The following is a 43,784-nucleotide window of genomic DNA, read 5'->3' as shown; positions in this document are numbered from 1 at the left end:
ATCCCATTCCGAACTCAGTAGTGAAACGGAGCAGCGCCGATGGTAGTGTGGGGTCTCCCCATGTGAGAGTAGGTCATCGCCAAGCGCCTATTTCTGGTTTCCACTTTGAAAAGTGAAATCAAACAGTGTTGAAGAGGCCACCCAAGCGGGTGGCCTTTTTGCATTTGCGCACTCAGCTTTGTACTAACCACTGGCTTTTTGATTTCGCCCCTGCTTTATAAGAGTTTCTTAACAGAACTGGTTTACGCTATGGGTTAAACTGTGGCAATTGCTCAGGGAGATTGCTATGTTGCTGAAAATACTGCTGACGTTGGTTATTATATCCGCCGCTTATTTTTCATATAAAAAGCGCAAACCCGTCACCCCTGCAGTGAGTGCCAATGGCTTACTAACCCGTTATCTGGCGATAGGCACCCTGTTTACAGCGGTGCTGCTAAGCTCCGTTTGGCTTGGCTGGCGTTGGTACGATGGCAATCGGGTGTTGTCTGTTACCATAATTTCCCCAGCTGAGGGCGAACAGAAGACCTTCAAGGTGCGTAAACGCGATTTGGGACAGTCAGAGCTTGAAACCCTCGATGGCCTTAAAATCCGCTTGTCTTCCCAGGAGCGAATAATGATCTCCAGCTCTGACCAGCAATAAATCAACGTCTTATTTCAAAGATCTCTGCTTTTCATTCTGTGGTTATCGGGTAAACTAGCCGCGGTTTCAGATTGCTCCCCGTGTGAACGGGTTAGGGAGGCTCCATGATCACTGCGTATGTGTATGAAAATCGTCAATTGACCATACTCGAACTTGGCATTCAGGATCCCATCCCCCCGGCAACCTTGTGGCTTGATCTGTACAAGCCGGAAGACGAGGAGCGTGAGTGGCTGGCACAGTTCTCAGTTGAAGAGCTGCCGGACGAGGAAGACATCAACGAGATTGAAGCCTCGGCCCGTTTCTATCAAAACAGCGACGGTTTGCACATTAACTCCTTGTTCCCCCAGCGAGTGGGGCAGGATGTGCGCGGCGTTAACGTCTCGTTTAACCTCAGAACCAATTTCCTGCTGACCATCCGTGAAGAGGACGTGGGTCTTATCCGCTTGCTCAGAAACTACCTGCGTCTTGGCCGACTTGAAGCCTCCACGCCGCAGGAGCTGTTTATCGAGCTGTTCAATCTGAAGGTAGACTATCTATCTGACTTGATTGAAGACGTGTACACGGTGCTTGAAAATGTGGGCGAAGAAGTGTTCGAGAGCCAGGAGCTGGATGAAGTCTTCAAGCTTATCACCATTCAGGAAGATGCCAACGGCAAAATCCGCCTCAGTTTGCTCGATACCCAGCGCTCACTGCGCTACATGCAGCGCTATTACCGCGGCCAGCTGACCGACGAGGACATGAAGGATCTGCGGGAGATGCTGTCGGATATCGAATCTTTGATGCCCCATAGCCAGTTTATCTTCGACAAGCTGAACTTCCTGCTCGATGCCGCTATGGGTTTTACCAGTTTGCAGCAGAATAAAATCATCAAGATCTTCTCGGTTGCTGCAGTTGTGTTTCTGCCGCCCACCCTGATTGCGTCAAGCTATGGCATGAACTTTACCACCATGCCGGAACTGGAATGGCAATATGGCTACCCCATGGCCATCGCCATGATGCTGGCCAGTGCCGCGGGCACCTATTTCTTCTTTAAACGTAAACGCTGGTTGTAAGCTCAGACTTTAAACAGCGGGATAACGTCGGCGCTGGTGCGCTCGAGGTAATTGGGCTCGTTGATAAGGTTTTGCAGGGTGTGGAGTTTGCCGCGCATCATGCTCATGGCCACTACACAGCGATGGTAGGGGTTGCTGCAACGCTCCAGTTGACGGTCAAGGTTAAACACAAGGCACTCCAGCTGTGCCTTGTTGCACTCAGATCCTTCTATCACTTCACGGTTGAGCGTGCTCCTGAGCCGCTCCAACTCATCGGGTTGGTTATCGGCCATCCACAGCAGAGTATCGAAATCCGGCAAGGGTGTCATAAGCGCCCCCTTTAACACGTCTGGTGATTTTGGTGATTCTTCCACACTAGACAAAGGGGATTGCCAAGGCAAGACAACTTGGGTCTAAGCGCCGAGCGGCGCGGCTTTGAAGGTTATATACAGCAACAAGGCGCATCTGGAATAATGCGCCTTTCGAGTGGGTTCAGCTCTGGCCGTCCTGGCCGAAAAAGTAAGTTACCCGTTCTCGGGGATTGAGATAATTGAAGATTTTCTCAGGTAGCGCGGCGGGAGGCAGACAGCGCACTATGCTGAGCCCCTCGGCTTCAAGGTCAATAATTGGGGCCTGATCTTTTGGCACCAGCGCATCGTAAACCATGATCCTCGGGAACAGCAGCTTACTGAGGTTAACGGCCATGACCATACCGAACTGGCCACTGGTCAGTTCGACAACAGAGCCTGGCGGATAGATCCCCAACATACGGATAAGTTGACCGATAAAGTCGCCGTTGAGTTTACCTTTGTAATGTTTGAAAAGATAACCCAATGCCGCATAAGGGGTTTTTGCTTTGGAAAGGTTGTCAGGATGGCAAAGTTTGTCGTACTCATTCACCACAGCCGCAAGCTGTGACAGCTGGCATAACTCCTTGGCTTTTAATGCCTTGGGGTAGCCGCTACCGTCTAAAAACTCGTGATGATTGGTGATGACCGGTAAGGCTTTTTCGGGGAAATTCTCGGCAAGCTTCACCAACTCGGCACCAAACACTGGGTGTTGCTTAATAAAATTCTCTTCCGGTGTGGTCAGCGGTGTCTGCTTTTTCAAGATTTGAGCCGGTACCTTAAGCTTACCCACGTCATGGAACAGGGCACCCATGCCGAGTGCCTCAATTTCGCTTCGCTCCCAGCCCAGTTCCTTGGCTATGAGCATGCTCAGCACGGCCACGTTGAGGGAGTGGTAGTAGATGCCATCGTCTTTTTTGGCATCGCCCATCAGGTGCAGTACCAGGTTATCGCTGTCGAGCAGCTGGCTGGTGATGTCGTGGATAAGGGCTTCGGCATCCTGAATTGCATTCAGGGGACGGCTTCGCAACTTGCTGATAAGGCTTCGCATTTTGGCAAGTGAACGGTCAAATTCCTGCTCGGTTTTGCCCAGTTCGCGGCGCATCTTCTTCAGCTTGTCGATTTGCTCTTGCTTCTTTTTGTCGAGGGTTTCCCGCAGTGGTTCCAAAGACTCAGCAGGCGCTGGCTTATTCGCAGCTTCTTCTTTCAGCGGCGGCACATCGCTGCGATCGAGATCGACAAACACATGCTCAATACCCAGGCTTCTGATCAGCTGAATTTGCGCTTCTTGTTTCAGGCGAAAGCTGTTGAATAAAAAAGGGTGGTCCTTCCAGGCAACAGGCAGGCGAACAAAGTTGCCAACCTGCAGTTGGTTGACGCTAACCTTACAACATTTATTCATATGGGGTCAGTCAATTACGAGAGGGTTAAGTTTAGCCCAATGGTAATACTTTACAATTACTTAACTGACGTGTCAGCATAGTAAGACATAAGAATTCCCTGAGTGTGACATGGATTTTATCGAAGTATACCCAAACGCGATACCGGATGAGCTGTGCGATCGCTTAATTAGTGTGCTGGAACAACATCCCGGCGTGGTTGATGGCAAAACCGGCAATGGGGTGGACAAAGAGAAAAAGCTCAGCCGGGACATCACACTGGACGCCTTCAACGAGTTAATGCCTATTCGCAACGAGCTGCTCGGCTATGCGCTCAAGGGCACAGTGGATTACTTTGACAAGTATTCCATGGCGCTGATGGGGGCGGTTGCCGTGCAGGTGGCGGACGAGCAGGGCAAGCCGGTAACCCTGACTCCGGCAAACTATGACACTCTGGGCCATCCACGCGCCGATGCGCTGGTGAAATACCTGTATCGCAGCGGGACCATCAATATTCAAAAGTATCCCAAGGGTAAGGGTGGCTACCCGCACTGGCACTCAGAGCAGTTTCCCCAAAATGGCCATAACGAAGCGCTGCACCGGGTGGTGCTGTATATGTTTTACCTGAATGATGTTGAAGAGGGCGGCGAGACCGAATTTTTCTATCAGGGCCGTAAACTGAAGCCGACCAAGGGCACTATGGTGATTGCGCCCGCAGGCTTTACCCACACCCACAGAGGCAATGTGCCGCAAAGCTCAGATAAATACATAGCGACTTCCTGGGTGATGTTTAATCGCGCCGAGCAGCTGTACGCGCAGCTGGGGCAGTAGCTCGCGCCGCTTAGCGCCGTCCACTACAGATTATGCTAAAAGAGATTATGCAAAAAGGCCGCAATGCGGCCTTTCTTTTTTAACCCGATTTACCCACAGAACAGTTACAGCGGGATGCGGATCCGAAACAGAGCGCCTTCCAGTATGGACTCTTCAATGGTCAGCACGCCGTTGTAGCTCGATACGATTTCGTGGCAAACCGCAAGCCCGATACCCTGGCCCGGACTTTGGGTGTCGGCCCTCACGCCGCGCTCGATAATCTTTTGCCGCAGGCTTTCGGCCACGCCGGGACCATCGTCTTCCACCCTGAGTTCAAATTCGCCCCGGGCGTTGATTTCGGCGCTCACCCGCACCATGCCAATACACAGCCGGAAAGCATTTTCCATCAGGTTGCCACACAACTCCATAATGTCGCCTTTATCGCCGGGGAACAGCAACATAGGAGGAATGCGGGCCGAAAACTGCACATCTTTGTCGCGATAGATTTTAAATAGCATCTGCGACAACTGAGTCACCAGTGGCAGCAGCTGGGTTTGCTCCTGCTTAAGGCCTTTACGACCGAGCATGGCGCGCTTGAGCTGATACTTCACCAGATGATCCATCTGGCTGACCTGTTCCATTACCTTTTCGCCGGCTTCCTGCTGATGCAGTGCCCTGTCATCCAGAATGGCATGCACAGCAGCCAGCCGGGTTTTGAGGCTGTGGGCCAGGTCATTCATGGCGTTTTGATAACGCTCCTGCTGGGCAGCAGATTGCTGCAGCAGTTGGTTAAGTGCCTGGGTAACGCCCTCAAGCTCAACAGGATAGCCGTCCGACAGTGACTTGGCTTTGCCATCGGCAATGGATTTGAGTTCTTCCTGCATCCGCACCAGCGGACGCATCCCCCAATAGGCGGCGCTGACCAGCAAAATCAGCGCCAGTACCAACACCAGTGCCAGCCTGAAATAAGTGCGGCGGCTGAACTTGCTGTATTCCTGCTCCAGCTTCTCGGCATCTTTCATCACCAGCAGGTTGTAGTGCACCTTGGCGATATCCACCGACAACATATAGATGTAGTAGCCGCGATTGTCGGATAGCGTCAGATAGTAGGGCGGAGACTCGCCTTTGATTTCGGCAAAGCGCTCACAGGTATCGAACAGGCCCCGATCAACCGCCATCGAAGAGGTCCACACCTGCTTGAATCTGTCATCGCAGCTGGCCATGACGTAGCGCTCGGTTTTGCGGTTTTCTTCAAGCCAGGCGCTGGTGTCGGGGATAAGGTCGTGCTCGCGCAGCTCGGCCGCTACCTGAGGAATTTCGGCGATCAGCTGGGCGGTTTCTTCGTTGTAGGAGTTTTGCGCATGGAGGATGTTCACCATCCAGGCCAAACCAAAGCCCACCAGAGTAATAATCGACAGGGATGTGAGGTACATCCTTGTCAGCAGGCGGCGTTTGGGTTTGAGCTTGAAGCGCATGGCTTAGTTACAGGGCAGGTTGAATTTGTAGCCCTGGCCCCGAATGGTCACTATGGGGTTATCCATACCATCCCGGGTCAGCTTTTTACGCAGGCGGCTTACCATCACTTCGATGGTGTTGGGATCGCCTTCTTTGTCGCCGTATATCACATCCAAAAGTCGCTGCTTGGCGACCACTTCATGGCTGTGACGCATCAGATATTCGAGGATGAGATATTCAAAGGCGGTGATTTCGAGGATTTCTTCATCGAGGGTGACCTGCTTGGCGGCAAGGTCGAGCACCAAAGAGCCTGAGGTGATTTTGGGTTTCACAAAACCAGCGCTGCGGCGCACCAGCGCATCGAGACGGGCAACCAGCTCTTCTTTTTGAAAGGGTTTTACCAGGTAATCGTCGGCTCCGGCATTCAGGCCTTCCACCTTGTCCTGCCAGTTAACCCGGGCGGTGAGAATAAGAATGGGCGCTTTGAGTTCGGCGTCGCGCAGACGGGTAATCAGTTCAATACCGTCCTGATCCGGCAGTCCCAAATCGACAATGGCAACATCGATGGGATAGTTGGTCGCCTGAAAAAAACCTTCCTGAGCCGTGTTGGCTACCTGTACCTGATTGCCCAGCTCAGTGAGCTGAACTTTGAGGTGGTGTGACAGCAAAGGATCATCTTCAACAACCAGAATTCTCATAACAGGGTTCCCATGCAAATTTCGGCCAGTTTACGTGCTAAAGGCTTGAGAGTAAAAATTTTCCACTATTCTATGACGAATATTCTTAATGAACGCTGACCGGTAAGCGCCCAAGCCCTTGTCTGCCTGAGTGGATGCGTTACAATCCGTGCACTAAATTGACCCAGGAATTTACACCCATGAAAAACATCGCCAAATTGATGCTGGTGTTGCTGGCAGGCGTTGCCCCAGCGGCCTATTCCACCACCTTTACCTTTACGGCCATTCCCGATGAAGACGAAACCAAGCTGCGCAGCCGTTTCGAGAAGGTGGCTGACTATTTGGAAACCCAGCTTGGCGTGGAAGTAAAGTATGTGCCTGTGAAGTCTTATTCCGCTGCCGTGACTGCATTTCGTAATAATCAGGTGCAACTTGCCTGGTTTGGCGGTTTGTCCGGTGTGCAGGCCCGTCGTTTGGTGCCAGGCTCTGAAGCCATTGCCCAGGGCTACGAAGACCAGTTTTTCAAAAGCTATATCATTGCTCACCACAGCACAGGCCTGACCCAGGGCACTAACTTCCCGGCCATTGGCGGTTACACCTTCACCTTTGGCTCCAAAGACTCAACCTCTGGCCGTTTGATGCCGCAGTTCTTTATTGAGCGCAACCTGGGTAAGCGTCCTGAAGATTTGTTTAAGCGCGTGGGTTTCTCCGGTGACCACAGCCGCACTGTGACCCAGGTTGAGGCCGGTGTGTATCAGGTGGGCGCGGTCAACTACAAGGTATGGGACTCCATGGTGGAAGCCGGTAAAGTGGATACCAGCAAGGTGCAGGTGGTGTGGGAAAGCCCGGCTTACCCTGACTACCAGTGGACCATCCGCGGCGACGTAAACAAAACCTATGGCGACGACTTTAAAGCGAAAGTCACCAAGGTACTGCTGGAGATGAAAGACCCCGATCTGCTGTCTTCTTTCCCACGTCAGTCGTTTGTGCCTGCCGATAACGAAGACTATCAGCCAGTTGAAGACGTGGCCAAAGCCATCGGCCTTATCGACTGATTATGCTTGATATCCAAGGGTTAACCCTTGCCTATGCTGACCGGGAGATCCTGCGCGATCTCTCGGTTTCGTTTAGGGCAGGGCAAAAAGTCGCTATTCTGGGTGCCTCGGGGGCCGGGAAATCCACCTTACTGACGCACCTGCATCAACGTTTGGCCGCTGATGCCGCCCTGTGTGCCCAAAGCCAGGGGCTGGTCGAAGGCTTAAGCCTCTTCCACAATATTTATATGGGGGCGCTGGCCCGCCATAATGCCTTGTATAACCTAGCTAATCTTGTCAGACCGTTCGGCTCGCGTCTGGATGAAGTGCACAAGATTTGCCAAAGCCTTGAGCTCGAAATGCCTGCCTCCACCCTGGTGAGCCGCTTGTCCGGCGGTCAGCGGCAGCGGGTAGCCATTGGCCGGGCGCTGTATCAGCAAAAATCCATTTTTCTGGGGGACGAGCCGGTTTCAGCACTCGATCCTGCCATGGCCGACAGGGTCATCCAGCATATCAATCGCAGCCACGAAACTGTGGTGATGGTGCTGCACAACCGTCATCAGGCGCTGACCCATTTCGAGCGTATTCTTGGGCTTGCGGATGGCGGCTTGCAGTTGGATGCGCCGGCTGCCAGTTTGCAGTTGGCAGATTTGGACCGTTTCTATTCCGCCGAAGACGGCAGCGATGCCGTTCACGACGACTTGAGCCAGGCGATTACACCCGCAGCGCATCCGGGAGAGTCCCGGTGAAAACAGGCTTTTTTGGCCGCTGGCAGCGGCTGACCCTGGGGCTGTGGCTGGTGTGTTTCGGCGCTTTTTTCTTTGCCGATACTGAAGTTATTGCCCTCGAGCCCTGGAATGAACTTGGCCGCATGGCCAAGGGCTTTATTTCCCCTGACTTTCTGGCCACCGATCATCTGTTTGAAGCCCTGTGGCAAACGGTCAGCTTTGCGCTGCTCGGTGTTGCGTTGGGGCTGGTTATCGGGATCCCGCTGTCGCTGGTGTACCACAGGCCCTGGGTTGCAGCGTTTTGCGCCTTTATCCGCGCTATCCATGAACTCTTTTGGGCACTGCTATTTTTGCAGCTGTTTGGTCTGTCGCCCATTACCGGGGTGTTGGCGCTGGCGCTGCCTTACGGCACCACCTTTGCGCGGGTGTTTTACGATATTCTGTGCCGTGCCCCCAAAGATACCGGCAGTACCTTGCCAGCTGGCACGGATGCGGTCAGCCACTATGTGTATGCCAAAGTCGTGCATGTGCTTCCGGAGCTTCTGGCCTATGTGCGTTACCGCTTTGAATGTGCGCTTCGAAGCAGTGCTGTCCTTGGTTTTGTGGGCATGCCCACGCTGGGCTTTCATCTGGAAAGTGCCTTTAAGCAGGGACATTACAGCGAAGGCGCTGCTCTGCTTATTCTGTTTATTATCCTGATTGGCACCTTGCCCTATTGGTGCAAAAAGGCCCTGTTGCCGCTGTATCTGCTGGCTGCGGTGGTGTTCTTGCCGCCTGTGGCCGCTATCGATGGCATGCTCATCTGGCGCTTTGTCAGCGAAGATATCTGGCCTTATGCCATTCGTCAGTGGTTTGGCGGTGAACTCACCCTGCTGCCAGCGCTCGCCGACACAACCAACTGGTTGATTGCGCTGCTTAAAAATCAGGCATTGCCCGGCATAGGCGCGACCCTGCTGCTGGCTTTTGCGGCGCTGGGACTGACCCATATTCTGGTGCTGCTGATGTTGCCACTTGGCTACCGACCTTTGGTAGGCCGCCTTGGGGATTGGCTCAGCCGAGGCTGGCAACTGCTGCTTCGCTCGGTACCTGAGTACATTCTGGCGTTTGTGTTTATGTTGCTGCTTGGCCCTTCAATGCTGCCGGCCATTCTGGCGCTGGCGCTGCATAACTCAGGTCTGATTGCGTTTTTAACCAGCCGCAGTGCCAACCGCTTAAGTCCGGGACCAGAAGATAAAGCGGGGCTGGATGGCTTTGGCTATCGGGTGCTGCCGGTGATCTATCCCGGCATGATGGCGCTGCTGTTTTATCGGTTCGAGGTGATTTTGCGGGAAACCGCCATTCTCGGCATGCTCGGCGTGGCGACTCTGGGCTTTTACATCGACAGTAATTTCTCGGAAATTCGCTTTTCAGGTGCTTTGGTACTGATGGCAGTAACTGCCTTGGTGAACGTGGTGGTGGACGCTGCGGCCCGCCGTGCCCTTGGGCAGGAGAGCCGTCAGCGGGAACGCTGTTAACGCATTAATATCTAATCAATATTATGCCGCAGAGGCCTGTGCTCTGGCGCGTTTTAGACGAATGATGCCTTCACAGCACCAGGCGGCATTGGTCACAAAGGCCATAACCCCGCTCATGATGCACACCAGGCGTACCCAGGGCGCACCTGCGGCAAGGCGCATGCTGACATAATCAAAGGTCGCGACGCCCCACACAGCCACCAGGGCGCCAAGCAGCACCAGTTGCAGCGCCCGCAGCGCATACTCGCGGCCGAAACACAATAAAGGCGCCGCGGCAAAGGCCAGGGCGCCAACGAGGTTACTGTATCTTAAGAAGTGTGCGCCGGTGAGCAAACAGGCCAGCACAATCAATAACACACGCCACCACATAAAATACCTTATCAAATTAGTCTGGATTGTGATGTCAGCTTAACGGTAACGGTGGCGGTGGTCTTTAAGCTGCATCACATATCCATGATTTATCGCCTCAGGGGGCGCTGTTTGCTCAGTTGCCGAGCATGGCTTTGAGTTCATTGCGCTGCTCGTCAGTCAGTTCACTGTCTGAGAGGATCTCTTTGAGCATCTTGAACTGAATTGCCTGACTATCGACGCTGTGCAGCTCCATTGCCAGGTCTTCATCGCCGGCATGATGCAGCACCATCACCCTGTGGCCATCTTCATCCAAATCAATCTGTTGTACGCTGGAAATCACAATTTTACGGATTGAGTCACCAATCCGGGACATCTCTTCGGCCCGAGCGCTAATCTCTTCGCTGCGGCTTTCCATTTCGGCTTCGCGAACCCGCAGCTGCTGTTTCAGTGCTTTAAGCTCAGCAATGTCGCCCTTGCTGATCACATGGGTTTTGCCGCTGCGAATGGATTGCAGGGTGTTAATGATATCGGCGCGGCTTTCGTTATCGAGCGCTGACAGCTTGTTATCAATCAGCGCCTCGTCGGCCAGCTCGTCACCTTCCAGAGTAAAGCTTGAGCTTTCACCGTCTTTGACCACGGTAATGAACACCTTCTTGGGCGAATCCGCTTCCATGGTGACTCGCTCAACTATCTCCCTGGGGGCCTTGGCCGCCCCTGTGGTCACCTCAGCATCCGAGGGCAGACTGGATGGCGCGGCCAGCAGCTCGCCAGATATCAGCGCAGTAGACAGAATAGCCGGGGAAAGCAGGGCAGAAACAACGAGACTGGAAGCGAGCAGCGCATTGGTTTTCATAGCAATTATCCTTTTGTTGTCGATAAGAATTGACCCTAGGTCCATCACAGATAAGGCGATAAGCGTGCCAAAATCGTAAAATTCATGTAAAACAAATGGATGCGTTTATTTGAAGCAAATCCGTTGCCAGCCGGCCGCCTGATTTCGGGAAGCGGATTTCCTGAAATGAGGAAATCTTTGTAGAAGAACTGGCAAGGTTGCGGATGTTACTCGAAAGGTCTGCGCGTTAGCTGCTGATTTAAAATAAGAATTGCAATTTATTGATTGCGGGGCTTAACTGGCACTCTTTTTGTTATCTCCTGAGTAGCCGTGTCGGTTGCCCTGATTTTTGCCTGCTACGGCAACTGCGGGCACAAGCCACACAGACGTTTTGATATAACAAATCGATACAGGATGACTCATGTCGATAAAACACTATCTGTTTGCACTCTTTGGCGGCTTGATCCTGCTGCTGGGGCTCAGCCAATTGCTGATAGGCGAGGCCCTCAAACAGCAGCTGGATGAAGATCTGCGCAAAGACTCTCTGGCCCTGTCGCGTCAACTGGTGGACATAGTCGTTGAGGATTTGGGTGAAAATCTGCAGTTTGTGCAAAAGGTGCACATCAACCGTGATGAAGCGGAGATTTCGCCCGAAGACAGGGTTCTGCTGGAGACGCTCAAAGTCGAGGTGCCAAGCGAGTCTGAGATTATCGAGTTGCAGCAGCTCGAAGTTGGCCGCGCAATGGCCGAAGTGGAGGCCAAACTCGAGGCTCGCGCTGAGCTTGAACAGGAGGCGATGAGCGAGCAACACAGTGAAAATTCAGCAAGGTACCGCGAGCGGGATGAACAGATCCGTCAGACCCTGTCCCTGGAGCTCGAAAAACTGTCGCGGATGCAGGAGCTGCTGACCCGTGAATATCAGCAGGCGCTGCACCAGTCGCTGGACACCTTAACCATCAACACCAGCGAGACCGACGATGGCCGCCGGGTGATGGTGGTGCGTACCCGCGATGGCACTCAGATTGAACGCAGACCACTTGAGCTTAGTCAGAATAACGTATCGGAGGCTCTGAGCCGCTTTCGCGAATGGATGGCGGCGCTGATTTTGGTGTCGTCGATGCTGGCGCTGATTTTTGTGTATTGGCTCAGCCGCCGGGTCAGTGGCCCCTTGAGTGAGCTGGCGCTTGGTCATCGCAAACTCGGTGAAGGTGAGCTTGGTTATCAGGTTGCGCCCCGTGGTGTGGATGAAATCAAAAAGATGCTCGAAGGCTTCAATGCCATGAGTAATAAGCTTGCTGAGCTTAGTGCCCGGGAGCAGCAAATGACTAATCAGCAACATTTGGCGGAACTTGGCGAAATCACCCGTGGTATCGCCCACAGTCTGCGCAATCCACTGCATACGCTGGGGCTGCTGGCTGAAAACCAAAGCGCCAGCGAGGACAGTGAAGAGCGAGCCCGTCAGCTTGGGCTAATTCAGCAAAAAATTGCCATGATGGATAAGCACATACAATCGCTGCTGACGCTATCCTCCAGCGAGGTGGACCGCAGTCGTCCTGTGCCGGTAAATGCGGTGGTGCAGGATATTTTGCTGGAGCTTTCAGTGGCGGGCATCAAACCCGAGCTTAAGCTCTCGGGCTTTGATACCGAGTACCGGCTTGCGGGAATGGAATCTGAGGTGCGCAGCATTCTTCATGCGGTGATGATAAACGCCATTGAGGCGCAGCCGGGGCAGCAATCGCCCTGGCTTGGGATTGATATTGGTTATCAGGGCGAGAATGGCAATTGCGGACTGCTGATCGCGGTGACAGACAAGGGCCCCGGCATAGACGATAGCCTTATCGCCCGCCTGGGCCAGCCCCACGTGACAACCAAGCCCGAAGGTACCGGCATGGGGCTTTACATTGCCAGCCGCCTGCTTGCCAGTCACTATGGCGGCAGGCTCAGTTTCGAGCGACTTGCCGAGGGCGGCAGCCGGGTGAGTGTGTATTTCAGCAATGGGGAGAGCAGATGACGCTGGAAATTTTGGTCGTCGAAGATGAACAGGGGCAAAGGGAACTGATTGTTTCCATGCTGAAAAGTGAAGGCTACCGCATTCGGGAAGCCGACTGCGTAGAAGCCGCCATTGTCGAAATCAAGGCCCGGACACCGGATCTGGTGTTCTCCGACTGGAAGCTTGGCAGCTTAAGTGGCATGGATTTACTCAATTTCGTCAAACGCGAGTTCCCCGAAGTTGGCTTCATCATGGCCACGGCCTACGGCACCATCACCAATGCGGTGGACGCCATTCAGGCCGGCGCCGACGATTACCTGACCAAGCCATATCAGCGCCAGGCGCTGCTGCTGGCTATCTCAAAAGTGGCGCGATCCCAGGCACTTAAGCGTGAAAACAAGGCGCTCAGCAGTGCCTTGTCACACCAGCAATCGCTGGTGGGGCTGGTGGGCAAGGCGCCCTGCATGCAAAAGGTGTTCGACCGCTTAAGCCGGGTCAGTGGTACCGATGCCACAGTGCTGATTGGCGGCGAGAGCGGCACAGGTAAAGAGCTTGCCGCCAGGGCATTGCACCAGCTTTCCCGCCGCGCCCATAAGCCGTTTATCGCCATTAACTGCGGCGCCATTCCTGAAAATCTGGCCGAAGCCGAACTGTTTGGCGCTGAAAAGGGTGCCTTCACCGGTGCCACCGCGCTGAAGGTGGGTAAACTGGAAGCGGCTGATGGCGGAACCGTATTTCTCGATGAAGTGGGCGAGCTGCCACTGCTACAACAAACCAAGTTGCTGCGTTTTTTGCAGGAAGGGGTTATCACCCGTCTTGGCGCCCAAAAAGAGCAGCAGCTGGATGTGCGGGTCATTGCTGCCACCCACAGAGATCTGCGCCTCGAAGTGGCCGAAGGGCGTTTTCGCGAAGACTTGTTTTATCGCCTGAATGTGGTGCCGGTGGTGATGCCGCCGCTGCGCGAGCGACGTGAAGACATAGGTCGACTGATTGAGCATTTTTTGCGGCTGCACTCGGGCCAGTATGGGCTGGATGTCGCCAATATCAGCCATCAGGCGATGCGCTTTTTACTCGATTACCACTGGCCCGGGAACGTAAGGGAGCTTTCCAACCGGATAGAGCGCTTTGTGCTGCTCGGGGATGAAGCCGAGCTTACCCAGGAAAGCGGCACCGCCATTGCCAAAGATGAATGGCAGCTGCCTGATGAAGGTATTGAGTGGGAAGCCTTCGAGGCCCGCTGCCTGGGACAGGCGATGGCTCGCTTCGATGGCAACCGCACCAAGGCCGCCAAGTGGCTTGGTATGAGCTACAAGGCGTTTTTATACCGCCTGGAGAAACACCGTTTGGTGTAGTGTTTGCCGGTTCATCTGCAGATGTCAAAAGGCCGCACAGTGATAACCTGAGTGCGGCCTTTTTGTTTTTTGGAAATGGCGTTCAAACGCGAGTGACGTTTTTGCCTGCCTCAGGGTTAGCTAAGCAGATCGCTCAGCAGGCTGGCAAGGATGCCGACACTCACCAGCAGGAACAGTGCTCCGGTGATAAGGTCGATAACCGGGCCAATACGGACCAGCGCCTGCTTAACGCCGGGTTTGGTCAGCAGCAGCGCCAGTAAGCCAAACCAGGCGAAGGAGAGGGCAAACATCAGCAGCAGCAAACTCAAGCGGGTTTCAGTGTTAACCTCAGGGCCAACCATGGCGGAAAACAGGGTCAGGAAAAACACCAGCGCCTTGGGGTTGAACAGGTTGGTGTAAAGGCCTAGCCTGAGCCCGCGGCCATTGCCAAGGGCAGGCTCGTCAGCGGCCGGGGTGTCGGTCAACTGCTGACTTTGACCCTCGGCCCAGTGCTTTCTCACCCAGTGCTTTCTCACCGACAGCAGCGCACCCACGCCCATGTAGCCAAGATAAATCGCGCCAATCGCCTGCACCAACACAAACAGCCAGGGGGTGGTGTGGATTATCAGGCCCAGCCCGGTAAGGCTTGCCAGCGTATGCACCAGAATCGCCAGTGCTATCCCAAGCGCCGTCATCAGCGCCACAGACCGGGGCTGACGGGTTGAGACTCTGAGCATGATGGCAAAGTCGGGGCCTGGGCTTGCCAGTGCCAGGGTGTGGATCAGGGCGATGCTGCCAAGCAGCGCGACGTCTATCATTTGTGGTTCCGGGTGGCCTGTCGGTAGGCCTTGGGTGAGGTTAAAAAGGCTTGCCTGAAATGGCGGTTAAAGTGGCTTAAATCACAAAATCCGTGGGCGTGGGCGATGTCGGTCAGCGACAGCTCATCGGCCAGCATCAGACTCTTTTTGGCGCGCTCAAGCCTTAGCCGCAGTTGCCACTGGTGTGGGCTTATCCCGGTGGCGTCGCGAAAGCGGCGCAGCAGCGTAAAACGTCCAAGGCCGGTAGCATCGCTAAGCTCATCCAGTGTCACTGGCTCGGGGCTGTCGGCCAACATGGCCTTGGCAAGCTGCACATGGGGGCAAGGGTTAGCCACCTGGGCTATTGATGGTGGGCTGACCCAAAACAGCTGCTCGCAAAAATCCAGCAGCGCGGTTTGCTCCATTAAGGGATTTTGCTGCTGATACAAGAGCCCATGCAGGGTTAAAAACCGCTGGTACAGGCGCTCGTCGCGCCGAAGCGGAGAGACGAAACCAGTGCTTTTTACCCCAAGTTCGGCGGCCGCCTGCTGCAAATGCTCAAGTGGCAGCGACAGTACCCGCACTTCGTAGCCGTTTTCAGTGGCGGCTGTGCCATCGTGGCATTCATCCGGGCTCAGGGTTGAGACCTCACCTGCACTCAGACAATAGCTTTGGCCGCGATGATGAAACGCCTGGGCGCCGCTTATCACCACCCCAAAGTGCACATCTTCATGGACATGGCGGCCAAAATCGAACTGGCGCAAAAATCCATGGCTCAGCTCTGCCCCTTTGAAGGTGCGGCTTTGTCTGAATTCAAGAATTTCCTGTTGCATCTGCCACCTGATGTGAAACAATTTAGCCCAGTTTACGGGGCAGTTCCGGCCGCAGGCTAGAAAAATATTGCAGCGGCATGGACGCAAATTTGCGACAGCGGAGAGAAGTGTGAAAGGACAGATTTTACGTGAGATGCGGGTTCTCAAAGCCATTACACCGGACTTTGAAGTGCAGCGACGGGTAGCCTTTATCAAAGCCAAGTTGCGCGATGCCCACAGTAAGACCCTGGTACTTGGGATAAGTGGTGGGGTGGACTCGTCTGTTACCGGCCGCTTGTGTCAGCTGGCGGTGGATGAACTGAACAGCGAAACCGGCAGCAGCGACTACCGCTTTATTGCCGTGCGCCTGCCATACCATGTGCAAAAAGATGAGCACGAAGCTCAGATGGCATGCCAGTTTATTCAGCCTTCCAAGCTGGTGACTGTGAATGTTGGTTCAGGCAGCGATGGCGTGCACACTGAAACTCTGGCCGGTTTCAAGGCAGCAGGGCTTGATTTGCCGGAGCAATCCAAGGTCGATTTCGTTAAAGGCAATGTGAAGGCGCGGATGCGCATGATTGCCCAGTACGAAATTGCCGGTTTAACCGGCGGGCTGGTGGTGGGAACCGACCACAGCGCCGAGAATATTACCGGCTTCTATACCAAGTGGGGCGATGGTGCCTGCGATTTGGCGCCGCTATTTGGTCTCAATAAACGCCAGGTACGGCAGGTGGCCCGTCATTTGGGCGCACCGGAAGTGCTGGTGACCAAGGCGCCAACGGCGGATCTTGAGTGCGACCGCCCGGGTCTTGAAGACGAAGTGGCGCTGGGGCTTAGCTACGATCAGATTGACGACTTCCTCGAAGGTAAAGACGTGCCCAAGTCTGTGGAAGACAAGCTGGTGGGTATTTACAAGGCGACTCAGCATAAGCGTCAATCCATTCCAACCATCTACGATTAATCAAAGCGCCGGCAGTTGCCGGCGTTTTTTCATGGGGATGTGCCGCCGCAGCCGGGGGCGCATCCTCAACGCCGTTTTATCCCAACAAGGAAAGTTAACTCGATGAAAACGCTGTTGATTAAAACCAGTAAACACCTGGTGATAGCCATGGTGTATGCCACTCTGGGGGTTGTGATTACCGCTCTTGGGTTTGGCATTTGGTTTTTAAACAGTCGCGCTGACCTTGCGCCCTGGCACACCAAGGTGCTGGAGAATCGCTTTACTCAACACAGCCGTGATGCCAACTTTGCCGACTATCTGGCACGGGAAGCACGCCTTAAAGCCGAAATTGCCGAAGGGTTCGCTGGCGCATTGCCGGATGCAGGCTCGCCGGTGAACCGCTATGTGCGTGGCAGCTTATCCGATCCCAGCCATTGGCAGCAGGACTGGAATTGGAGCTACGAGTGGCCCAATCCCACAGCAAATTATGGTGTGCTCTTTATCCATGGCATGTCTGACTCTCCCTACGCTTTATCTAACCTGGCAGCCGATTTTAAAGCCAGTGCCCACGTGCTTGGGCTCAGATTGCCAGGTCACGGCACCTTGCCCTCTGGGCTTGTGAGTCTTGAGTGGCAGGATATGAGCGCCGCAGTGGCGCTGGCGATAGGTCATCTTAAAGCCGAGCTTGGTAACAAGCCGCTGTATATCGTGGGGTTTTCCACCGGCGCTGCGTTGGCGCTGCATCACGAACTTAAGCGCATTGAGGCTGGCAAGGCGCCCGACAGCCGCGCCATGGTGTTTTTATCTCCCGCCATCGGGCTTGCGCCTGTGGCACGTGGCGCATACTGGCAGGCGCGTCTTGGCGAATGGCTGGGGCTTGAGAAACTCGCCTGGAATGCCCTTGGCACCGAATATGACCCGTTTAAGTATATGTCGTTTGCGGTCAATGCCGGGGATGTGGTGTACCGGCTTGCCCAGGAGAATCAGCGGCAATTACTGTCATTGAGCCCCAGTCAGAAGGCAGCGCTGCCGACGCTATTGACCTTTCAGTCGATGGCAGATGATACCGTTTCCAGCCGCGCCGTGGTCGAGTCGCTTTATCTCAATCTGGCCGAGTCTCGCCATCAGCTGGTGCTGTATGACGTTAATCGCAGTCCGATAAATCAGCGGCTGACGCTGTGGGATCCCAAGCTTGAACTTGAGCCGCTTTACAGCTCTCCGGCGATGCAGGCGACAGTGGGCGTGGTGCAAAACCAAACTCTGGAGGATGGCAGCCATCCACTTTCGGTCGAGTTTAAACCTGTGGTGCCGGACGGTGAGGCTACAGCGCTTGGGCGCAGCTGGCCGATGAATGTGTACTCATTATCCCACGTGGCGCTGCCGTTTTCCAAGTCCGACAGCCTCTATGGGCCGGGGCTTGTGCCCCACAAAGACAGGATCCAGATTGGGGCGGCGGCATCGCGGGGTGAGCGCGGCATTTTTGCCGTCAGTGCCGATGAAATGCTGCGCCAGAAGTGGAACCCGTTTTATGCGTTTCAGTTACATACCATCAAAGGATTATTCGATGCGCCCCAGCTGCAGTCAGAGTTGCAACAGGGCGTAACAGACACGGCGCATTGATCGCAGCAATCTGCAAACCACCATGAAAAAAGGCCACAGGATAAACCCTGTGGCCTTATTTTTATCCGTTTAGCTTGTTGAGTTTGCTTACTTTAGCTTGGAGGCTGCCTTATTTTAGTTTGGCTCGGGGGCCTGCTCCTGCTCGCGGCCAGGCGCATCATCGTTTATCAAGGTGCAGATGACCCGGTTACGGCCACCGGCTTTTGCCTGATACAGGTTGTCGTCGGCAACCTTGAGCCAGGTTTCCAGCGAGTCTGAGAAACTGGCGTTGGCCACCAGAGCACCGACCGAAATTGACAGATACAAGGGTTCATCGGCGCCGGGGATGCTCACAGGATGCCGCGCCAGACGTTCGCGGAACAGGTTGAGGTGGTGCTCAATCTTAAGGGCATTGGTCATTGGCAGGATCAGCAAAAACTCTTCGCCACCGTAACGGGCCACCAGATCCGAATCCCGCTTGAAGCTCTGTGCCAGCAGTGTTGCCACCTGTCGCAGGCATTCGTCGCCTGCCAAATGGCCGTGGTTATCGTTGATGGCTTTAAAAAAGTCGAGATCCAGAATAACAACCGCAATGGCTTCGCCGCTGCGCTCACACAGGGCTTGCAGCGGCGCAAAGCCTGCCACGGCATGGCGACGGTTATAAAGACCGGTGAGGGCGTCTCGTTCGGCAAGGGCCTGCAGCTTCTGATTGGCCTTCTCAAGCTCGAAGGTGCGGGTCGCGACCTTTTCTTCAAGCTCCAGCTGGTAACTCATTAATTGGCGCTGACTGGCTTTGAGGCTTTGATACAGGGTTTGCACTTCTGCGGGCGCATCGGCAGGCAGGGGCTTTGGCTGCTCACCTGGGCTGCTGAATTCGTTGGCAATGGTTTCAAGCGAGCCGGTCAGCATCCGGCTTATCAGCCGCGCCAGGTAAAAGCTTATCACCATGCTGATTATAAGCAGTATGCAGGTGCGCAAAAACTGGGTTTCAGCCAGCTGCATTAAGGGAGCGAATGGTGACAGCACCAGCAGTCGCCAGCCATTTGGCAGCAGCTCTTCGGCATAAATGTACTCGGGGTTTGGATTGTCCAGATCGTGCAGGTTAATCAGCTGCAAACTGGTGCGGTACTCGCGGCCACTTTCGGCGGAGGCGAATTCACTCAGCGCTGGAATATCCAGTGGCGCCGATGCGTAGATAACCCGGTTATTGTCATCGGTCAGCAGTAAGAACTGCTCGGAGTGATGACGATTCTGGCGGTCGATAAGTACAAAGCGATTCAAATCGAGCGAGCCTTCCAGAATGCCCGAAGGGTGGCGGACATTCGCCTTGCCATACACAGGGGCGCTGATGGCCACAATGGGATCGCTGCCAAATCCTCTGCCGAGGAACACCGGTGAGATAAAAGGCTTCTGATTATAAAAGGCTTCTTTGAAGTAGTGGCGGTCGGCTACGCTGTATTCACCTTTTTGGATAGCATCGTCCATCATCCGCGCTGCCGGGCTTGCCGCCACTATGTTGCCTTGCTCGTTGGCAACCAGCATGGTTAAAAAGGCAGGGTAACCATGGTTGAACTGGGTAAGCCAGTCCTGCTGTTTTTCGGGGGAGTCTCCCATCATCGACAGCCACTGAGCGCCCTGAGTAATCGCCTTTTGGTGTTCGCGCAGGTAATCAAAAGTGGATTGGGACAAATGCACCGCATTGTCCTGCAGATTCTTTTTAATCAGCTCCTGCTGGCGCTCAATAAAAAACTGATTGAACAGCAAGGCGGCAACCAGCAGCGCCAGTGAGATAAACAGGGTAAAGCTGTAGGTGAGTTTGTCGCTGAAACGCACCGGCGCCTTGCTGTGGCTGGTGGTATTTTGCATCAGGGCGGGCAATATCATCAGTAACAGTGCACCCAGCCCTATGTAAAACAGACCATTAATTGCCTGTTTAAAGGCGATAAAAGGCAGGTGGCTTGCGGGCAGCGGAGTGAGGGTCAGGCCATAAAGATAGAACAGTGGCATACCAATCAATAGCCAGAATCCCACCCCGGCATAGAGGGAGTAGATGCCGCGGCGTTTGGCCAGCGCCAGCACCAGGGCTTCAAGTGGAAATATCACAAACACATGTTCGGCGCCCCAGATAGCGTACAGGCCGGCAGCACAGGCCAGTGCCACGGCCACGGCATAACGAGGCCCAAGAATGACGGCGGCAATCACATAGGCGGCATTGCCCAAAATCAGCTGCACGTTGGCAAACAGTGGCAGCGGATACAGGTTCAGTAAAAAGCCGCAAATGGCCAGAATAATTGCAGTGCGCGGCGGCGATGCAGTAAGAAAAGACAGCAAGAATGATTTCCCAAAAATCAGCCAAGTTTCTGATACTTACTTTAGAGCGTTAACGCTTCGTTCACAACAGGCAACAGCGGTAACTGCTGAATTTGACGGCTGTGTCAGTAGTATTTTGGTCGATTGTTCGCTTTGGTTGGGGGAGTGATAGTCGTGATTTGAAAACGAAAAAGCCCAGCATTGCTGCTGAGCTTTTTGTTGAATTTGGTCGGTATGAGACGAGGCTGATTGGACCTGACTTCTACCAGCGATTTAGCCAGCTTAATCCCAAGCCTCAACGTGCTGTTGCGACCGTTGTATCGGTGTCAAATGGCATGACGACAGTGCAGCACGCCGATGGCAGCTATCAGACAGTGTTAGGGGAGGGTATTGCCAGCGGCAAGGTTTACATCATCGATGGTCAGCTCCAAGGCCAAGCCGCCGACCTGCCATTTACTGAGATAGAGGTTTAAGGACTGTTTAAAAGAGCGGTAAAGGCTCGCTAAGGGCTTTTAGTTTTTGTCATTCTTGGCGGCGTGATTTGTCATTCTTGGCGGCGCGCTACAATTTAGACTGCGCGCTACTGGTTCTGACAAAGTTCCTTTGGGGAAATAACAAAAAAGCCCAGCATTGCTGCTGAGCTTTTTTGTTGAATTTGGTCGGTATGAGAGGATTCGAACCTCCGACCCCTGACACCCCATGACAGTGCGCTACCAGGCTGCGCTACATACCGATATTGCTGAGTGGCTGCGCAGTGGCGTAAAGCCGTTGCCGTCTCAACGAGGCGAACTTTATCAAGAGCCGCCAAGCAGTGCAAGCCTTGATGACAACTATTTGGTTTGATTGCTTAGTTTGTGTCCTAAGCAATCATTTTGTCGTCAAACACCGTCTGGCAGGGCATTTCAGTGACGATAGAGACGCCGTCCTTCGCGCATCACCTGGATAAGATCCGGGGCGCTGAGTTTCTTGTGCAGGCGGGTCTTGAAGTCGCTGCTGTAGATATCGTATTTGCCGTGGCGGTCGATAACCGTGATTTCATCGTCCTGATAAATGGCGAAGAATCGGTTGTCACCCACATACACCCAGGGCTGTTCGCTTGGTACCAACAACTGGCGCCCGGCACTGTAGTCGGTAGTGGGGTTGGTGCAGCCTAACACCTTGGTCATCAGGGTTGGCGCCAGGCCGTGATGGCTGGTGGCATAGTTCACTGTACCGGTTTCACCCTTGGGCCAGTGAATAATCATAGGTACCCGCACCGCCTGGGGCGATAAATCGCGGCGCGCCTCTGACTCATTGCTGGTAAAGGCCTTGCCGCTGACACCGGTGATAATCACCAGGGTATCGGTGGGCAGGGACTCAACAAGGGCTTTGATTTCACCGTCGATAAAGTACAGCGACTGGCGGTACTGGTTAAACAGTACCCGTTGCGCCGGCGCCATGCCCTGTGGCGCCTTTATGGTTTCGATACCGGCAAAGCCGATGGGGGTGTCGTAGGTTTCGGCGGCGCCAAAGTTTACCAGCGCAAACCAGGGGCTGTGCTGTGATTTGCGCCAATTATCAAAGGCTTCGCGGCTTTGAATGTCCGCCAGTGCCCGTGACTCGCTGTCTTCCACCAGGGTGGCAGCAAAGTCATTGAGGGTCGCCAGTGGCCGAGGACTGAATTCGTTTGAGGCGGGGCCAAAGCGGGCCAGTTGATAACCGGCAGCCAAAAAGCCCTGGGTAAGCTCCGGGGAGCGGTTCTGGAAGTCTGATGCGCCCATGTAGCTGCCCTGCAGGCCGTACATCAGCGAAAACATGCCACTTTGGAACTGATTGCCGCCGCTTAAATGCTTGTCAAATTGCTGATTGGCCGCCGCATATTGGCTTAAAAACGGCATGGTTTGCGGGTTCAGCATGTCGGCCCGCAGACTGTCGATGGCAAGCAGTAGTACGTTGGGCTGGCTGCTGGCACTGCACTCAAGGGCTGACAGCGGATAGCTTAAGGTTTGTAAATCCTCCGGCCCCAAATCGCGGTCGCGGCTGTCAATGCCGTGGGATTCCATAAAGCTCTTGGCGGTGGCGGGGTAAAACAGCGGGTAGGCGTCATCGTAGCGGGTGATGTCTTTTACATCCGCCGCATCCCCCCAAATATGGATAAGGTGACTTGCCACAAAGCAGGCGCCAATCACGGCTGCCACTTTGCCGCCGAGGTGACGCTTTTCAATTTTGCCAATCCGCTTCCACAGGAAGTTGGCAGCGGTGAGCTCCAGCGCCAAAATACCAATGGGGGTCACTATGTAGGAGGTGCCTCTGAGCAGCGAGTGCAGATCGGCCCAGGCCACGTCGAAGGCAAAGGGCGACAGGTGCACGCCGTAGTCGTCGTAGACTATGGTGTCGTACAGGAGCACACACAGCCCGAGGGTGGCCACTGTGGCCGCAAGACCGCGGAGGATCTTCGAATAAGGTAACAGCAGGGTGACCGGGAACAACACCAACAGGTAAACCAGAAACGCCAAAAAGGCGAACTGACCGACGCTGGCCAGCGCCAAATAGCCCCAGCCCATCAGGGTTTCGGGCAGGCCGACGGTTTCCAGATAGCGGCTGCCGACAATCAGTGCCAGAAAGCCATTAAACAGGGCAAACCAGTGGCCCCAATTGACCAACCGGGAGACCTTGTCACGCACCAGTTGTTGTTTCCTTTCGACCATGCCGCTCGCTCTTTATCCTTGGGGCTGGTTAACACCTTGGTATCTTAAGCACTTTTTCTGTGCCTGTGCCAGTTTTATCAGGCTTTGGAGACCGATTGCACCAGTACTTTGGCAAATTGTTCTGCCACGGCGGCGCGGCTGGCGGCCGGTACCTTGGTTTCCAGCAGGTGGCTGACGCTGTTGCCCAGTATCATCAGGCTCAGATCGGTGGGGGCCTGATGCTTTTCAAGCACCGCCAGCACTTCGGCGAGCAGGGTTTCTACTTGGGTATTGGAGTATTTGGATTGAATTGCCATAGTCAAAAAATGATTCACAAAGGATTGGGTTAGCGGCATATAATACCGGATTTCCACGGCTATCACTATCAAGGCGTATGACGATTAAAGTAGAACAGGCCATCATTCATGAAATCGCCCAAAACCATGAGGGGCAGTTAAACTGCCGTCTTCGTCCACAGCCGCTGCTGAACAGCCAGGCGGTGGAGCTGATGCTTGAAGAGCTGCATCAGTCCTACACCAGCAAATCCGGTAAGGGTTTTGGCTTTTTTGGCACCCACGGGGATGATGGCGAAGCCAATCCGGCCTTTGCCAATGGTCTGAAAGACTACCTCGATGGTGGCCTCGGCTTTGTGGAGTTTACCGGTCTTGCCAGTAAGCTGTTGCAGGAAGAGCTTGGCAAATACGATTTCAGCCAGGGCGGCTTTTTGCTGATGGCTTGCTACCGCCATATGGCGAGCGACTATCTGTTTGTGGCGCTGCTGAGCGCCAAGTCATCCATGACCGTACTGGACGATATGGAGCTGACCCAGGTAAATCATTTGGATCTCAGCAATATTCAGCTGGCGGCCCGTATCGATTTGACCGACTGGCAGGCCGATAAAGAAAGCCGCAAGTACATCTCCTTTATCCGTGGCCGCGCCGGGCGCAAGGTGGCGGATTTCTTCCTCGATTTTATGGGCTGCGTTGAGGGCATTAACCCCAAGGCACAAAACAAGAGCCTGATGATTGCGGTGGAAGACTTTGTTGCTGGCAGCGAACTGACCAAAGACGAGCGCCAGGCGTGCCGAGACAAGGTGTTTGACTACTGCTCCGAGCGTTTCGATGCAGGCGCCGAGGTGGACATTAAAGATCTGGCCGATGAGCTTGCCGACTCTGGCATGGACTCCTTCTACGATTTTGCCACCACCGGCGATTACGAGCTGGAAGACGAGTTCCCGGTGGACAAGTCGACCCTGCGCCAGCTGAAAAAGTTCTCTGGTACCGGCGGCGGTGTCACCATCAGTTTCGATGGCCATCATCTGGGCGAGCGGGTGATTTACGACCCCATCTCCGACACCCTGCTGATAAAGGGCGTACCGGCGAATCTGAAAGACCAGCTGCATCGCCGTCTAAAAGGCGAGTAAGCCACTTATCGTTAGCCGATGCAGGCACACTGACTAAAAAAGGCGACCTACGGGTCGCCTTTTTGTCGGCTTACTGATGCCGCTTTACCGATACCGCCTTACCGATACAGTACTTACTCAAAGCTGATGCCAAATCTGCGTTCTAACTATGGCTGTGCTTGCAGACGTTTTCGCTGAAGATGGCTGCGCGTTAACTGCTATTTGGCAGCTCATTCGCCGAAGTTTGGCTATTCGGCGCAGCTGCATTTCGGGCGCATTTGAAGCCTTTTTATCGCCGCTATACCTCTTCTGTACCGCTGCTAGACCTATTCTATACCGCTTCGGGCTCGATTTCCGGCAGTCCCACCCAACTGAATGAGCGCTCGACAAAGGCCATGGCATTGTGATGCACACACTCGCCATGGGCAACAATCAAATGTTCAGGTTGCCAGCGCCTGAACTGGGCCACCGCTGCTTTGGCTTTGTGACGACCTTTCATAAAGGATAAACGCCAGTCCAGTGGCGTCTTGCCGTTGGGCGCAAGAATGCCGGTGATGCGGGCAATAGGCCGCTGCCACGCCTTAAAGTGGCCTGGGCTGAAGTTTTCAATTAAATCGGTAAGGATAAGGGTGCGCGAACTCTTATGGAAAAACACGGCTTCTTCCATGACTGGCGAGCCTTTAAATATGCACTGCTCAATCTCACCTAGCCATTCAGCGGGCACCTTGTCGGTAAGATCGGCATCAAAATGCAGATGCTGGCATTTGGCAGCCACCCCGGGCGCCGCCCATGCGCTGGCATCAGGCCAGCGAGCCTGCCAGGAGGCCACAAACAAATGGTGCAACTTATTGGGGGCGATAAGGTAAGCCACTTCCCCAAGGGCATTGACCTGAGTTATCAGCTCATCATGCAATTCAATGGGGGAGTGCACCCACAGCTTGCCATTTTTCAGGCGCACTATGGTCATGCGGGTGGTATAAGGCATGCCGTAAAAAGACACGGCGGGGCCATCAAACACAAAGATGTCGGGGGCGAAGCTAATCATGTCATCTCCTTTGACTGCCGGACAAAGTAAGGTAAGCGCGCCTGGGCAACCGCGATTGTACGCTTAATGCACAGGCTGCACATCAGGCAATGGTACTGCTCGCTGCCCACCGGCTAACACTTTGGAACAAGCCGTTGGCGAGCGGCGTAAATTTCGCCCGCTAACGGCCATTGAGGCTCGCCGCAGGCGTGTGAATTGTTTAGAATTGATTTTTGAATGCCTGCTTTTCGGCGATTGTCCGTTGGCAGTGTTGCGGCTTGGTCGCTAATCACGGCAGACTGTTTCTCTGCCCGGGAGAGTTATGCAACTTTTTGTAAAAGATTTAACGGTTCTCGATTTTTCCTACCTCTGCGCCGAGCGCGGCATGGTGGGCGAGAGCTGGATAGTCGATGTGGTCCTCGAAGGGGGCCTGGACAGTCAAAATATGGTGCTGGATTTTGCCAAGGTAAAACGCACCATTAAAGACACCATCGACAGAGTGGCCGACCACCGGCTGCTTATCCCCACGGCCTCATCCAATGTGCGCTGGCAGCAGCAGGGCGACAGGGTATGGATGGATTTTCACAGCGATGTGGGCAACATCCACCTGGCTTGCCCAAGTCAGGCTTTTGCACTGATCCCTGCCGAGAGAGTCGACTTCGAGGCCGTGAATGCCTTCCTGCGAAAAGCCCTGCGGGAAGCCTTGCCGAACAACGTCGACGGTATTCATCTCACCCTCAGAACCGAGTCCCTGAGTGGCCCGTTTTATCATTACAGCCATGGACTTAAAAAGCACGATGGCAATTGCCAGCGCATTGCCCACGGTCATCGCAGCCCGGTGCAGATATTTGAAAACGGTGAAAGTGCTCCGGACTGGGACGCCTACTGGGCCAAGCGCTGGAAGGATATTTACCTTGGCACTGAAGAAGATGTAGTGCCTGTGGCGGAACTGGAATTGTCGGCGCAGTGCCGTATTGATGATGAGTCCCACATCGGTTTTCGCTATCAGGCGCCCCAGGGAGATTTCCAGCTCGCGATGCCCAAGGCCATTTGCGACATCATTCCCCACGACACCACGGTAGAGCTGCTGGCCGATTTTATGGCCAAAACCCTCGCCCAGAAGGTACCCGGCAGCCACTTTAAAGTGATTGCCTACGAAGGTATTGGCAAAGGCGCCATTGCCGCCGCCGAAATCGCCGCCGACTGAACGTTGTAAACTCGCTACCTGAAAGGACATTCTCCGATGATAAAGCCCTGGATTGCCGCCCTGTTACTGACACTCAGCCCCGGCGTAATGGCGCAGATTGAACTCAGTGGCAAGATGGAGCAGGGCTCACTTATCCGTGGCAAGGTGCCTGCAGGCAGCAATGTCAGTCTGAATGGCACGCCATTGAGAGTGACCCCGGAGGGGGAATTCGCTTTTGGCGTCGAGCGTGAAGGCGAGCTTAAGCAAACGCTGCAGGTGGTGTATGCCGATGGCCTCACGGAAATCAAGCCCCTGACTTTTGCCAAACGGGAGTACCGGATTTCTGAGGTGAATGGCATTGCCCAGAAAATCATGAAACCTGATCCCAAGGCGCAGGAGCGCGCCGCCAAAGACAGCGCCATGACCAAGGCCGCCCGAGCCACGGATTCGGATATCACCGCCTTTGCCAAGCCCTTTATCTGGCCGTTAACCGGCCGTATCTCGGGAGTATATGGCAGCCAGCGGGTGTATAACGGCGTGCCCGGTAATCCGCACTTTGGTGTGGATGTAGCCGCCAAAACCGGCACTGTGGTCATTGCTCCAGCCGATGGTGTGGTCACGCTGGCAGTGCCGGATATGTTCTACTCCGGCGGCACCATAATCATTGACCATGGCTATGGTGTAAGTTCAAGTTTTCTACACTTATCAAAACTTTACCTTAAAGTTGGCGATAGTGTGAAACAGGGTGACAAGATAGCCGAAGTCGGCGCCACCGGCCGTGCCAACGGCCCGCATCTCGACTGGCGCCTGAACTGGTATCAGATGCGCCTCGACCCTGCTACCCTGGTGCCATCCATGAAAGACGTGCTGGCCCAAAAAGACGCTGCCAAAGTTGCCAAACACTAGCTCAGCCACCTCGCTTCATCAGAATAAAGACGCCGCACTCTAGTTGCGGCTTTTATTTATCTGGTTAATCCAGAACAATAGAAAAGGCGATGCTTTAGACGCCTGCCTCTACCATGGCTATGATTTTGGTGGCTTTTTCAAAATGGTCCAGCCGGTGGGTTTGGATCCACTAGGTTGCGGCTTCCATCAACAGCTCAGGATCATCATTGCGGTTGGCAAAAAAGGCATAGAAAGAGACACCCACAGTCTCTCCCGTTTTAGCAATTTTCTTTCGGCAAACCTGAATGACCTTTTCTCTAAGTGATTCTCTCATAATAGTTATTTAATTATTTAAAACTCATGTGCTTAAGTTTTGGTGTTAGTGATGAGCCATGGCAAAACCAAGGATCCTAAAGCTCGAATAAATCAGCAGCAGGGTACAATTTAGTGCGAGCAGCAGCCATACCCAGCTGACAAAGCGCTTCAGACGTTTTTTGCAGCGTTGCCAAATGCCGTCGCCGGGCATGATTTTCTCGGGTACCCGATTAAACTGCTTGGCAATACCGTACAAACAAAATGACCAGCCAAAGCCAGCAATGGTGGGCATCAGATAGGGGTCAAACTCACTGCCGCCGGCAACCAAAATCCAGACCGTTCCGATAAGGCAAAGCATACCGAGTAGTAACCACAAGTTGCGAATAGGGTAGAGCCTTTGCGCCACACTTTGCATAATGTCAATCAAGTTAAATACTCGCTTAAAGTGGTAAATGTAACCGAAAACAGGGCGAGCTGGCATGTCACAGCAATACAGTGGCGTGATAAAAAGTTACGTCACTGGGCAGGCCCGGGTTATTGCTCTTGGTAAAATGGCATAATGGGGGCATTCAATTGCTCCAACATGCCGCTGATAGCCTCGATTCCCTGATTATAAAATGCCTGATCTTCACAAATGAACTCGGTAACGGATAAGTTGGAAAGCGACTGATAGGCCTGATGATATCGCTGATTGTCCAGGGCGTGGTTTTCGAGCAATTGCGTGACCTTAGCCTTGGGGAAGGCAATATCGCAAAGCTCACTCACCCTGTGGTACTTCCCCCAAAGCCCTGAAATAATAGCCGTTATTTGCTGTTGTACCTCTTTAATCCCATTGATCCGGGCATTAGCCTCAGCCATCACTGCATGGTATCTGTCTGCAAATTCGCCGCTATGACTGCCATCTTCTATGTCCCCGGGAGAGATGTTTTCCTGCATGAGCCTTTGCAGCAAAGCATCAAATTCAGATTTAGCTTCAAGAGTGGCGCTCATCTCGGTTAATAAACGCTCTTTGGCTAACTGCAGCTGGGTAAAGTCTGCATCGTAAATAGAGGTTTCATCCGTGGCGGAGGAAACAGATAAACCCAATAACAAAAGACTGGCGACTGTATTCATAGTAACGTCTTCTTTTAATGTGATTTTTAAAGCTCTCTGTCGGTTTACATAAACCACTCACCGGCAATCATTACCAGATGCGCCAGCATATGGGCGAGGATGGCGGCCTCAAGGCCCCTTCGCCAATACAGCAATCCGGCTATCACACCCAAAATGCTGTTTCCGATGATGATGTAGGTTATCAGCGCGGGAGTAAGCTCCACTGAAAGCAGACTCGCAACCGGTAAATGGCCAACTCCAAAGAGAATGGATGACAGCAAAATCGCAAGCAAATAACAGTGCGCGCCTGTCTCGGCCCCCGGCTTTTGGCTGAGCCTGTATATAACCCAGGTAAAAAACGACATCAGTCCGTAGCGGATAAGCACTTCTTCGGTGATCCCGCCATAAAGGAGCCTGGTGTAAATGGGCGGTGAAAATTCTCGGCCGTTTTCGAGAAACCCTGCTGGCAGCGAGGGGGCTGAGAAGGCAAAGAAAGCGACCAGTAGCACTCCGCCGAGAATGCCACCCACAATGGCCGGCAACAGCATTGCTTTGAGCCGTGTGGCCACGGAGTCGCCTGCGAGCAGGGCGTCAATGACAGGCGTACCTAGCTTAACTTTCGGGCCAGTCCAGTCGCCAAGCAGCACCATCGCCAGTACCAGCAGTGACGACTGAAGCACCGAAATCAATTGTAGTAATCCCGTAGACACTGGTGGCCGTTCGCCGGTAAGCAGTATCAGTTTGGGAACGAGCGGCAGGGCGGATAACACACCCAGCAACCCCAGCGAGAAGAGAATTAGTAGTTTAATGTATTGCTTGTTATTGTATTTATACATAATTTCTATGACGTATTAGCTGTATAAGAAGGTTGCAGTGGAAAATCGTTCTTTCGTCAACTGCCGACCTGAGCCGCTTTTAATCACTATTGCCATTATCAAATATTGAGGTGTGAGCCCTAATTGCCACGCCGCCTTGGCTCTTGCTGATGCAGGTATCGGCTGAAGGTATCGGCCGGGCGGCCAGGGCCATTGGCGGCCAGAGCGCGACGCTACGCTCGGCTTCCAACTGACTAACCCAGCGTCTGAGTGCTGACTCCCTGATATCGAGTGAACGGCAGGCCTCGGGGATGGAATAACCTCGGTGGAGCACTAAACTGGCAGCCTCAAGTTTGAACTCTGGGGTAAAGGAACGTCTTTTTCTGGCCATGAAACACCTCGTCATCAGATGGCAACTTTACCACCTAAAATGGTGTCCGGATCCATTAGAGCACTACAGCTGGCGAGTGATAGAGAGTGCTTTTAGACTTCCTGAAAGTGCCCGCTCAGTTGGCGGGTTATGCCTCATGATACTGGTTGATGACCTGAATGCTTTTTTGCATTTTGCCTTGGGCGACATTTAGGTGAAACTGCACTTGTTTCAGTTCAATCAGCAGCTTTTTCAGCACAGCTTCTTCTTTGCCATCCATATCGGCGGCAATCTGCTCCATTTTCGAGAATGCCAGTTCATTGGTGAGGGACTCCGCTTTTTCCAGTGCCCGGTAACTTTCTGAAATATCAATCAATAGTTCAACGGGTAACTGGTCGAGCTCTGCCCGGTGCTGGGAAAATTTCCATACGGCAAAATCCACGTCCAGAATCCGCAATTCGTAGTCGAATTCGGTGCTTTTCCCGGCGCTCAGGGTTGAGAGGTATCCGTTGGTTTGGGCAATACTGCTGGCAAATGTGGCGCTGACTTGCTGAAGGCTTTTAAGGTTGTTATTGATTTCAAATTCAACTTTTTTCAGCAAGTTGTCGGCTTGTAGCCTTTGCTGGTATCCCTGGTACCAGGAATTTACCGCCAGTGCCAACAAGATACCCGCAGAAACTATGGTGAGTTCAAACAGGATTTTTCCGGCGACTTCTTTCACTTTATCTTTTATGTGCATGTTAAAAATGTCTTCAATAAATGGAGGATAAACGTCGAGCCAGGCTTCGCCTTTACGGCAAAACGGTGCGATTCGATTATTGGATAATGAATATCAGCGGTTGGTGTTTGACGGATAGCGTTTCACTACCCCACGCCGTGTTTTTGATTGTTGAGTTGCCAACCTCGAGGGACTCAGGGGCTTTGAGTCTCTTGGCTTTGAGTCTCTTGGCTTTGAGTCTTTTGGCTTTGGGAAAGCGGCCAGCGGCGCTCAGGCTTCAGGCACGCTTCCGCCACTGATTTTGGCCACCAGACTGCCGGGCTCTCCTTGCTGCTATTGGTTGCTATCATTGGAAGTTTAAGCGTATGAGATACTGCTTAATTCCTGATTTAACGTCCTTTTCTTAACACAAGCTAGTTGTGTTTTGCCGGAGTGCCTAAGGTAAAACAGCCTCTATGTGATATCAAGGTGAAATCGGATATTGGCCGCCTGCGGACCAGATACAGGCCTTAAGTACGGCTCAAAGGCCCCGAATACGGCCAAATAACGAATAGTGCAATAAAAAAAAGCGCCCGAAGGCGCTTTTTGAGTCATAGGCTGGTAAGCAAGCTGGTGGCTTATTTGCTCAAATCGATGCGATACACAGCATAACCCAGCTCGTCTTTGCCGACCTTGGTCATGGCGCGCTGCTTGTTTTGCTCGATAAAGGCATCGGCCTTGGCACTGTCCTGGGTTTCGAAACGCACATCCAGCGTCACAGCGCTATTGATGGTCACAAAGTCCCAGTTGTAGTCGGCGGTGGGGTTAACCATGCCATCGTAATTGCCGGTGGTTTCGTTGTACTTCGACTCGGCGGTGATATAGGCCGCCAGCGCTTCACGGTTGGTATCTGGCAGCTCCAATACCACATGGTCGCTGCCGGTACCGGCAAACTTGCCACCGAAGGCGCGGTAGTTGTTGGAGGCAACAATGAACTCTTTGGTCAGCAGCTCGTCGCCACTGTAAACCTTGCCGTCGCTGTCTTTAAAGGCCAAATCCACGATGCGGTTGGCGTTCTCATTCACAACCTTACAGTCACGGTCGAACTTGCTTGGCTGAGTGACGTCAATCTTGTAGGTCATGCCGTCGAGCACATCGAAGTTATAGGTTGGATGGCCAGCCCAGTTGATGAGGAACTGCGGCTCGCTCTTGGCTGGGTCAATCTGGTTGAATTGATTGGCGGAGCATTCCAGCCAGTCTTTAAGCTCAGCGCCTGTAGCCTTTACCGCCACCATGGTGTTGGGGTAGAGGTAAAGGTCAGCAGCGTTCTTAAAGGTCAGCTCGCCTGCGTCTACCTGTACGTACTGATCCGCATCCGAGGTGGTGCCGTGGCGGCCACCGGCCTTGAAGGGAGCGGAAGCCGATATCACCGGCAGGTGTGCAAGCGATGCTGGCAGCTTGGCCTTGACGTTGGCAATTTGGGCGTCAGAGACGATTTGCACTGTTGGGTCGTCCTGCACCAGGGTGAGGAAGCTGTACATGTCGGCTGCGGCCACACCGATAGGCTCGTCGACGAAGGCGAGGGTGCCCTGATGCTCAAGCTCTACAGCATCGTGGATGTCTTTGTCGGCGTCCACCAGAGGCGCTTTGTTGGCGCCATCGTAAATGGGACGGGCCTGGGTTGTAACATCGAGCACACTCCACTTGCCGTCCTTGCGGGCCAGCTTAAAGTCGACCACGCCGAGGTTGTCACCCCAGCGGCCGGGCATCACGGCGGCTACGCCATTGAGCAGGCCTTTTTCCACGTCGGTATTTGGCAGGTCACTGTAACGTGCATCCGGGAAGATTGAGTGGCTGTGGCCGAACATGATGGCGTTGATGCCATCAACCCGGGTGAGGGCGTAGGTGGCGTTCTCTGCCATTGGGTCGCCTGGGTTTTCCACCGAACCAATGCCGGAGTGGGGGATGGCGATAATGATATCGGCGCCCTTGGCTTTCATTTCGGGCACGTATTTTTGGGCTGTTTCCACTATGTCAGCGGGTTCGACCTTGCCGGTGAGGTTTTGCTTGTCCCACAGCATGATTTGCGGCGGCACAAAGCCGATATAGCCGATTTTCAGCACATGCTTATCGCCGTTTTGGTCGATAACTTCTTTTTCTTCAATCACGTATGGGGTGAACAGGTGCTCGCCCTTTTTAATGCCTTTCCAGCAGCCGTTATCGTCGGCGCAGTAAACGTTGGCATTGATGTAAGGGAACTCTGCACCGGCGAGGGATTTTTCGAGGAACTCAAGGCCATAGTTGAATTCGTGGTTGCCGATGTTACCCACGCTGTAGCCAAGCAGGTTCATGGCCTTGTAGGCAGGGTGTACGGCGCCATCGGCAATGCCGACTTTGGCCATATAGTCGCCCATGGGGCTGCCCTGTAGCAGGTCGCCGTTATCGACCAGCACATGGTTTGGGGCTTCCTTGGCGGCGGCCTTGATAAGGCTGGCGGTGCGTGCCAGGCCGATGGTTGGATCTTCTTTACCGCTGTAGTAGTTGAAGTCCATGATGTTGGTGTGCAGATCTGTGGTTTCCATTACCCGCAGATCCACCAGCACTTCTTTTTCCACTTTGTCGTTGTCGGAGCCACAGGCGCTTACGCCCAATGCAGCGGCGATGGTTACCGCCAGTAAATGTTTTTGGTTCATATCCATATCTCTTGAAATTATGTGGGAAGCTACGAATGCATCCTCGCGCAGCGCTGGCTTTGTCCGCGACGACTGGCCGCGCAGCGCGAGCACGGGACTTATTCGGACTTTCCCTTACCCCGGGCATGCCTCTGTGGGCACGCTCCATCATCCAACCCAGCGCATTAAAGCGTTGGGAGCGGCAAGAGTATCAGCTCTACAGCTTGCAAAAATGTGACCGGGGAGCAGAAACTGCGTATCAAATTGTGTCCCGGCTCACGGCTGCTGGCTTTATGAACCAATGCGCATGGCTGTCTGTAAACGACTGTCTGTAAATGCCTGGTTGTAAACGCCTGCCGACAAATGCCAGTTGGTAAATGGCGGTTGGCAAAAGGTGGCTGCAAAAAAAGTGCAATAACAGCTGTGTAATAAAAGCTGCGTACTAAAAGCTGCGCAATAAAAAAGCGCCCCGAAGGGCGCTTTGGTCGTTACATCGATTTTTGCAGCAATTACAGCAGGCCGCGGCGTTTCAAAAGCGCATCCACTGTGGGCTTTTGGCCACGGAAGTTGATGTAATCCTGCATCAGATCCCGGCTGTTACCCATAGACAAAATCGCTTTGCGGTACTTATCGCCGTTCTCTCGGGTCAGGCCTCCCTGGGCCATGGTGTGGGCAAAGGCGTCTGCGGCAAAGACTTCGGTCCAAAGGTAGGCGTAGTAACCTGAGGAGTAACCACCGGCAAAGATGTGGCTGAAGTAAGTTGACTGGTAACGTGGCAGCACAGGGCCAAAGTCCACGCCGTGCTTGGCGAGCGCCTTGGCTTCGAAAGCCTTGATATCATCAACTTTGGCGTCCTGACCTATGGAGTGCCATTCCATGTCCAGCAGCGCAGCGGCCAGATATTCCACTGTGTCGTAACCCTGGTTGAAGCTCGCGGCAGCCTGCACTTTTTTCAACAGCTCGGCCGGAATCGCTTCACCGGTTTGATAGTGTTTGGCGTAGTGGGTCAGCACCTCAGGGTCTACCGCCCAGTCTTCGTTGGCCTGTGACGGGAACTCCACAAAGTCGCGGGCGGTGGCGGTACCGGCAAGGCTTGGGTATTTCACCTGAGAGAAAAGTCCGTGAATGCCGTGGCCAAATTCGTGGAACAGGGTGGTCACTTCATCGAAGGTCATCAGGGTTGGCTGACCGGCCGCAGGCTTGGGGATATTGAGCGCGTTGTACACCACCGGCTTGTTGCCGCTAAGGAAGCTTTGGCTGACAAACTCATCCATCCAGGCGCCGCCGTTTTTACCGACGCGGGCGTAAGGGTCGAGATAGAAAAGCCCCACCGAGCTGCCATCATCGTTGAATACTTCATAGGCGAGCACGTCCGGATGCCACACGGGCAAGTCTTTGCGCTCTTTAAGGCTGATGCCGTAGAACTTGTTCATGGCATAAAAGAGCCCGTCTTTCAGTACGGTATTGAACTCGAAGTAAGGCTTGATTTGGCTTTCATCCAAATCGTATTTGGCTTTGCGTACCTTTTCGGCGTAGAAGGCCCAGTCCCATGGCTTAAGCTCAAAATCCGCACCGGCGGCTTGGATTTGCGCCTGAATATCGGCTGCCTCCACCTTGGCTTTGGCCACGGCTTTGGGGGCGAGGTCATCAAGAATGCCAAATACGGCATCGGGCTTGGCGGCCATCTGATCGCCAAGTACATAGTCAGCCCAGGTTGGGAAGCCCAGCAGTGCCGCCTTGTCGGCCCGCAGTTTGGCAAGTTTGATGACCAGCGCTCCATTGGTGCCCATGGCGCGGTTGGCAGAGGTGTTCCACAGCTTTTCGCGCAGGGCTCGGTTTTCAAGGCTGCCAAGCAGCGGTTGGCGGGTGGTGTTCACCAGGCTGATTAAATAGCCTTCTTTACCCGCTTCTTTGGCGGCGGCCGCGAGGCTGTCAATTTCGCTGTCACTTAAGCCGGCAAGCTCGGCGCGGTCAGTGACCAGCAGCACATCGTCTTTGAATGACTTAAGAATGTTCTGGTTAAACTCGGTACTGAGTTTGGCAAGCTCGCCGTTAAGCTCTCGCATTTTGGCTTTATCGGCATCATTCAACTTGGCACCGGCGCGGACAAACTGGTTGTAATAGAAATCCACCAGACGCTGGTCTTCGGCGCTGAGGCTCTCCTTTGCGGCAAACACGGCGGCAACACGGGCAAACAGCTTGTCATTCAGATAGATGTTGTCGGTGTGCTCGGTGAGTTTGGGTACCAGCTTGCCTTCAATGGCCTGCACTTCATCGTTTGACATCAGGCCGGAAAGGTTAAAAAACACCTTCAGAGTGCGGGTCAAAATGGCGCCGGATTTCTCCATGGCTACCAGGGTGTTGTCAAAGCTTGGCGCATCCGGGTTGGCGATTATGGCCTCAATTTGCTGGTTGTGCTCGGCAAGACCTGCTTCGAAGGCGGGCAGTATATCGGCGTTGTTGATTTTATCGAACTGGGGCGCGCCATAAGTGAGCGGGCTTGGGCTCATCAGTACATTGGTGGCCTGAGCAGTAGCTGCAGGCTCGGTCGCTGCTTGCCCAGTAGTTACTTGTTCAGTCGCCTCTGGTTGACTTGACTGCTTCGCCGCTGTTTGAGATTGCGCAGGGGCTTCTTTTGCTTGTTCGTTACAGGCAGACAAAAACAGCGCGGCACCGATGGCGGTGGCGATAAGTGATTTATGCATTTTGACTCCGTTAATCGTGACCAAAAGCGCCCGGAATGGGGCCTGGCATGCGATTGATTCCCGGCGCTTACCTTAACAAGCCCGCAGGTGGATTGCCAAGGGCAGGGCAAGGGATTGCGCTGGATTTGGCCAGCCGAAATTGTAACCAAGCCTGTTTGCCGCTGTTGAGGTGCAGGTGGCTGGAGCCAAGCGCCTGATAAAAAGGCCATGATAAAAAAAGCGCCCTGTTGGGCGCTTTGATGTTTGTTACTGCAAAACTGCTTACAGCAGGCCGCGGCTTTTCAGCAGTGGCTCAATGCTGGCTTCTTTACCGCGGAATTCACGGTACAGCAGCATGGGGTCTTCACTGCCACCCTGAGACAATACAGTCGCGCGAAATGCCTTGGCGGTGTCCTGGTTGAAAATACCTTTTTCGCGGAACGCCTCGAAGGCATCGGCGCCGAGGATATCGGCCCAGATGTAACCATAGTAACCGGCCGAGTAGCCGCCGGAGAATATGTGGCTGAAGTAAGTGGAGCGGTAGCGCGGCGCAATCTCATCAATCAGGCCCATCTTCTTGAGGCTGGCGGCTTCGAAAGCAGCAGCGTCCTGCACTTCGCTGCTCTCAAGGGTATGCCAGTCAAGGTCAAGCTTGGTGGCGGCAAGGTATTCAACCGTGGCAAAGCCCTGATTGAACTTGCTGGCGGCCTGGATTTTCTTCACCAGTTCATCAGGAATGACTTCGCCGGTTTTGTAGTGCTTGGCAAACTGCGACAGCACTTCGGGCTGAGTCATCCAGTTTTCGGTCACCTGGGATGGGAACTCAACGTAATCGCGGGGTACAGAGGTGCCAGACTGAGCTTCGTACTCAACGTTTGACAGCATACCGTGCAGGGCATGGCCGAATTCGTGGAACAGGGTGCTGGCTTCATCAAAGGTCAGCAGTGATGGCTCAGTTGCGGTTGGGCGCGGGTAGTTGAGCACGTTTACGATAATCGGCGCCACCCGCTCATCACCCAGACCGCTTTGTGAGCGATAGGCGTTCATCCAGGCACCGCCACGCTTGGAGTCGCGTACGTAGTAGTCGCCCATAAAAATGGCCAGCAGCTTGCCGTCTTTATCGAACACTTCCCAGGTGCGCACATCTTCATGATACTTGGGCAAGTCGCTGCGCTCTTTGAAGGTCAGGCCAAACAAGCGATTGGCGGTGTAGAACACGCCTTCGATGGTGGCATCCAGCGAAAAGTAGGGGCGGGTGTCCTGCTCATTGAAGCTGTACTTGGCAACGCGGATTTTGTCGGCGTAGTAATCCCAGTCCCAGGGGGCGAGTTTGAAGTTGCCGCCTTCGGCATCAATCAGTTTTTGCATCTCGGCTACTTCAGCCTTGGCCTGATTGATGGCAGCAGGCCACACCTTGTCCAGCAGCGCATAAACGTTGTCAGGATTTTGGGCAGTGTTTTCTTCCAGCACGTAGTGGGCGTGGGTTTTGTAGCCGAGCAGCTGTGCGCGTTCGGCGCGCAGCGCGGCAATCTCGGCCAGGATCTTTTTGTTGTCGTGGGCATCGTTGTGATTGCCACGCTCAACATAGGCGGTGTACAGCTGCTGGCGCAGTTCGCGGTTGTCGGCGTAGGTTAAAAATGGAGTGATGGATGGGCGCGAGGTGGTAAACACCCATTTTCCTTCCTTGCCACGGGCCTTGGCGGTGGCAGCGGCCACATCAATTACACTCTGGGGCAGGCCTGACAAATCTGCTTTGTTTTCAACAACCAGCTCAAAACCATTGGTTTCGGCGAGCACGTTATCGCCAAACTCCAGATTCAGCTTGCCGATTTTTTCATTCAGTTCACGCAGTTTGGCTTTGCCGGCTTCATCGAGGTTGGCGCCGCCGCGGGCAAAGGCCTTGTAGGTGTCTTCCAAAAGGCGGCTTTGGGCGGTGTTCAGCCCCAGGCTGTCACGCTGGTCGTATACTGCTTTGACTTTGGCAAACAGTTTGTCGTTCAGGAAAATATCGTCGCGGGCAGACGAGAGCATGGGCGATACTTGCTTGGAAATCGCCTGCAGGCCCGCGCTGGTGTCTGCTGAGGTCAGGTTGTAAAACACCGAAGAAACCCGGGTGATAAGCTCACCGCTTTTTTCCATGGTTTCGATGGTGTTGGCGAACGAAGGCGCGTCGGAATTGTCGATAATCGCCTGAATTTCAGCTTTTTGACGCTTGATGCCTTCTTCGTAGGCTGGCAGATAGTGGGCTTCTTCGATTTTGTCGAAGGCCGGAATGTCCTGATAGGTGTTGTAAGGCTCAAAGAAAGGGTTGATAGCGGCTACGGGTGTTTGCTCAACCGCTGCTGTTGCCTCAGTTTCTACCTTGGCGGCAGGCGTCTGGGTGGCAGCCTTGTTGTCATCATTGCCGCAGGCGCTCAGGCCCAGGGCCAGGGTCATGGCGACAACGAGGGGTTTGAGGGTTTGTCCCTTCATGGTTCGTTTCCTGTATCGAGTGTGTGGAAGATGGCGGCTAAATGTATGTTCGAATTCTGCGCCCGGGCAGCAATGACAGTGCCCGGTGGCGGCCGCCATCCGGCGTCAGCCCCTTGTGTAACATGTCAGCTACAGAGCGCCAAGGCTCTTGGGGAATTTGTTGTAACAAAGCATGAGTAAATGGTTATTTCCTGCGCCTTGGGTGTGGCACACTGGATAAACTGCGCCGTTTGGGGCTAATCCCGGGCTGACGCTGTTTACAAAAAAACGAGTTGAACCTAGAAAGCGCCAATCCAAAAAATCAAAACAGAAAAGCAAAAAACCAAAAATCTAAAACCAAAAATTTAAAACAACCAACGTCGATAACGAACATGAAAAAAATAACAGCCACCCGTTTTAGCCTGCGCTGCCTGTCTGCCCTTATTCCGCTATTGATTGCCACGTCCGGCTCGGCCACCCAGACTGCTGCGCCAGTGCCTTCCGCCGAGGCGCAAAAAGTCGCCGGGTACGCGGCGGCACATTTTCAGCAGGCCCAAATTGATACCCTGAAAACCCTTGTCAGCTACGACACCCGCGCCCGTGAGGGGCTGACGCCGGAGACCGACCCTGTGTTTGCCGACTTTAAGCGTGCGCTTGGGGTAAAAGCCCGGATGCTGGGGCTTGACGTAGAAGACAGCGGCTATGTGATGCTGATAAGCCTGTCGCCAAAGGACGCTTCTGCCAGTACCAAAAAGGTCGGGGTTATTACCCATGGCGATGTGCAGCCCGCCGACCCCAGCCTGTGGCCCCAAAGCCCCTATGAACTGACGGAAACCGCCGATGGCAAACTCGTTGGCCGCGGCGCCGAGGATGACAAGGGACCGATTGCCACCGCGCTTTACGCGATGAAGGCGATAAAAGACAGTGGCATTCCCATTAAGCGACGCATTGAGCTGCTGGTTTACATGGCGGAAGAGTCGGACTGGGATCCCTTGAAAGCCTTTTTAGAAACCTACCAGAGCGCCGATATCAACATTACCCTGGATGCTGAATACCCGGTGGTGACGGGCGAGAAGGGCTGGAGCCAAATCAAGCTGAGCTTGCCCCGGGTGATGGCGAAAGTTGCCGCCGATACGCCGGTGTTAACCCACTTCAGCGGTGGCAGTTTTGCCAGCCAAATTCCGCAGCAGGCCAGGGCGGTGATTCAAAACCCCAATCCCGCGCTGGTGACTGCCCTCAAAGCCCGCGCCGAGACCTTGCCCGTCAAAACGGACTTTATCGATGAGCCTCTGGGACTGGCAATTCTGGCCACAGGCAAGGCGGCGCATTCATCCACGCCGGAGGACGGTATCAATGCGGTGGCCTATCTGGCTGAGCTTTTGTCGCCCAGCGCCGATGGCAGCATTCCTGACTGGCCCATGACGACTGCCGCTTCCACGGTGGATTTTTTACATTCGCTGGTGGGTACCGGCCTTTATGGCGACAAATTTGGCAAGCTTGGCTACAGCGATGAGTTTATGGGGCCGATGACTCTGGCACCGACCCTTATTACTGAAACAAAAGCGGGCGCCGAAGTGACTCTCAATCTGCGCCGCCCCGTGGGACGTAGCCCCGACGAGCTGGATAAGCTTGCCATGGAGGCCATTCATGCCTGGCAGGACGCCGGAGGCACTCAGGTGGCTGATATAGAAACTTACTGGGGCACGCCCATGTTGGTTAAGGATGCGCCCCATCTTGAGACCCTGCTTGGCGTGTATGGCCATTACACCCACACTGCTGACCCCAAACCCATTGCCATTGGCGGCTCGACCAATGCCAAGTTGTTCCCCAATGCCTTAAGTTTTGGTCCGGCCATGCCCGGCGTGGAATACACGGGCCACAGCGAAAATGAATTTATCACCAGGGCGCAGCTTAAGCTGAACCTGGAAATGTACACAGCCGCGCTGGTGGAGTTGGCGATGCGAGACTAATGCAGCCCGCCGGGTTTCAGGAAACAAAAAAGCGCCTTTAAGGCGCTTTTTTACTCTAGGTGCGCATCAACGCGCTTTGGCAAGCGTGTTTTATCGCCCGTCAGTAACCCAGGGTTTCACTGGCACTTTGGCGCGGATCCGAGGCGCCATAAATACCGTCCTCAGTGACCACTATCGACTGGGTCGACCCCATGGCGTGTTTCACCTTCACCTTGTGGCCCATGGACTCCAGCAGACGGCGGGTATCCAGGTTCAGGCTGCGCTCGGTGCGGATTTCATCGGGATACCACTGGTGATGAACCCGGGGGGCAATGCTGGCCTCGGCAATGTTCAAATCGTAATCAACCACGTTCATGATGATTTGCAGCACGGTATTGATGATGCGCGAGCCGCCGGGGCTGCCGGTAACGATAAAGGGCTTGCCGTCTTTCATCACTATGGTGGGGCTCATGGATGACAGTGGCCGTTTTTGCGGCTCCACCGCATTGGCATCACCGCCGAGCAGGCCGTAACCATTGGGGCTGCCGGGTTTGGCGGCAAAGTCGTCCATTTCGTTATTGAGCAGGATGCCGGTGCCCTTGGCCACCATGCCGGAGCCGTAGCTGAAGTTGAGGGTATAGGTGTTGGACACCGCATTACCCCACTTGTCGACCACCGAATAGTGGGTGGTCTGATCGCTCTCATAGGGCGCCAGCTTACCGGGCTTGATGTCATCGGAAGGGGTCGCCTTGTTGGCGGCGATAGTCTTGGCTATGGCATCGCCATAGGCTTTGCTGGTCAGCGCCTTCACCGGCACGGTCACAAAGTCCGGGTCGCCCAGATACTCACTGCGGTCGGCGTAGGCACGCTTCATGGTTTCGGCCATAAAGTGAATGCTTTGGGCGCTGTTGTGGCCAAGCTCGCCCATGGGAAAGTGCTCGAGCACATTGAGCATTTGAATGATGTGAATGCCGCCGGAGCTTGGTGGTGGCATGGAGACCACTTCAAGGCCGCGATAGCTGCCGCGAACTGGCTCACGCTCCATCACTTTATAGGATTTGAGGTCGTCCAGCGTCATGATGCCACCGGCTTCCTGAACGGCGGCTACCAGTTTTTCGGCGGTTTCGCCTTCATAAAAACCCTTGCTGCCAGCCTTGCTGACGCGGCGCAGGCTTTCGGCCAGATCTTTTTGCACCAGGCGCTGGCCCACGGTGAGGTTTTGCCCTTCATTGGGGTAAAAAATCTCGGCTGACGTCGGCCACTTGGCTATCCAGCCATGCAGCCCGGCGAGTGAGCTTGCCAGCTCAGCGGTGACTTCTACCCCATCTTCGGCAAGCAAAATTGCTGGCGCTATCACCTCGGACAGGGTCATGGTGCCGTATTTTTCCAGCGCCAGTTCCATCCCCATCACTGTGCCGGGTACGCCTACGGCAAGACCGTGACTGCGACTGAGTTCATCCACCGCGTTACCGGCTTCATCGAGGAACATGTCGCGCTTTGAAGATTTGGGGGCAGTTTCACGATAGTCGATGGCAATGGTTTTGTTGTCTTTGGCCAAATGCACCAGCATAAAACCGCCGCCGCCGAGATTACCGGCGCGGGGCAGAGTCACGGCCAGCGCAAAGCCCACGGCCACGGCGGCATCCACGGCGTTGCCACCTTTTTTGAGAATATCCACGCCGATGCGGGTGGCCAGCGCTTCCTGGCTTGAGACCATGCCGTATTTGCCGAAAATCGGTTGGGCCGTGGCCATTTCACTGAAAATGGCGCTGTCATCCTGCAAAGGCTTGGTTGGCAGTTTGGCTTCGGCCGTGAAAGTGGCGCCAAAGGGCAGGGCGATGGCAAGGGCGAGTGTCAGCCCCTTTAGGGTAAAGGCACCGGGCCGTGAATTCATGATGGTTCCCCCAGAACGTATTTTTGTTGTGTATTTTTTACATTTTATAAAGTGGTCACTGTGCATGCTTGGCGTTTGCTTTGCAATGCTTTTACCGGTTTTACCTCAAGTACAGCCTTGCCCCTTATCCGCCAAAGGCAAGCCAAAGACCTACAAAAACCATTAAACTACCGGCTATACGGTTAAGTAATGTTAAGTTGTCGCCACGGCTTAACAGTGCCTTGAGGCTCTTGCCGCCACCTGCGTACAGCAGCAAACAGCTGAATTCCGTGATAAGAATAATAGACAGCAGGGCCATCAACTGCGGCGCCATTGGGCGCTCCACATTAATAAAGGGCGGCAGCAGCGATACCATAAAGGCCCAGCCTTTGGGATTGGCAACAGCGGTCAAAAATCCCTGACTGATAAGCGCCATCGGACGTGGGCTCGGGCCGGGCTCACTGCTTAAGGCAAATTTGCCGCGGGAGCGCCACAGATTAATGCCAAGGTACACCAGATAAGCGCCGCCAACGTACTTTAGCGTGGCAAAAACTTGCGGATAGTTCAGCATGATAGCGGCCACGCCCAGCACTGCCGCCAATGCCACCAGCCCTACGCCGACCAGCTCCCCCGCCATCATCCACAGGCTTTTACGCACGCCAATGCTCATGCCAAGGGTCATGGCCAGGGTCATACACATACCCGGGGTGATGGAGACAAATAAAAAGGTGGGGATAAACACCGCAAGCAGCGCGAAATCAGGCATTTTTTATCGATTCTATATTCAGCAAAGTACGAAGGACTGAGCAGTGTAAATCATCCGCGGCGCGAAGAACAAGGGGCGCTGTGGACCAAAATAAAAGGCCGCCGAATGGCGACCTTGGGTGGAGTGTGGAGGTGTATGGTATATCGTATGATTGATGGTTAATTGTATTATTTCAATGTGTTGTAAAGGTTCCTTTTTCTTTTTTCATCTGGAGACTATGCGCTTGTGGGTCAGTCCCTGATGACAATCGACACAGGTTTCACCGCGCTCGGCAATTCGCTCATGATTGAGCCGCGCACGCTGAGGCTGTTTGGCCAAATCGAAATTGTCGCCCTGATGGCAATGACGGCAGCTCTGGGA

General features: G+C 54.1%; 38 protein-coding genes, 1 tRNA gene, 1 rRNA gene and 1 pseudogene (1 of these 41 only partly in view). 16 read left to right on the top strand and 25 right to left on the bottom strand.

Features of this window, described 5'->3' with window-relative positions:
* From rrf to corA, 3 genes are all read left to right on the top strand, one after another.
* Window positions 1-85 (top strand): 5S ribosomal RNA (gene rrf / locus MJ923_RS19380); the annotation flags it as partial.
* A gap of 201 nt (window positions 86-286) precedes the next feature.
* Window positions 287-640 (top strand): hypothetical protein, encoded by a 354-nt coding sequence (locus MJ923_RS19375; RefSeq protein ID WP_240592499.1) that lies wholly within the window; start codon window positions 287-289, stop codon window positions 638-640.
* Window positions 641-744: 104 nt separating this feature from the next.
* Window positions 745-1,692: a magnesium/cobalt transporter CorA gene (gene corA, locus MJ923_RS19370; RefSeq protein ID WP_126166692.1), complete on the top strand. Its 948-nt coding sequence runs from the start codon at window positions 745-747 to the stop codon at window positions 1,690-1,692.
* 2 nt (window positions 1,693-1,694) lie between these two features.
* On the opposite strand, the gene MJ923_RS19365 is transcribed toward corA, so the two are convergent.
* Window positions 1,695-2,000 carry a DUF3135 domain-containing protein gene (locus tag MJ923_RS19365; RefSeq protein ID WP_240592498.1) on the bottom strand — a complete coding sequence of 102 codons (306 nt, stop codon included), beginning with the start codon at window positions 1,998-2,000 and terminating at the stop codon, window positions 1,695-1,697.
* A gap of 163 nt (window positions 2,001-2,163) precedes the next feature.
* Window positions 2,164-3,420 (bottom strand): HD-GYP domain-containing protein, encoded by a 1,257-nt coding sequence (locus tag MJ923_RS19360; RefSeq protein WP_240592497.1) that lies wholly within the window; start codon window positions 3,418-3,420, stop codon window positions 2,164-2,166.
* Window positions 3,421-3,529: 109 nt separating this feature from the next.
* On the opposite strand from MJ923_RS19360, the gene MJ923_RS19355 reads away from it, so the two are divergent.
* Window positions 3,530-4,228, top strand: coding sequence for a 2OG-Fe(II) oxygenase (locus MJ923_RS19355; protein WP_240592496.1), 699 nt, complete (start codon window positions 3,530-3,532; stop codon window positions 4,226-4,228).
* A 104-nt stretch (window positions 4,229-4,332) separates the two neighbouring features.
* Here MJ923_RS19355 and MJ923_RS19350 read toward each other — a convergent pair whose 3' ends face one another.
* Window positions 4,333-5,682 carry an ATP-binding protein gene (locus MJ923_RS19350; RefSeq protein ID WP_240592495.1) on the bottom strand — a complete coding sequence of 450 codons (1,350 nt, stop codon included), beginning with the start codon at window positions 5,680-5,682 and terminating at the stop codon, window positions 4,333-4,335.
* A gap of 3 nt (window positions 5,683-5,685) precedes the next feature.
* Window positions 5,686-6,360: a response regulator gene (locus MJ923_RS19345; protein ID WP_240592494.1), complete on the bottom strand. Its 675-nt coding sequence runs from the start codon at window positions 6,358-6,360 to the stop codon at window positions 5,686-5,688.
* 179 nt (window positions 6,361-6,539) lie between these two features.
* Between MJ923_RS19345 and MJ923_RS19340 the strand changes: the two genes are divergently transcribed.
* Genes MJ923_RS19340 through MJ923_RS19330 form a run of 3 tightly spaced genes read left to right on the top strand, consistent with a single transcriptional unit; the run spans window position 6,540 to window position 9,615 of the window.
* Window positions 6,540-7,394: a putative selenate ABC transporter substrate-binding protein gene (locus MJ923_RS19340; protein WP_240592493.1), complete on the top strand. Its 855-nt coding sequence runs from the start codon at window positions 6,540-6,542 to the stop codon at window positions 7,392-7,394.
* A 2-nt stretch (window positions 7,395-7,396) separates the two neighbouring features.
* Window positions 7,397-8,122 (top strand): ATP-binding cassette domain-containing protein, encoded by a 726-nt coding sequence (locus tag MJ923_RS19335; protein WP_240592492.1) that lies wholly within the window; start codon window positions 7,397-7,399, stop codon window positions 8,120-8,122.
* A complete protein-coding gene (locus tag MJ923_RS19330; RefSeq protein ID WP_240592491.1) occupies window positions 8,119-9,615 on the top strand; it encodes a PhnE/PtxC family ABC transporter permease in 1,497 nt (498 codons plus the stop codon). Before MJ923_RS19335 ends, MJ923_RS19330 begins: the two co-directional genes overlap by 4 nt.
* A gap of 21 nt (window positions 9,616-9,636) precedes the next feature.
* Here MJ923_RS19330 and MJ923_RS19325 read toward each other — a convergent pair whose 3' ends face one another.
* Both MJ923_RS19325 and MJ923_RS19320 read right to left on the bottom strand, forming a co-directional pair.
* Complete coding sequence (locus MJ923_RS19325) at window positions 9,637-9,984, bottom strand: hypothetical protein (protein ID WP_240592490.1); 348 nt, start codon at window positions 9,982-9,984, stop codon at window positions 9,637-9,639.
* Between the two features lie 115 nt (window positions 9,985-10,099).
* A complete protein-coding gene (locus MJ923_RS19320) occupies window positions 10,100-10,819 on the bottom strand; it encodes a hypothetical protein (RefSeq protein ID WP_240592489.1) in 720 nt (239 codons plus the stop codon).
* A 400-nt stretch (window positions 10,820-11,219) separates the two neighbouring features.
* On the opposite strand from MJ923_RS19320, the gene MJ923_RS19315 reads away from it, so the two are divergent.
* The gene (locus MJ923_RS19315; RefSeq protein ID WP_240592488.1) at window positions 11,220-12,809 is read left to right on the top strand and encodes a sensor histidine kinase; all 1,590 of its coding nucleotides are present in this window, start codon (window positions 11,220-11,222) and stop codon (window positions 12,807-12,809) included.
* On the top strand, window positions 12,806-14,140 hold the full coding sequence (locus MJ923_RS19310) for a sigma-54-dependent transcriptional regulator (RefSeq protein WP_240592487.1): 1,335 nt from the start codon (window positions 12,806-12,808) through the stop codon (window positions 14,138-14,140). The genes MJ923_RS19315 and MJ923_RS19310 overlap by 4 nt, the downstream gene beginning before the upstream one ends.
* A gap of 116 nt (window positions 14,141-14,256) precedes the next feature.
* On the opposite strand, the gene MJ923_RS19305 is transcribed toward MJ923_RS19310, so the two are convergent.
* Both MJ923_RS19305 and MJ923_RS19300 read right to left on the bottom strand, forming a co-directional pair.
* The gene (locus MJ923_RS19305; protein WP_240592486.1) at window positions 14,257-14,937 is read right to left on the bottom strand and encodes a LysE family transporter; all 681 of its coding nucleotides are present in this window, start codon (window positions 14,935-14,937) and stop codon (window positions 14,257-14,259) included.
* Window positions 14,934-15,749, bottom strand: a complete 816-nt coding sequence (locus tag MJ923_RS19300) for an AraC family transcriptional regulator (protein ID WP_240592485.1) — start codon at window positions 15,747-15,749, stop codon at window positions 14,934-14,936. The genes MJ923_RS19305 and MJ923_RS19300 overlap by 4 nt, the downstream gene beginning before the upstream one ends.
* Before the next feature lie 109 nt (window positions 15,750-15,858).
* On the opposite strand from MJ923_RS19300, the gene nadE reads away from it, so the two are divergent.
* Complete coding sequence (nadE, locus tag MJ923_RS19295; protein ID WP_240592484.1) at window positions 15,859-16,689, top strand: ammonia-dependent NAD(+) synthetase; 831 nt, start codon at window positions 15,859-15,861, stop codon at window positions 16,687-16,689.
* 102 nt (window positions 16,690-16,791) lie between these two features.
* Entirely contained in the window at window positions 16,792-18,288 is a 1,497-nt protein-coding gene (locus MJ923_RS19290; RefSeq protein WP_240592483.1) for an alpha/beta hydrolase, read from the top strand.
* A gap of 114 nt (window positions 18,289-18,402) precedes the next feature.
* Here the strand turns inward: MJ923_RS19290 and MJ923_RS19285 are convergent, their stop codons facing one another.
* Window positions 18,403-20,598, bottom strand: coding sequence for a sensor domain-containing diguanylate cyclase (locus MJ923_RS19285; protein WP_240592482.1), 2,196 nt, complete (start codon window positions 20,596-20,598; stop codon window positions 18,403-18,405).
* 158 nt (window positions 20,599-20,756) lie between these two features.
* Between MJ923_RS19285 and MJ923_RS19280 the strand changes: the two genes are divergently transcribed.
* Window positions 20,757-21,050 (top strand): hypothetical protein, encoded by a 294-nt coding sequence (locus MJ923_RS19280; protein ID WP_240592481.1) that lies wholly within the window; start codon window positions 20,757-20,759, stop codon window positions 21,048-21,050.
* A gap of 183 nt (window positions 21,051-21,233) precedes the next feature.
* Here MJ923_RS19280 and MJ923_RS19275 read toward each other — a convergent pair.
* The 3 genes from MJ923_RS19275 to MJ923_RS19265 all read right to left on the bottom strand — a co-directional run bounded on the left by MJ923_RS19275 (window position 21,234) and on the right by MJ923_RS19265 (window position 23,560).
* Window positions 21,234-21,310: transfer RNA gene (locus tag MJ923_RS19275), tRNA-Pro, on the bottom strand.
* A gap of 169 nt (window positions 21,311-21,479) precedes the next feature.
* Window positions 21,480-23,264: a DUF3413 domain-containing protein gene (locus MJ923_RS19270; RefSeq protein WP_240592480.1), complete on the bottom strand. Its 1,785-nt coding sequence runs from the start codon at window positions 23,262-23,264 to the stop codon at window positions 21,480-21,482.
* Window positions 23,265-23,341: 77 nt separating this feature from the next.
* The gene (locus tag MJ923_RS19265) at window positions 23,342-23,560 is read right to left on the bottom strand and encodes a YejL family protein (protein WP_240592505.1); all 219 of its coding nucleotides are present in this window, start codon (window positions 23,558-23,560) and stop codon (window positions 23,342-23,344) included.
* 77 nt (window positions 23,561-23,637) lie between these two features.
* Between MJ923_RS19265 and yejK the strand changes: the two genes are divergently transcribed.
* The gene (gene yejK, locus MJ923_RS19260) at window positions 23,638-24,666 is read left to right on the top strand and encodes a nucleoid-associated protein YejK (protein WP_240592479.1); all 1,029 of its coding nucleotides are present in this window, start codon (window positions 23,638-23,640) and stop codon (window positions 24,664-24,666) included.
* 310 nt (window positions 24,667-24,976) lie between these two features.
* On the opposite strand, the gene MJ923_RS19255 is transcribed toward yejK, so the two are convergent.
* Window positions 24,977-25,690, bottom strand: coding sequence for a DUF4336 domain-containing protein (locus tag MJ923_RS19255; protein ID WP_240592478.1), 714 nt, complete (start codon window positions 25,688-25,690; stop codon window positions 24,977-24,979).
* Window positions 25,691-25,991: 301 nt separating this feature from the next.
* Between MJ923_RS19255 and MJ923_RS19250 the strand changes: the two genes are divergently transcribed.
* Window positions 25,992-26,876: a 6-carboxytetrahydropterin synthase gene (locus tag MJ923_RS19250; RefSeq protein ID WP_240592477.1), complete on the top strand. Its 885-nt coding sequence runs from the start codon at window positions 25,992-25,994 to the stop codon at window positions 26,874-26,876.
* A gap of 36 nt (window positions 26,877-26,912) precedes the next feature.
* Window positions 26,913-27,761, top strand: a complete 849-nt coding sequence (locus MJ923_RS19245) for a M23 family metallopeptidase (RefSeq protein WP_240592476.1) — start codon at window positions 26,913-26,915, stop codon at window positions 27,759-27,761.
* A 94-nt stretch (window positions 27,762-27,855) separates the two neighbouring features.
* Here MJ923_RS19245 and MJ923_RS19240 read toward each other — a convergent pair.
* From MJ923_RS19240 to MJ923_RS19200, 9 genes and pseudogenes are all read right to left on the bottom strand, one after another.
* Window positions 27,856-28,074 (bottom strand): annotated as a pseudogene (locus MJ923_RS19240) (DUF6500 family protein).
* 45 nt (window positions 28,075-28,119) lie between these two features.
* Window positions 28,120-28,413, bottom strand: coding sequence for a hypothetical protein (locus tag MJ923_RS19235; RefSeq protein ID WP_240592475.1), 294 nt, complete (start codon window positions 28,411-28,413; stop codon window positions 28,120-28,122).
* A gap of 176 nt (window positions 28,414-28,589) precedes the next feature.
* Window positions 28,590-29,168, bottom strand: coding sequence for a hypothetical protein (locus MJ923_RS19230; RefSeq protein ID WP_240592474.1), 579 nt, complete (start codon window positions 29,166-29,168; stop codon window positions 28,590-28,592).
* Window positions 29,169-29,212: 44 nt separating this feature from the next.
* On the bottom strand, window positions 29,213-29,827 hold the full coding sequence (locus MJ923_RS19225) for a CPBP family glutamic-type intramembrane protease (protein ID WP_240592504.1): 615 nt from the start codon (window positions 29,825-29,827) through the stop codon (window positions 29,213-29,215).
* Window positions 29,828-30,062: 235 nt separating this feature from the next.
* Window positions 30,063-30,353 (bottom strand): transposase, encoded by a 291-nt coding sequence (locus MJ923_RS20815; protein WP_276313180.1) that lies wholly within the window; start codon window positions 30,351-30,353, stop codon window positions 30,063-30,065.
* Between the two features lie 127 nt (window positions 30,354-30,480).
* Window positions 30,481-31,071, bottom strand: a complete 591-nt coding sequence (locus MJ923_RS19215) for a hypothetical protein (RefSeq protein ID WP_126166720.1) — start codon at window positions 31,069-31,071, stop codon at window positions 30,481-30,483.
* A gap of 596 nt (window positions 31,072-31,667) precedes the next feature.
* Window positions 31,668-33,722, bottom strand: a complete 2,055-nt coding sequence (locus MJ923_RS19210) for a bifunctional 2',3'-cyclic-nucleotide 2'-phosphodiesterase/3'-nucleotidase (protein WP_240592473.1) — start codon at window positions 33,720-33,722, stop codon at window positions 31,668-31,670.
* A gap of 488 nt (window positions 33,723-34,210) precedes the next feature.
* Complete coding sequence (locus MJ923_RS19205; protein WP_240592472.1) at window positions 34,211-36,406, bottom strand: M3 family metallopeptidase; 2,196 nt, start codon at window positions 36,404-36,406, stop codon at window positions 34,211-34,213.
* 261 nt (window positions 36,407-36,667) lie between these two features.
* Window positions 36,668-38,857, bottom strand: coding sequence for a M3 family metallopeptidase (locus tag MJ923_RS19200; protein WP_240592471.1), 2,190 nt, complete (start codon window positions 38,855-38,857; stop codon window positions 36,668-36,670).
* 272 nt (window positions 38,858-39,129) lie between these two features.
* Between MJ923_RS19200 and MJ923_RS19195 the strand changes: the two genes are divergently transcribed.
* On the top strand, window positions 39,130-40,806 hold the full coding sequence (locus tag MJ923_RS19195) for a dipeptidase (RefSeq protein WP_276313179.1): 1,677 nt from the start codon (window positions 39,130-39,132) through the stop codon (window positions 40,804-40,806).
* A gap of 100 nt (window positions 40,807-40,906) precedes the next feature.
* Here MJ923_RS19195 and ggt read toward each other — a convergent pair whose 3' ends face one another.
* The 3 genes from ggt to MJ923_RS19180 form a co-directional block, all read right to left on the bottom strand.
* Window positions 40,907-42,679 (bottom strand): gamma-glutamyltransferase, encoded by a 1,773-nt coding sequence (gene ggt, locus MJ923_RS19190; RefSeq protein ID WP_240592469.1) that lies wholly within the window; start codon window positions 42,677-42,679, stop codon window positions 40,907-40,909.
* A 124-nt stretch (window positions 42,680-42,803) separates the two neighbouring features.
* Complete coding sequence (locus tag MJ923_RS19185) at window positions 42,804-43,424, bottom strand: LysE family translocator (protein ID WP_240592468.1); 621 nt, start codon at window positions 43,422-43,424, stop codon at window positions 42,804-42,806.
* 204 nt (window positions 43,425-43,628) lie between these two features.
* Window positions 43,629-43,784, bottom strand: the end of a protein-coding gene (locus tag MJ923_RS19180; protein ID WP_240592467.1) for a NapC/NirT family cytochrome c. Its footprint extends 411 nt past the window's final position; only the last 156 of its 567 coding nucleotides appear in the window; its start codon lies off the right edge, out of view — the gene reads right to left on this strand; it ends in the stop codon at window positions 43,629-43,631.

Source organism: Shewanella zhuhaiensis (assembly GCF_022484835.1).
Lineage (GTDB): Bacteria > Pseudomonadota > Gammaproteobacteria > Enterobacterales > Shewanellaceae > Shewanella > Shewanella khirikhana.
The sequence above is the reverse complement of the archived record's forward strand: the minus strand, read 5'-3'. Positions and strand labels throughout refer to the sequence as shown.

Bases quoted from the DNA above. Each gene is read 5' to 3' on its own strand.
- MJ923_RS19355 (WP_240592496.1), top strand. From the start codon at position 3,530: ATGGATTTTATCGAAGTATACCCAAACGCGATACCGGATGAGCTGTGC.
- MJ923_RS19320 (WP_240592489.1), bottom strand. From the start codon at position 10,819: ATGAAAACCAATGCGCTGCTCGCTTCCAGTCTCGTTGTTTCTGCCCTG.
- MJ923_RS19255 (WP_240592478.1), bottom strand. From the start codon at position 25,690: ATGATTAGCTTCGCCCCCGACATCTTTGTGTTTGATGGCCCCGCCGTG.
- MJ923_RS19375 (WP_240592499.1), top strand. From the start codon at position 287: ATGTTGCTGAAAATACTGCTGACGTTGGTTATTATATCCGCCGCTTAT.
- MJ923_RS19325 (WP_240592490.1), bottom strand. From the start codon at position 9,984: ATGTGGTGGCGTGTGTTATTGATTGTGCTGGCCTGTTTGCTCACCGGC.
- MJ923_RS19290 (WP_240592483.1), top strand. From the start codon at position 16,792: ATGAAAACGCTGTTGATTAAAACCAGTAAACACCTGGTGATAGCCATG.
- MJ923_RS19310 (WP_240592487.1), top strand. From the start codon at position 12,806: ATGACGCTGGAAATTTTGGTCGTCGAAGATGAACAGGGGCAAAGGGAA.
- MJ923_RS19350 (WP_240592495.1), bottom strand. From the start codon at position 5,682: ATGCGCTTCAAGCTCAAACCCAAACGCCGCCTGCTGACAAGGATGTAC.
- corA (WP_126166692.1), top strand. From the start codon at position 745: ATGATCACTGCGTATGTGTATGAAAATCGTCAATTGACCATACTCGAA.
- MJ923_RS19235 (WP_240592475.1), bottom strand. From the start codon at position 28,413: ATGCTTTGCCTTATCGGAACGGTCTGGATTTTGGTTGCCGGCGGCAGT.
- MJ923_RS19230 (WP_240592474.1), bottom strand. From the start codon at position 29,168: ATGAATACAGTCGCCAGTCTTTTGTTATTGGGTTTATCTGTTTCCTCC.
- MJ923_RS19335 (WP_240592492.1), top strand. From the start codon at position 7,397: ATGCTTGATATCCAAGGGTTAACCCTTGCCTATGCTGACCGGGAGATC.
- MJ923_RS19265 (WP_240592505.1), bottom strand. From the start codon at position 23,560: ATGGCAATTCAATCCAAATACTCCAATACCCAAGTAGAAACCCTGCTC.
- MJ923_RS19340 (WP_240592493.1), top strand. From the start codon at position 6,540: ATGAAAAACATCGCCAAATTGATGCTGGTGTTGCTGGCAGGCGTTGCC.
- MJ923_RS19185 (WP_240592468.1), bottom strand. From the start codon at position 43,424: ATGCCTGATTTCGCGCTGCTTGCGGTGTTTATCCCCACCTTTTTATTT.
- MJ923_RS19300 (WP_240592485.1), bottom strand. From the start codon at position 15,749: ATGCAACAGGAAATTCTTGAATTCAGACAAAGCCGCACCTTCAAAGGG.
- MJ923_RS19360 (WP_240592497.1), bottom strand. From the start codon at position 3,420: ATGAATAAATGTTGTAAGGTTAGCGTCAACCAACTGCAGGTTGGCAAC.
- MJ923_RS19210 (WP_240592473.1), bottom strand. From the start codon at position 33,722: ATGAACCAAAAACATTTACTGGCGGTAACCATCGCCGCTGCATTGGGC.
- MJ923_RS19250 (WP_240592477.1), top strand. From the start codon at position 25,992: ATGCAACTTTTTGTAAAAGATTTAACGGTTCTCGATTTTTCCTACCTC.
- MJ923_RS19270 (WP_240592480.1), bottom strand. From the start codon at position 23,264: ATGGTCGAAAGGAAACAACAACTGGTGCGTGACAAGGTCTCCCGGTTG.
- MJ923_RS19305 (WP_240592486.1), bottom strand. From the start codon at position 14,937: ATGATAGACGTCGCGCTGCTTGGCAGCATCGCCCTGATCCACACCCTG.
- MJ923_RS19205 (WP_240592472.1), bottom strand. From the start codon at position 36,406: ATGCATAAATCACTTATCGCCACCGCCATCGGTGCCGCGCTGTTTTTG.
- MJ923_RS19200 (WP_240592471.1), bottom strand. From the start codon at position 38,857: ATGAAGGGACAAACCCTCAAACCCCTCGTTGTCGCCATGACCCTGGCC.
- MJ923_RS19345 (WP_240592494.1), bottom strand. From the start codon at position 6,360: ATGAGAATTCTGGTTGTTGAAGATGATCCTTTGCTGTCACACCACCTC.
- ggt (WP_240592469.1), bottom strand. From the start codon at position 42,679: ATGAATTCACGGCCCGGTGCCTTTACCCTAAAGGGGCTGACACTCGCC.
- yejK (WP_240592479.1), top strand. From the start codon at position 23,638: ATGACGATTAAAGTAGAACAGGCCATCATTCATGAAATCGCCCAAAAC.
- MJ923_RS19365 (WP_240592498.1), bottom strand. From the start codon at position 2,000: ATGACACCCTTGCCGGATTTCGATACTCTGCTGTGGATGGCCGATAAC.
- MJ923_RS19215 (WP_126166720.1), bottom strand. From the start codon at position 31,071: ATGCACATAAAAGATAAAGTGAAAGAAGTCGCCGGAAAAATCCTGTTT.
- MJ923_RS20815 (WP_276313180.1), bottom strand. From the start codon at position 30,353: ATGGCCAGAAAAAGACGTTCCTTTACCCCAGAGTTCAAACTTGAGGCT.
- MJ923_RS19315 (WP_240592488.1), top strand. From the start codon at position 11,220: ATGTCGATAAAACACTATCTGTTTGCACTCTTTGGCGGCTTGATCCTG.
- MJ923_RS19245 (WP_240592476.1), top strand. From the start codon at position 26,913: ATGATAAAGCCCTGGATTGCCGCCCTGTTACTGACACTCAGCCCCGGC.